The sequence below is a fragment of the Hymenobacter sp. PAMC 26628 genome (assembly GCF_001562275.1).
Taxonomy (GTDB): Bacteria; Bacteroidota; Bacteroidia; order Cytophagales; family Hymenobacteraceae; genus Hymenobacter.
The window spans coordinates 1,879,739-1,935,838 of sequence record NZ_CP014304.1 but is presented as its reverse complement, the minus strand read 5'-3'; the positions used below and the strand labels follow the sequence as shown (position 1 = coordinate 1,935,838).

The window sequence follows — 56,100 nt, the reverse complement described above, 5'->3', positions numbered from 1 at the left end:
GCATGATTGCCTCCAAAAATTACACGCCCGTGGGGGCCCTGCCGCCCATCATCCGCAAAGATTTCCGTCTCGTGCTCGACCACGCCCAGCAGCTGGCCGCGCCCATGCCCCTGGCCCAGCTCGTGCACAACCGCATGAGCACCACCGTAGCCCGCGGCGAAGACGACGTGGACTGGACCGCTTTCGCCCGCCGCGTATCGGAAGATGCCGGCCTGGAGGCGTAGGTTTTTCTAGTTGTCTGTTATTAGTTGTCAGTTGCTAGTCGCTAAAGTGCATATGCGCTGGCTAGCGCAACGCTCCAGCTGTTTTTAAACGCAAAAAGGGCCCCCAGCAATGCGCTGGGGGCCCTTTTTTCAGTCACGGCAGTTGTACTAACAACCGACAACTAGTAACTGACAACTAACTATTTCTCCAGCGGCAGCACCACACCGTCGATGACGTGGGTAACGCCATTTTTCGAAATCACGTCGGCAATTTGCACGGTGGCGGGGGCGTCTTTGCCGTTGCCCACCATCACTTTGCCGTCTTTCACCATTACTTTCAGCTTCTCACCGTTCACGGTGGTCAGCTCCTGGCCGTCTTTCAGGTCAGCGGCCAACAGGCGGCCGGCGATGACGTGGTAGGTCAGCACGCCTTTGAGCTTGGCGGCGTTGGCGGGCGCCGTGAGGGCAGCCACGGCAGCCTTGGGCAGCTTGGCGAAGGCAGCGTTGGTGGGGGCAAACACGGTGAAGGGGCCCGTGCCTTTCAAGGTTTCCACCAGGCCGGCCTGCTTCACGAGTGATACCAGGGTGCTTACACTCTTGGCGCCCGCGGCATTGTCCACGATGTCTTTGTCGGCCGTCATGGCCACGCCGTCCACCATTACGCCGCCGGGTTTGGCCATGCGGGCCGAATCGCCGGCCATGGCGGCCACTGAATCAGCGGGATTTTTGGTCGTAGCGTTGGCCGTGGTGGTGGCGGTTTCGGCGGGCTTGTCGTTGCCGCAGCTGGCCAGGGCCAAGGTCAGGGCGAAAGCGCCGGCGAGGGAGAAGAGTTGTTTTTTCATGAAAAAACTGAACAGGAAAAGAATAAAGGGGTTGGGTACCATACGAATCAATCGAGGGCCCCGGATTGTTTAGGTGCCGTTGCCCGGGGCGGGCGCTTATTTTTGCAGCGCCCGCCCCGGGCATTTTCCCACCCATTCCCTGTTTTTCGATGAAAACCGCCGAAATCCACACCCCCAAAGGGGTCATGAAAGTCGAGTTCTACGAGCAAGACGCCCCCAACACGGTCAAAAACTTCACCGACCTGGCCCAAAAGGGCTTCTACGACGGCACCACCTTCCACCGCGTCATCCCGAACTTCGTAATTCAGGGCGGCGACCCCAACACCAAGCCCGGCGCCAAGGGCGCACCCGGCACCGGGGGCCCCGGCTATAAAATCGACTGCGAAACCAGCGGCGACCACCAGTACCACGAGCGCGGCGTGCTGAGCATGGCCCACGCCGGCAAGAACACCGGCGGCTCGCAGTTCTTCGTGGTGCACTCGCGCGACAACACCGCCCACCTCGACCGCGTGCACACCGTATTCGGCAAAGTGGTGGAGGGCTTGGACGTCATCGACCAAATCAAGCCGAACGACACGATTGAGAAAATCGTGGTAAAAGACGAAAGCGCAGCGTAAGCAGCGGGTTGATTTTAAACAAAAAAGCCCCGCGTACCACAAGGTGCGCGGGGCTTTTTTTCGTACTTAGGGCCCTGGGCCCCTAGCGCCCCCTACACCAGTGTATCCGGGTCGGCCCCAGCCGGGCGCTTTCGTAGCGACTCGTACAGCACCAGCGCCACCAGCAGCCCGAATAGGATGAGTGAGGAGCCCTGGGTGCCGAAGCCCAGCCCGTGCTTCTCGGTGGGCTTGGTGAGCAAGTCGCCAAAGGTGGCCCCAAACGGCCGCGTGAGCACAAACGCCACCCAGAACAGCAATACCCGCGAGATGCCGGTGAAATAGTATGCCAGCACCAGCACCGCCAGCGCGCTGCCAATGAGCAGGGCCCCGCCCCCGAAGCCCAGGCCGGAATCGTCGGCCAGGAAATCGCCCAGGGCCGTGCCCAGCGTGTTCGATACCAGGATGGCGGCCCAGTAGAACACCTCTCCCGTGCGCGTCTTGATTTCGGTGACGGACAAGGATTTTTCGCGCAGCCACCACAGCCCCAGCACCAGCCCCAGCAGCGCCACCAGGATGAGCGAGCCCGTGGCATAGCCCAGGCCCAGGGTGCGGTCCATGTAGTCGGACACGGTGGTGCCGGCCGTGCTAGTAGCCAGAATAGTGGCCCAGTACAACGCCGGAATGTAGCGCGACACGGCCAACTGCCCGGCCAGCACCACCACAAAAAAGCCAAGCAGAATGAGCGAGCTGGTGCCGTAGCCCACTTTCATGGTTTGGGCCAGCTGGTCGCCAGCGGTTTCGCCCAGCGTGGTGGCGCAAATCTTCATTATCCAAAACAGCAGGGTGACTTGGGCGATTTTTTTCATGAGCAGCAGTAACAGGAGAAGGCAAAAATTGCCATACATCCTGAATATTTTCTGTTGTTGGGATTGTTTGGGCCGGAGACGCACGAAAAGCCCCGCGCACCTTTCGGCACGCGGGGCTTTTTGCTGGCCTAGAAACCCTGGGGCCCTAGAGGCTGTTCTGTACTGAGGGTTAAATTTGGGGTATGGCGACAACGCGGTGTTACCCCAGTGATATTTCGGACGATGAATGGGCATTTGTGTGCCCCTACCTGTGCTTGATGCGTGAAGATGCGCCCCAACGGGAACACCCGTTGCGCGCCCTCTTTAATGGCTTGCGCTATCTGGCCCACACAGGTTGCCCCTGGCGTTACCTGCCCCACGACCTGCCGCCCTGGGCGGCCGTGTACCAGCAATGGGAGCGCTGGCGGGACGCCCGCGTATTCGAACGTATCGTACACGACTTGAATGAGTTGCAGCGAATGTTACTGGGCCGGGCAGCTACACCCACGGCCGTCATTTTTGACGGGCGCACGCTGCAAAGCACGCCTGAGAGTGGACACCGGGCGGGCTATGACGGAGCCAAACGGCGCAAGGGAAGTAAAGCGCACATCGCCGTGGATACGCTGGGCCACCTGCTGAGCGTGGTCGTCACCCCGGCTAATGAGCAGGAGCGGGCGCAGGTGGGCGAGCTATGTCGGCAGGTGCAGGAAGTGACGGGTCAAACGGTCGAGGTCAGCTTCGGCGACCAGGGGTATACGGGGGAGGACCCGGAGTACGAAGCGGCGGTGCATGACATTGACTTGCAAGTAATTATGAAACCAGAAGGGCAGACTGGTTTTGTATTATTGCCCCGCCGGTGGGTGGTCGAACGCAGCTTTGCCTGGTGCAGCCGCTTTCGGCGGCTGGCCCGCGACCACGAGCGCTTGAGTCAGACCTTACAGCAGCTTCATTTTGTCGTTTTTGCCTGTATTATGCTCGCCCGACACGCTTCAAGTACATAACAGGCTCTAGCGGCGGCGGCGGGGCTTTTCTTCTTCCTCGTCCTCGTCGTCGCCCTCGTCAAACTTGGGCATGGTGAACATCGACGAGAGCAGGTCCTTGAACTGGGCCCCGGCGGTGAGGCGGTTGCGCGAAATGAGACTGTGCTCGCTGAGGCCGTGCAGCAGGAACTCCATCAGAAAGTAGGTCGTGTTGGCGTCCTCGTTGGGGTGCAGCTCCTTCACGATGTCGCGCAGGCCGGGCACTTTGTCCAGCGCGGCGTGGTAGTCGGCGTCGGAGGCGTCGTGCAGCAGGTCCAGCGTATTGCCGCTGCCGAACCACTCCTGCACCGTTTTGTAGGGCGAAACGCGGTTTTTGAGCTTCTTCGACTTATCGGGGTCGGGGAAGTAGTTCAGGAACAGGGTGCGAATGGCCTTGCCCATGAGCTTCTCGGCCACGATGCCCGCGCCCTCCTGCTCGCCCTCGTACACCAGCTCCACCTTGCCCGTGATGGCGGGCACAGCTGAGATGAAGTCGCCCACGCGCACATAGGTAGTCTTCTCGCCGTTGATGAGGGCCCGGCGCTCGGCGCCAGCCACCACCTGCTCGAAGGCCGAAATGGTGAGGCGAGCCGATACGCCCGATTTGGCATCCACGAACTCGGAGCCGCGGGCCTCAACGGCCACTTGCTCTACTAAGTCGTGGGTGATTTCGTTGGTCGTCACCATGCCTTTTTGGTCCTCCTTGATGCGAGCTTCCTGCTTGGTGATGCGCTTACCGATTTCGATGGATTTGGGGTAGTGCGTGATGATCTGGGCGTCAATCCGGTCCTTGAGCGGCGTCACGATGCTGCCGCGGTTGGTGTAGTCCTCGGGGTTGGCCGTAAACACGAACTGGATGTCCAGCGGCAGGCGCACCTTGAAGCCGCGAATCTGGATGTCGCCTTCCTGCAAAATGTTGAACAGCGATACCTGGATGCGGGCCTGCAAGTCGGGCAGCTCGTTAATCACGAAAATGCCGCGGTGGGCCCGGGGAATCAGGCCGAAGTGAATCACCCGCTCGTCGGAGTACGGCAGCTTCAGCGTGGCGGCCTTGATGGGGTCGGCGTCGCCGATGAGGTCGGCCACGGTCACGTCGGGCGTGGCCAGCTTCTCGGTGTAGCGCTCGTCGCGGTGCACCCAGGCCACGGGCGTGTTGTCGCCGTGCTCCTCAATCAGCTTTTTGGCGAACACCGACAGCGGCTGCAGCGGGTCGTCGTTTAGCTCCGAGCCTTCCACCACGGGCATGTACTCGTCGAGCAAGTTGATGAGCAAACGCGCAATGCGGGTTTTGGCCTGGCCGCGCAGGCCCAGCAGGTTAATGTGGTGCCCGGCCAGGATGGCGCGCTGCAACTCGGGAATCACGGTTTCGTCGTAGCCAAAAATGCCAGGAAAGACGTCCTCCTTAAGGCGGAGCTTCCGAATCAGGTTCTCCCGCAGCTCGGTTTTCACCGAGCGGGATTTGTAGCCAGACTTTTTCAGCTGGCCCAGGGTGGTGATGTGTTGCGAGTGGTTGGTTGGAAGCTGGTCGTGTTGCATAGGAACGAGAAAGGGGAAACAGGCTTCCCGCATGTGTCAACCGGGAAAGCCGGGCGGAGGTTCAGCCGCGCCCTCAAGTTGGCCCGGGGGCCCCGCAACCCGTCCGGCGGGCGGGCCATTTCCGCAAATCAGGTAGAGGTATGGGTTTTGTAATTCAGTATTTTTATCTAAATTTTTATTTAATTATTTACATATTAAGATTTTACGAATTCACTTCCTATGAAAACAGTTCTGCGCATGATTGGTCTGCTACTGGGTTTGGCTGTGGTGGCAAATGTTGGTTTCGTGGCGTTTGTTGCTGCGCGCGGCATCCCGAGCTACGCGCCCCCCAAGCCGGCCCTGGCCCAGGTACTGGCCACGCCCGAACGCCTGGCCCAGGGCGAAAAGCTGGTGCTGGCCGCCTGCGCCGATTGCCACCTCAACCGCGAAACGGGGGCCCTGTCGGGCCACCAGCTGCGCGACGTCACGCCCGACTTCGGGGCCGTGTACGCCTCCAACATCACCCAGGATAACGTGCACGGCATCGGCACTTGGACCGATGCCGAACTGGTGGGCCTGCTGCGCACCGGCATTGGGCGCGACGGCCGCTACCGGGTCATCACGCCCAAGTTCGTGCACATGTCGGACGAGGACGTGGCCAGCGTGGTAGCGTTTCTGCACGCCGACAATGCCATGGCACAGCCCGGTCCTACGGCTTCGCACCCGCAGGAACCTTCGCTGCTGCTCAAGGCCCTCAGCAACACCGTGATGAAGCCCGTACTCCTGCCCACCGGGCCCGTGGGGGCCCCTACCCTCACCGATGCCGTGGCCTTTGGCCGCTACCTGTTGGTGGGCCGCTACCAGTGCTTCGAGTGCCATTCCAAAGACTTCAAAACCAACAATGCCCTGGCGCCCGAAAAGTCGGACGGGTACCTGGGCGGGGGCAATAAGCTGCTGAACGCACAGGGCCACGAAGTAGTCAGCCGCAACATCACCGGCGACCCCGGCACCGGCATTGGCGACTGGAGCGAGGCCCAACTCGGCCAGGCGCTGCGGTTTGGCCGGGGCCCCAACGGCCCGCTGGGGGCTCCCATGCCCAAATATTCGCAGCTGACCGACGCCGAAGTGCACGCCCTGTACGCCTACCTGCAAACCGTGCCCAAAATAAAAAACGCCACCCCAGAGGATGGCGTTTTAGCATCGAAGTAAACTAACTGCAACTCTCCGCTACAAGGTCTTGCGGCGGTTCTTTTTGTAGTCTTCGAACACCAGGTGACCCAGGCCTTTCAGGCCCGAGTAGTAGGCCTTGCCCTGGTTCACCTCCGTGAATTCCTCCACAAACTGCTGGAGGTAAGGGTCGGAAGTAATCATGAACGTGGTGATAGGGATTTTCACGCGGCGGGCGGCGGCGGCAATGTTCAGCGTTTTGTTCACCACCTTGCGGTCAAGGCCGAAGCTGTTTTTGTAGTAGCTGTTGCCCTCTTTCAAGCAGGTAGGCTTGCCGTCGGTGATCATGAAAATCTGCTTGTTCGGCGTTTTGCGCTTGCGCAGCAGGTCCATGGCCAGCTCCAGGCCGGCCACGGTGTTGGTGTGGTAGGGCCCCACTTGCAGGTAGGGCAGGTCCTTCACCTCAATCTGCCAGGCATCGTTGCCGAACACAATCACGTCGAGCGTGTCCTTGGGGTACTTCTGCTTCACGAGCTCGGCCAGGGCCATGGCCACCTTCTTGGCGGGCGTGATGCGGTCTTCGCCGTACAGAATCATCGAGTGCGAGATGTCAATCATCAGCACCGTGCTGGTCTGGCTCTTGTGCTCGTTTTCGCGCACTTCCAAGTCGCCCTCGGTCAGCATAAAACCATCGTCTACACCGTGGTTGAGCTGGGCGTTGCGGATCGACTCGGTCATCTGAATCTGCTCCAGCGAATCGCCGAAGCGGAACTCGCGCAGGTCGGTGCTCTGCTCGTCGCCCTGCCCGGTTTGGGGCGTGCGGTGGTTACCGGTGCTGCTTTTCTTGAGCTTGCCGAAGATTTCCTCCAGCGCCGACTTCCGCAGCTGCTGCTCCGACTTGGCAGTGATGTGGAATTCGCCTTTTTTCTGCTCGTCTTCGTCGATGTAGCCCTTCTTCTTCAGGTCGTCGATGAAGTTGCCCATGCCGTAGCCATCGTCGGTCAGGCCGTATTGCTTATCAAGTTCGTTGAGCCAGGACAGGGACTCGCCCACGTCGCCGGAAGTGATGGTAACCAGCTGCATAAACAGCTTAAAGAGCGACTCAAAGCCTTTTTCGGGCTGCTCGTCGGGCACAAAATCGCGGAAGCGGAAGCCAGTGGCCATAATTTCGAGAGGAAAGGAATAGGCCGCGAAAACAACGCCCGCGGCGGCAATGTTCATTTGCTGTACCTGTATGACCCCACCCTACCCCTGCCACCCCATGAAAGCCGTTTGGAACAACACCGTCGTGGCCGAGAGCGACGCCACCGTTGTGGTTGAAAACAACCACTACTTCCCCGCCGATAGCCTCAAAAAGGAATATTTTGAGGACAGCATCGCCCACACCTCCTGCCCCTGGAAAGGCCGCGCCAGCTACTACTCGCTGCGCGTAAACGGCGAGCTTAACAAAGACGCCGCTTGGTACTACCCCGAAACCAGCGAGGCCGCCCAAAACATCAAAGGCTACGTGGCCTTTTGGAAAGGCGTGAAAATCAGTTAATCGCAAAGCGTTGAACGCAAAAAGGACCGCCGTGCTGAGATGCACGGCGGGCCTTATTATGTGCGGCTAGCGCCCTACGGACGATGAATACCTTGCCAGTGGTGGCTCGGTTTCGATTTACTCGAAGGCTTTTTTGAAGTTAGCAAACGCGAAGGTTTGGGCCACGGGCACTTGCTGTTGGCCGGCGGCCAGCGCGCGCAGGTACTCGAAATGAAGTACGCTGGGCTACCATGTGGGCAAAGTGCACGCCGGGGCGCAAATGCAGGCCTGCCCGTTGTTAAGCAGCGGGAGGAGGCAGCCGTTGGGCTTAGGGGCCCCCGGGCTTTGGGTACGCAGCTACTTGGCGCACTGCATCGCCCCCGGTCCTAGCTGCGTCTATAATCAGGCCGCTGCCTTTTCACCAATTTTGCAGACCTGGCTGGCTAGCCAGGCGTAGCTATACATGGCTACGGCCTTAAGTGTACTCTGCCGCTTTTTAAAATCCCACACATCGCGCATGAAAGGCTTGCAGTTTTTGCTGTTCAACTGGTCAAATGCCACCGAAATGGTCTGCGTAAGCGAGTACGCCGTGTGCCAGGTACCGAAGGGAATAAACAAGGTTTCGCCCGGCCCAACGGTGAAATGAATAGGCGTCGCGTCGCGATAAAGGGGAAATTTTTCGAAGTCGGGCTCGAAAATATTCAGCTCCGACTTCCATGAGTCGTCGGGCTTTGGATACAGCAAATGTTCCTGTCCGCGCGGGAATACGGTGAAGCGCTTCTCACCGTAGAGTTGGGTAATCCAGGCGTTGAGGTGATAGTAATCGAGGTGCAGATAGGGAAATTTGCCGCCCGGACCGCCAATGAACAACTCGGTAGCACCGCCCCACCTGCCAATCTCGAATAGCTTGTTCTTAAGCCAGTTGGGCTTGGCGTAATGCAAATCAAGCGGCTGCAGAAGCGTCAAAATCTCAGGCAGCGACCTCGGGATGTCAAAAATGCAAGGGTACGGAGCGGGGTTGGCTTCGGTGCTGTTTTCGAGCAGGCTTATGATCTCGCGCATGGTGTATTCGCGGCCCTTCACTTCGGCAGTGCGGTCGCCATAATGCTCGACAAACCAAGCCGGGGTAAAGAGGCCGTTGGCCTCCCACACCTTGGAAGCCTGCGTAAAAATCACTGGAATGCCGGGATTGTAAAAATCACGCATAAATTCCTGATGCGAGATGTCGCCGACGCGCTGAATATCCATGTCTATAAAAATAAGGGAATTAAGAGAATGCCAAATCTCGTACAAGATATTCAATCCTGCAAAACAAAATATAGCATTACGCTGCAAATTAACTTAAAAAGCCGGCCGGAACATAGTTCCGGCCGGCTTTTGCGCAGCGAGTGCATCAGGAAAGCTTTGGCCCTTAGCTGATCCACTTAAACTTGTATTCCAGCTTGGGCACGGGCATGCGGTCGCTCACGCGGCGCAGGCGGGCAGGTAGGGCCATCACGTAGTCGCGGGCCTTCTCAGCGGCGCCATTCAAGCCGGTAATGTTGGCGATTTTCCAGTCGGCAATCAGCGTATCGAGGATGTCGGTGTAGTCAGCGCTGGTGTACACACCCAGGCGCTGAGCGGCGTCGGTGAAGTGGCCGTAGGTTTTGCCCATGTCGATGCCCAGCTCGCGCATGTAGTGGGCGGGCATCACAATTTTCTTGCGCATCATGTCCTCGAAGGCCAGCATCATTTCCGAGGGGTCCACCTCAAAAATCTTCTCCACGAAGGTCTTATAGGCGCGGGCATGGCGGTTTTCATCGCCAGCAATCATGCCGCAGATTTTGGACAGGCCGTCATCGCCGGCGGTGCGGGCGAGCTGGCCCACGCGACGGTGCGAGATGTTGGTGGCCATTTCCTGATAGCTCGTGTACACGAAGGCGCGGTACGGGTCGTGGGCGGTGCCCAGGTCGAAGCCGTCGTTGATGAGGTACTGGGTGCTCATCTCAAATTCGCGCATGTTCACGCGGCCCGAGAGGTAGAGGTAGCGGTTGAGCAAGTCGCCGTGGCGGTTTTCCTCAGCCGTCCAGCCCCGGATCCACTGGGCCCAGCCGTTGTTGTCGTCGCGGTTCAGGTCGTCGAGCTCGTGGAACCAAGCCTCGTAGTTGGGCAAGGCCTCCTCGGTGATGGTGTCGCCGATGAGCACGGCCAGCAAGTCGTAGCTGAGGCTACTGGCCTTTTCGCGCAGGTCTTTTACTTCGTCAAAAAACGTTTCGCGGCGCGAATCGGGTAAATAGTCGGCTGGTTGCCAACTATCCTCCACTTTTTTGAGAAAACTGTAGATGTTTTCCTTCAGGAAGCCTTCGAGGTGTTGCAAGACCTCGCCGCGCGAAATCATCGTGGTGCTGAGCATGGGTGGGAAGGCGAAAACGTGTAATAGTAATGAAGTAACCGTTTTCGGGACCGCAAAGGTCCACTACCGGGCTACGGGGCGGGGTACAAAATTATGTTCTACGGCGCAGCCGATGGCGCGGATGCGGGCGGGACCAAAGGTTTGCCCAGGGCCCCGGGATAGTAAAAGCGCAAGCTGGAATCGGCGGCCAGCGCAGGGCCCCGGCGCAGGGCCCACCACTGGCCGGGCGGGCCGCGCCGGGCCGCCGCGTTCAGCCAGGCCGCTTCGGGCGCGGCCAGCACCCAGGCCACCTGGCCAGCGGGGGCCCAGGCCAGCCGCCGCAAGGCTTCGGCCTGCCCGGGGGCCCCGGTGAGGGCGCGGCACAGGGCCCGCTGCGAGGCATCGTGCGCCGCCCAACCGCTGAGGCTGAGCACCGGCCCGGGCCCCAACGAATACGCGCGGAACGGCGAAAGGCTTTTGAGCAAATCGGTGGCGCCGGCCAGCACGCGCACACGGCCCGCGGTAAGGCCAGCCAGCTCGGCCAGCGCACGCTCGTGGCGGGCGCACTCCTGCCCCAGCACCAGGCGGCGGTGCCCAGTTTTGGCCGCGTACAGGGCCCCCACGGCCAGCGCCGCCAGCGCGCCCCACCGCCGCACCGCTGGGGGAAGCACCAGGGGCCCCGCTCCCACCCGGCCCGCGCCGGGCGCCTCCAGCCAAAATGCCAAGTTGGCCAGCAGCCAAAAGTCAAGCAGCGGCAGCGCGAGGCGGGGCGGCAGCTTGAACCCGCCCGCCAGCACCACCAGGGCCCCGGCAAAGCCCACCTGGACCAGCCAAAAGCCCCACGCCGGGCGCTGGGGGCCCCGGCGGCGAGCCACGCCCCCGGCCAGGGCCCCCAGCGCCAGCAGCACCGGGAAGTAGTCGCGCACCAATAGCCCGGCCCGCAGCCCCAGCTTGGCGGGCACCGTGCGGCCGAAGAATTCCCGCGCGTCGAAGCGGTAGGCGCGGCGGGCCAGGGCCTCGTTCACGGCCGTCGAGTCGCCCAGCAGCCACAGGTTCACGGCGGCGGTGCCCAGGCCATCGGCCGGGGTGCGGGGCTGCGGGCGCAGTTGCTCAAAGTCGAGCACGCGGGCAAAAAAGGCGTCGCGGGTCTGGGTTTGGCCTTCGGCGGGCGTTTGCCCCAGGGCGGCCGCGCCGGTGGCTCCGGCCAGCAGCAGCGCCGCGCCCGCCAGCACCGGCGCGGCGCGGCGCCAGCCGCCGGCCAGCAGCACGGCGGCCGGCACAGCGGCGGCGGCCCCCACCACGGCCAGGCCGGGGCGCACCAGCCAGGCAGCCCCTAGGCTGAGCAGGCCCAGCAGCAGCGGCCCCCAGCGCCCCGGCCGCTGGGCAGCGTACAGCACGGCTGCGCCCGCCAGCAGCAGCGGCACCCGCGCGTGGCTGAACCATAGCCAGTGCTCGAGCCACGCCCCGCCGAAAAACGCCACCAGCGTCAGCGCCAGGGGCCCCGGCCGCAAGTGCGGCCGCAGCAGCTCATCCAGCACCGCAAACCACAGCCCTGTAGCAGTACCAAGTAGCGCGCTCAGCAGCAGCCCCAGCCACGGCACCCCGGGCAGGGCCCCGTAGGCCGCCGCCAGCACGTGCCCATAGCCGTGCAGGTACAGCGGCAGCGAGGGCACCGGGCCCGGCGCCAGCACGCCCGCAAACAGCCAAGCCAGCACGGTTTCGTCGTTGGCCTCGCAGTAGCTGCCCAGGCCCGCCACCGTGCCCAGCACCAGGGCCCCGGGCAGCAACCCAGCACGGGCAAAAACGGCAAAGCGGGTGGCGTGTATCACGGCGAAGGGGGAAGCCGCCAAAACTACGCCCGCCGCCCCACTACCCCCGCCGGGCGGCGCCCAGCACCCGGCCCCAGGCGGCCAGGGCCCAGTCGAAGGGCGCGGGACGGGCCACTTGGCGCAGCAGCGCAAACAGGGCCCCCACCTCGGCAGCGCGGCGGCGGCGGGCGGCGTGGCGCAGTTCCCAGCGCAGGCGCACGGCCAGGGCGGCGCGCTCGGCTGGGGTGCGCACCAGGGCCAGGGCCTTTTCGCAGACGCGGATGGTGGAGGTTAGGTACGGGTCATCGGCGCGGTAGGCGCGGGCCGACATGGCGCGTGGGTGCCTGCGCTTGCGGGTCGTCACGGCGTCGAGGTAGTCGAACTGCCAGTCGCGGGCGGCGCGCACCCAGAAGTCGAAGTCCTCGTACGCCAGCGCCTCATCATAACCCCCCAGCGCGGCCAGGCAGGCGCGCCGCATGAGCATGGTGGGCGTGCTGATGAAGAAGCGGGCCAGCACATCGGCCAATACCCAGCCGCTGACCGGCCGCAGGTGCGCCGGGGCCCCGGGGTAATAGTGCCGGCCCAGCGAATTACTCTGTTCGTCAATGAGTTCGGCATTGGAATAGACCATACCGTAATTCATGTCCAGGGCCCCAAACTGCGCCACTTGCCGGGCCAGGCGGTCGGGAAGCAGCACGTCGTCGGTGGCAAAGTCGACCACAAACTCGCCCGTGCTTTGCCGAAACGCCTGGTTAAAGGCGCGGCAGTTGCCCACGTTTTCGGGCAGCAGCAACAGGTGCCAGGCCGGGTGCGCGGCAGCGTACTCGCGCAAGATGGCCGGGCTCGCGTCGGTGCTGGCGTCGTCCACGAGCCACACCTCCAGGTGCGGGTAAGTTTGGGCCAGCACCGAATCCAGGGCTTCGCGCAGGAAGGGCGCGTGGTTGTGGCACAGGGCCACCACCGTTACCACAGGACCCGGTGGGACCGCCGCGGGGAGCGGATAGTGGGGAACCGTAAGTAAGGAGTGAGGAGTGGGCAACGGGCCTAAGTAAGCGAGAAATTTAGCCCAAAAATACGCGCGGCGCTACCCTTGGCCCAGCTCGTCGCGCCCGCTGCGCAGCCAGAAAAACCCGCACCCCAGCAGCAGGGCCCCGTAGCGCAGGGCGTGGGCCCACACCGCACCCGCCAGGCCCAGGGCCGGCACCAGCCCCGCCAACAGCCCGGCGTAGAGCACCGCGGAGGCCGCCTGCACGGCCACGTAGCGCCCGGTGCGGGCCCGGGCCGTGAGTTGAAAAATGAACACCCAGCTCAGAAACTTGGCCCAGTCGCCCAGCATTTGGGGTGCCAGCAGGGCCCGCGCTGCCAGCAGACGCGGCGCAAAAAACAGCGGCAGTAGCCAGTCGCGGGCCAGAAACACGGCCCCCAGCGCCACGGCTAGCGCCGGGGCCAGCACCCCCAGCACCCCGCGCAAGTAGGCCCGGCCCGCAGCGGGCCGCCCCGCCAGCGCCGCCAGCTGCGGGTAAAACACGCTGCTGAGCACGGCGGCCACTACCATGGTGTAGTTGTCGGAGAGCTTGGCGGCGGCCTGCCACACGTCGGTACGGGCCGGGCCAAAGCGGGCCAGCAGCGCGGCCCGCACGGCCACGTCCACGGCCCGCCCGAACACGACGTTGCCCACGGCCATCAGCCCAAACTGCGCCAGGCCCCGCAGCGCCGCCCGGCTGGGGGTCACCCACCGGCCCAGGCCCCGTAGCACGCCGGCCCGGCCGGCCATTATTAAAGCGGGCACTACGGCCAAGCCCTGGCCCACGGCGTAGGCCAGCAGCACGGTGGGCAGCGGCCAGCTGCGCCCGGGCCCCAGGCCGGCGGCCACGCCCGCAGTGCCCAGCGCGGCCGTGGCCACGGCCAGCCCCACGTAGGCCCGCAGCCGGCCGGCGGCCAGCAGGGCCGTGCCCAGCAAGGCCTGCGCCGTGTTCAGGGCCACGCCGGCCACCAATGTGGCCCGCTGCCCCGGGCTGGCCGCCAACTCCGGCCACAGGAACAGCACCGCCGCGCCCAGCGCCAGCGCGGCTACGTTGAGGGCCCCCGCCGCCCCCAGCCACGCCCGGTAGCGGCGGCTGCCGGGCCGCAGCGGGGCCAAGTACTTCACCAGGCCCACGTGGGTGCCGTCGATGGGCAGCGTGGTGAGTAGGGCCATCACGCCCTGCACCTGCGCCAGCAGCGTAAGCCCCCCCGCCGGGGCGTGGGTGGCCACCAGCTTGCCCACGGCAATGGCGCCCGCCGCCCGCGCCGCCAGGCCCACGCCGGTACCCAGCGCGCCCTGCACAAAGCTGCGCCACACGGGTACGGCGCGGGCCGATGGAGCGGGCGGGATCATTAAATTGATGCGTTAGTTGTTGTTTATCGGATATTCACACTCTGCACCACTCAAAAAATCTATTGAGCGTCATGCTCATCTGGCGTCCGTCTGTCGAAGCATCTCTACCGCTTCGTTGAACAGCTTTGGAGAAGCGGTAGCGATGCTACACTACGTTCAGCACGACGTTCTCAAGCATTGTAGACGACTTCCTGAACAGCTTGAGCAGTTGCCAGGGAACAGTTATCGAAAGCCGGAGACACTCGGTTTTAAACCCCGCGATGGGCGGTGCGCGGTGCGCGGTCATAAGTCTTTTTCCCAGCTTAGGCGCAGGCCAGCGGTGGCCCCCAGGTGGCGCTTGAAGCGCAGCAGTGAAACATTGGGCCCCTCGGGCAGCGTGGAGGTGCCCAGGTCGAGCACGGCCATGCCGCTGGCCCGCCCGAAGGCGTGCAGTCCCTCGTTGAGGAGCACCACCGGGCTCAGGGCGTTCTGGCTTAAAGGGCTGGCGGGGTAGAAGTTGTAGAGCACCCGGCCACTCACGCGCACGGCAATGGTGAGGGCCGCCCACTCGCCGCTCGGCGCCCGCACCGAAAATAAAAAATAATCGTTGGGGAACGCCTCGAACAGGGCCTCCAGCCGCGCCAGGGGCAGCGGCGGGGCCTGCCCCCGCTCCTGCCGACACGCGCTAAGGAAGGCGTGGGCGCGCGGCAAAAACCAGCGGTGCTCCTGCTCCACCACCAAGCCGTGGCGGTTGCACTTGTGCAGGCGGCGGCGCTCGGAAGGGTGCAGGCCGGCGGCGTAGTTGCGGGCCAGGTCGAGGTGGTAGTTCTGCTCGGCCAGGGCCACGCGGTAGCCGCGCTGGCACAGGGCATCGGCCAGGGCAGCGGCCCCGGCGGGGTCGTAGCAAAACGGGTAGCCGCGCACCGCCAACTGCCGCTGCCCCAAGCCACGCAGCGCCGCTTCGGCTGCCTCGAACAGCACGTGCACGGCCGCCACGCCTAGGCCCTGGGCCAGTTGCGCCCCGCCGAACGGGGCCTGTCCGGGGCTGCGGGCGCGGCCAGTGGCGGGGTCGGCCACGGCGTGCAGCTGGGCCACGGTCTGGCCGCCGTCTTCCAGGTAAAAACTGCGCACAGGGCCCGCCGGGGGCTGCAAAGCCTGGTGCGCAGGCTGCAAAAACAGCAGCGGCTCGAACGCCAACGGGTGGCGCGGGGCGGCGGCCCCGGACGCGGGGCCCGGGGCCCATAGCGGTGGGGCCCCGGCTTCAGGAATGGAATGAGGCTCGAAAACGGACACGGTGCGCAGAAAAAGCCTGGCAAAGTACGGACCTGCCAGGGCCCCACCCCAACCCCGGGGCCCCACTGGCGTATTTTGCTCCGAATTTCCTTCCCGCCCGCTCCGCATGGCCTTCCCCGACGTATCCGCCACCGACGCCGACCGCGCCGCCCTCCGCGAAACCCGCGCCCAGCACGTGGGCCAGCGGCCGGGCACCCTCACCGTGCGCCCCGGGGCCCCCAAGCCGCGCCTGTTTCTGATGGCTTACGACGAGGCCAGCTGCGACGAGGCTGAATACACCGACCGTTACGACGAGCTGCTCGAAACCTTGCGCACGGGCCCCGAGCGCAAGTACTGGATCGACGTGCGCGGCTACGGCGACCTGCCGCTACTGGAGCGACTTATGGAGAACTTCAACCTGCACCCGCTGCAAATGGAGGACGTGCTCAACGACTACCAGCGGGCCAAGGTGGAGGTGTTCGACGACAACCGCCTGTTCCTGGTTTCGCGCATGACGGAGTTCACCACCGACCTGGAAATCGACGACGACCAGCTCTCCATCTTCACGGGGCCCAACTACGTGCTCACGTTTCAGGACGACTACGAAGACTGCCTGGAGGTGCTGCGCAACCGCCTGCGGGGCCCCAGCAGCCAGCTGCGCCGCCACCCCATCGCCTACCTGGCCTATGCCCTCACCGACGTAGTGCTCGACCATTACTACCCCACGATGGCGGCCATTGGCGACTACATCGAGGAGCTGGAGGACAGCATTTTCGTGGCCCGGCGCGAGCGGCGGCTGCTCAACCGCATCCTGCAAGTGAAGAAAAGCGTGGTGCGCTTCCGCCGCCTGGTGTACCCTGAGCGCGACAAGATTGCGGAAATCCTGCGCATGCCCGACGAGGTGGTGCCCGAGGATATCAAAACCTATTACCGCGACTGCTACGACCATGCCATCCAGGCCCTGGACCTGGCCGAGAGCTACCGCGACAACATCAGCAGCCTGGCCGACTTGTACCTCTCCGACCAGAGCAACCGCATGAACGAGGTGATGAAGGTGCTGACCATCATCAGCTCCATCTTCATCCCGCTGAGCTTCGTGGTGGGCCTCTACGGCATGAACTTCCAGCGCGACGACGGCCACGGCCACCTCCTGCCCCTGAACATGCCCGAGCTGTACCAGCCCTGGGGCTACCCCGTGCTGCTGGCCATCCTGGCCGGCATCGTGGCCGGTCAGCTGTATTATTTCTGGCGCAAAGGCTGGCTGTCGAGCAACGATTAGGGCCCCGGGGAAAACGCAAAACGGCCATGCAGAACGGGGGTGGTCCGGCGACTTTTTCAGGCGTCGGGCCACTCTTACTGCTGCCCGGGGCCCCTATTTAATGAGCAGAGTGGCCCGACGACTGAAAAAGTCGCCGGACCACCTCGTACAAAAGCACCGCCTGCTTTTAATTCAAACAACTCCTTAGCCCTTGAAAGCCAGCTGGCCCTCCGCCTCGCGCTGGGTGACACTGCGCAGGGCCCCGGCCAGGATTTCGTAGGAATGGACGCGGGCTTCGTGGCTGAAAATATTGGAAACGGCCATGATTTCATTGACCTGCGTTTGGTCGATAAAGTCCTGCAAATCGGCTTGCAGCGTGGCCGGGCCGCCGATGAAGGAGTAGGCCAGCATCTGCTGTACGGCGTGCTGCTGCGCGGGGCCCCAGAGCGGGGCCATCGACTCGATGGGCGGGGCCAGCGGGGCGGGGCGGCCCGAGATGACGCCCAGCATGAACTGCTGCAACGAGGTGGACAGCCACTGCGCCTCGGCGTCCGTGTCGGCGGCCACCACGTTTACGCAGGCAATGGCGTAGGGCTGGTCCAGGGCCGCCGAGGGCCGAAAGTTTTGGCGGTAAATGTCCAGGGCGGCCATGAGCTGGGCCGGCGCGAAGTGGCTGGCGAAGGCGTAGGGCAGGCCCAGAGCCGCCGCCAGGTAGGCGCTGTCGGTGCTGGAGCCCAGGATGTAAATCGGCACGTCGAGCCCCTCGCCGGGAATGGCCCGCACCGCGGCGGTGCTGTTGGCGGCCGAAAAATAGGTTTGCAGCTGCTGCACGTCGCGCGGAAAATCCTGCACCCCGCCGAAACGGCCGCCCCGGATGGCCTGCGCCGTGGCCTGGTCGGAGCCTGGGGCCCGGCCCAGGCCCAGGTCGATGCGGCCGGGGTAGAGCGTGGCCAGCGTGCCCAGCTGCTCGGCCACCACCAGCGGGGCGTGGTTGGGCAGCATGATGCCGCCCGAGCCCACGCGCAGCGTGCTGGTGCCGCCCGCAACGTAGCCCATTAGCACCACCGGGGCTGAGCTGGCCACGCTGGCCATGTTGTGGTGCTCGGAGAACCAGTAACGGGTATAACCTTGTTTCTCCACCTGCTGGGCCAGATCCAGGCTGTGGCGAAAGGTATCGGCGGGCGTGGAGCCGGCCACGATGGGGGCCAAATCGAGCACCGAAAAAGCGACGGGGGAAGCAGCGTTGGTTGACATGGGATGGCAGAATGGATAGTAACAGCGGTTGTTACACATAACCCATTTCCGCGCAAAATGATTGCTCGCACCCCGCCCGGGCCGCTCCAAACCGCCCCAGGGCCCCGCGCAATCAGCCTAGCAGGGCACGCACCTGGCGCACCCGCTCGTCCACCGAGCCGTCGACGCAGGTGTAGGGGATGCCCAGCAAGTCGAGCTGCATCAGCGTGGTGCCCTGCTGCACGTTGCGCAGCGCCTCGGGGCCCCGCCAACCGTCGGCCTCAAATGGAATGGACGGCTGGCACACCACGGTGTGGGCGTAGCGCGTGCGGCAGTCGCGGGCCAGCTGGAGCAGGGCCGGGTCGCAGCGCTGGTAATAGTAATAAGAGTAGAGGGCAGTGGTAATGGCGTTGGTGTCGACGAACAAAAACTGGCGCGCTTGGGCGGCCAACTCGTCCTCTAGCTCGCGGTGGCGCTGGGCGATGTGCAGGTGGTCAGCGAAGGTGAGGGCCCCCATTTTTTCCTCGGTGAGCTGGCGGCCGTACTCGGGCACCCACGCGGTGCTGTAAGCTGCGGCCAAGGCCTGGCACAGAGTAGTTTTGCCGGTACTTTCGGCCCCCAGCAGCACTACGCGCACCGGGGCGTGCGGCGTGGAATCAGACGAATTAGTAACGGGCAGCGTATCCATAATCGCGGGTAATAAAAAGCTCAATATTACGCCGCGGCAGGCGCGCTGCCCGCGCACCGGCCCGCAGAACCCCTTCCTCGGCAACGCAGCAGGGCTACGGGTGGGGCCGGCGGCGGGCGCTAGGGGCGCAGCTCGGTGCGGCGCAGCTCGCGGCCCACCAAGCGCACCAGCTGGTAGGTGCCCGTGGGGGCGTGGTAGGCCAGGCCCACGCCGGCGCCGGTGCTGGCCAGTGGCTGGCCGCTTAGCAGCCGGCCCTGGGCATCAAACACGTAGGCTAGGCCGGGGCCCGGCTCGCCCACGGCCACCACGCGGCCCCCAGCCCCAAAGTCGAAGAATTGCGTGGGCTTGGGATCCGACGTGACGAAGCGGCGCGAGACCACGGGCGCGGCCCGCGGGGGCAGGTAGAAATCGTAGCGGCCGCCTTCTTCGTCGCGCGCCACGCCGTAGCTAGCCCCACCGCCGGTGGCGGGCACCAGCCGGAAGGTGGCCGTGCGGCTCCAGGTGGCCACCCGGCGGCGGCCCAGCACGTCGCCCACCAGCGTGAAAGTGACCAGCTCACCGTGCTGATTGACGACGGTGAGGCGGGTGCGGCCCAGCGTGGTAGCGGCCTGCACCGCCACCCCGCCCGCCAGCCGGGCCCCCACGCTCAGCGGGAAGCCCGGCAGCAAGCCGCCGCGCTGGTCGTAGGCGTACACGTAGCCGTTTTGCAGCGGGCACACCACCACGTCGCGCCCGCCCACGCTCAGGAGGGCAGCAGCCCCGGCCAGCGGGAAATCGAGCACTTTAGGGGCCCAGCCGGGGTATTCGCGCCCCTTGGCATCGAGCAGGAACAGGGCCTGCGCGCCGGCCGCCACCAACAGGCGCGGCGCAGCCCCGGCTGGGGCATTGGTTTGCAAAGCAGTGGCGCGCACGGTATCGGGCAGGTTCAGGGGAAAGGGCGGAGCCTCGCGGCCGTCGGCCGGGGCCAAGCGGTGCAGGCGGTGGCCGGCGGCCAGCGCCAGGCCCCCGGCCGTGCCCGGCCCGGCCGCCAGGGGCCCCGCCCCCACCAGGGGCGCCCCCAGCGAGTCGGCCCACACCACGCCGTTGTCGGGGCTCACGAAGTAGGCCACGCCGGCCGAGTCTTGCACCAAGGCCGCGGGCACGCGCGTACCGGCGGCGGCCACCAGCAGCGGCGTGCCCACCAGCGGCGCCCGGAACGCCAGCCCGCGCCCCTCGCCCGCCCCGGCCAGCGCGGCCCCCACGCCCGCACTGGGCCGGTGCAGCAGCAGCCGGCTGAAGTACTGCGCGCCCGGCGCCGCCTCGTCGGGGGCCGGCATAAGCTGCCAGGCCAGCTGCGGAAAACGCTTGAACAGGGCCTCGTTGCGCAGCAGCCCGGCGCGGCGCTCCTCGGTGAGGGCCCCGAGCAGGCCATTCCAGGCGTTGCGCGTGTCGAGGTAGATGCCCAGCCGGGCGCGGGGCAGCGTACGGGCCAAAAACGCGGCATACGCCGGCGTGCGCGCCCAGGTAGCGCCGGCCCCCACGTCGGCCAGGGCCCCGCCGAGGGTGGCGGCGTCGGCCAGCACGAGGTAACCGTTCACCAGGGCCCCGGCGGGCGCGGGCACGGCCTCGCCAGGAGCGGCGGGGGCCAGAAGGGGCCGCAGCAGCTGGCCGATGGCCACGCCCAGCGGGTGAATTTCGTAGCCCCCTACCCGCGTGAAGGCCGGCGGCTGGCCCGTGCGGCGGCGTACCTCGCCCAGCCAGCGGGCGGTGCGCGCCGGGGCCGGGCAGCGCAGGTAAGCCAGCCGCCCGGGGGCGACGCCGGGCGACGCCGCGGCCAGGTAGGCCACCGCCATTTCGGGCCCGAAGGTGGCCGCCAGGCTGTCCAGCGCCACGCGCAGGCTTACCGAATCGGCCCCGGCTGGGCCCACCGGGGCCAGCGGACGCACGGCCAGCTGCACCACCAGCGCCGTGCGGGTGGGCAGCACGCCGGCCAGCCCGAAGGGCTGGGCCGCCTGCCCGCGCACCTGCGCTTGCAGGGCCCCGCGAGCGGTTTCGGGGTTGGCAAAGCCGGCCAGCTCGGCCACGGCGCCCGTTAGCCGCAGGCCCAGCAAACCGTCGGCAGCCAGGGTGGCGAGGGGATCGAAGCGGGCGTGGGCGGCGGGTCGGAACAGCACGTCGAGCAGCTGCGGCAGGCGCCGGAAGTTCAGCCACAGCGCCGCATCGATTTCGGGCAGGCGCAGCACGTCGGTATCGGCGAAGCGGGCCAGCACGGTGGGGGCCCCGGGGTGGCGCAGGCGCTGCACCACGGCTTCCACCAAAACCCGATTAGTACTCAGGATAAGGTGGTTGCGGTAGTTGAATACCGTCAGGCTGGTTTCGGTGCGCACCTCCGTCAGCACGCTCAGTTCCTGGCCGTCGAGCAGGCGCTGGCTGAAGCGGTAGCGGCGGTCGCGGCCCAGGGTTTCGAGCAGGCCCCGCACCTGCCGGTACTCGCGCATCGAGGCCAGCGGCACCTGGTACAGCACATCGAACGCGCCGGGGCCCGTCACGTGCACCGAGGTCACAACCTGCTTGCGGCCCAGCAAGGCCACCAGGCTGCCGCTGCGGCCGCTGCCGCCGGCCAGGCTGTCGGCCACGGCCAAGTGGTCGGTGGCCTGCTGCACGTAGCGCACAGCTGTGAGGTTGTCCCAGAGCTGAATCTCCTGCAAGTGGCGCACCAGGGCGGGGTGGTCGCGGGTGGTGAGCACGAGCACCGCGTCGTCGGGCACCAGGGCGTAGGCGTCCACCGGCTCAGCGGCCACGGTGCGGCGGTAATACACGTAGGTGGCCAGCGCCAGCAGCAGCGCAAGGGCCACCAGCAGCGCCCAAAGCTTGCGGGACATATCGGGGAAGCGGGAAGTGGGGCGAAAGTACGGCGCCCGTTTCCGACCCTGCCCGGCCCGCGGCGGTGGCCGCGCGGCGGGGGGCCCGGGCGGCTATTGCACCGCGGCGGGCAGGCTGGTGTTCCAAATGTCCTGGTGCAGCTTCCACTGGCCCAGCTCTTCCTTCCACACCACGAGGTATTTGCCCTGGTCCAGCCGTTGTTCGTTGGCCCCGAACAGGGTGTAGGTGCCCAGCTCGATGGCCGTATTGGCCAGTTCCTCCACGTCGCGCGTGGCCAGCTTCACCCGCTTAACGCCCATTCCCATCACGCCCTGCCAGAAGGCCTCGATGCCCGCCGCGCCGTGGATGGGCTCCATTCCCGTGGGGAGCAGGGCCCCCGTGGGGGTGTAAAGGCCGGTAATGGCGGCCGCGTCGCCCTGGGCAAAACAGGTTTCGAAAGTGGCGTTGGCCCGCTGAATCTCGTCGCGGACGCTGGTGGCGGTGGTGGACATGGGAGAAAGAGAAGTAAGTTTTATATTGATTATGCAATATGAAAATATTACACGAATAATACTACCCTCGAACGCCGCCGGCCCGTGCCCCTACCCGCCCGCGGGGCCCCACCGGGCTTGCCGCCAGGCGGCCTGCTGGGCGGGGGTGAGAAACGTCCAGGCCACGAGGCGGCTTTTTTTCTGGCCCTGGGCCATGTCAATGGTTTGCACTTCCAGCGCCCCGGCCTGGTGCAGGGCGCGGTGCAGGCCGGGCAAGGTTTCCTTTTTCGACACCAGCGTGGTGTACCAGCAGCAGGCGGTGGGGCGCTGCTGGCTTTCCAGCACCAGGCGGCGCACGAAGGCCGCCTCGCCGCCCGGGGCCCACAGCTCAGCATTTTGGCCTCCGAAGTTCAGGACTGGCCGGGGGCCCCGGGCGGTGCCCAGGTTGGCGGTTTTGCGCTGGGTGCCGGCCGCCGCTTCGGCCGCCGAGGCGTGGAACGGCGGGTTGCACAGCGTGGCGTCGAAAAACTCGCCGGGCCGGATGATGCCGTCGAACACGCGGCGGGCGTTGGGTTGCCGCCGGAGTTCGATGGCCCCCGCCAGGGCCCCGTTGGCGGCCACGATTTGCTGGGCGGCGCGCAGGGCCCCGGCGTCCACGTCCGAGCCCACGAAGTGCCAGCCGTACTCGTGGTGGCCGATGAGGGGGTAGATGCAGTTGGCCCCCACGCCCACGTCGAGCACCCGCACGCCGGGGCCCCGGGGCACCACGCCGCCGTTGCTGGCGGCCAGCAAATCGGCTACGTAGTGCACGCAATCGGCCCGGCCGGGGATGGGCGGGCACAGGTAGCCAGCCGGGATATCCCAGTAATCCACGCCGTAGAAGTGCCGCAGCAGCGCCTGGTTCAGCGCCTTCACCGCGGCGGGGTTGGCAAAATCCACCGACTGGTCGCCAAACGGATTGGCCCGCACGAAGGCGGCCAGCAGTGGGCTGCTTTTAATCAGTTGCGGGAAATCGTAGCGGCCCCGGTGCCGGTTACGCGGGTGCAGCGGGTCTTTGCTGGTGGAGCGTTTGGGCGGCGGTGGGGGCATGGGGTGGGGCTGGGCTGCCCACACGGGCAAACAGCAAAATTAACGTTGCCCCAGTTGCCGCGCCGGGTCCCGGTTGGCGGACTGGGCCCGGCGAGTGGCAGGCAATGACCAACTGGGGCGCATATGCCGTCCCGGGCATACCCCAAGCAAGCCCCACAAAAACGGCCCCGAGAACAGAAAAAAAAGCAGCTCACAAGCTTCCCAGGCATTTATTACTATTACGATTATAATTATTAATTATTTTATTGAACATAGAGTATTACGTTCACCGTTAGCCGCTTTACCAAATTATTATAATTGGGATTCGCCTGATCCATCGGGCTTAAAAGATGGCCAACCAACGCACTACTGAGTGAATTCTATTAAATTATTAAGCTGTGGCTTACTAACTGTAACGGGGCTGAGCACGCCCTTTCTTCGGCCCCTGGCGGCCCGCCGGTCCACTGCCGCCGCAGCCGTCTCGGCACCGCGAGCAGCCGTTCGGCCAGCGCGCCGGACCCGCCCGACGGGGTTTCAGGCCCTGGCCGCCCGCGGGCCCGTGTACACGGTAACGGCCACGGCCTACTCGGCCGTACCGGGCCAAACCGATGATGAGCCGTTCGTGACGGCCGACAACTCCACCATTCCGGCGGGCTACAGCAGCCGCATCCGCTGGCTGGCCCTCTCGCACGACTTGCTAGAGCGCTGGGGTGGCCCGTTTGCCTACGGCGACACGGTGCGGGTCGCAGGCCTCTCAACGGCGCTCGACGGCGTATATACGATACACGACACCATGAACCGCCGCCACCGCCACTGCCTGGACGTACTGGCGTCCCCCCATGAACGGTTCGACGTATTTCAGCCAAGCGTGAAAATCCGGCAGGTTTCGCTGTAGCCCAAGCCGCGCCAGCCGCCTAGTAGCCGCGTGCCGAGCGGACGAAATCTTGTCCGGTGTCGCCTTGACAAACTGACATTACTGCGTAAGATTAGTAATTGATAACACGTCGGTAAAGTCGGCTCGTTGCTGGCCAACGCAAGCCGGCCAGTACCGCCTCAAGCCTACCCCCGGTAGCGGCCGTCCGTAACGCCCCGTGTCTGCGGCGACAGCCGTGTCGGGGGCCCTAAACGGGCGCCCCGGCCAGCTGCCGCAGCACCTGCGCCGCGGCCCACTGGCCCGATTCTACTGCCCCGTCCAGCCGGCCCCACTCGCTGAGGGATGTTTCGGCACCGGCCCAGTGCAGGGCCCCGGCCCAGTGCGGCTGGCGCAGCAGCGTGGGGCCCCGGAGCGGCACCTCGTGCGGGGCTTGCGCGTCGCCGGGCGCGCTGGTCAGGGGCTCCTGGGTCCAGTCCAGCTCGTGGTAGGCCAGCAGGTTTAAGGCCCCGGGGCCGAATACGCGGGCCAGCTGGGCCAGCACCGCGGCTTGCCGCGCGGCCGCTGGGGCCGCCCGCAGCGGGTCTTCGGCGGCAAAAAAACCGAATAATGCGCCCAGCGGGCCCGTGGCCGGCGAGGCGTCGTGGATTTCGACCAGGGGCCCCACCTGGCTCACCGCGAAGCCCGACTAGCCCGGCGCCCGCCAAAACGGCGCGGCGTACACCACCACGCTTTTCATGGCGTGGCTCATCCAGGTGGGCACGTCGCGTAGCGCCTGGTGCAGCGGCGCGGGCAGCGCGGGCGCAAACTGGATGCTGTGGGCCACCAGGCGCGGCGGCAGCGCCAACACCACGGCCGGGGCCCGGTGCTGCTCCGTGCGGCCGGCCTGCTCCACCGTCACCTCCACCCCATCCGGGCCGGGCAGCTGGCGCAGCTGCGCCACGCGGGCCCCCAGGTGCAGGCAGCCGGCCGGCAGCTGCTGCGCCAGGGTGCGGCAAAGCGCAGCCGCCCCGCCCGCCACGCGCAGGTACCCCGCCGAACCCGACGGGTTAGGTACTCGGTGCACGCCCTGGGCGGTTTTGTAGGCCGTGGCCCCGGCGCTGGGCTGCACGAAGGGGCGGGTGCCCAGCTCGGCCAGCAGCCACATCACGTACGGGTGGTGCGCCCAGCCCCAGGTGGCGCCCAGGTCCAGGTGCTCGTCGTCGGGGCCCCCGGGCAGCGCCGGCACGGCCAGGGTGCGGCCGCCCACCCGGTCGCGGGCTTCGAACACCCGCACGGGCTGCCCCGCCGCCGCGAGGGCCCGAGCCGCCGTGAGGCCGGCCAGGCCCGCGCCAACAATGATGATTGGCGGCGTGGCGCTAGGGGTAGAGTCCAAGGGAAAAGTTGTGGGGAATATTAATTGCCCGGCGGTAACCAATACCGGCTATTTTTGATTGATTGCGGGACGTTGTGGGGCCCCGGGTGCCGGTTGTGCGGGTGCAGGCCGTCCTTGGTGACGGGGCGTTCGCGAGGCGGCGGGGGCATAGCTAACTACTATAAATACCCCACACTCCCAAGAAATTCGGCTAACCTTTCTTGGTCATGAAGAAGCTGTAATCTCTCTAATTGCTGGCGCGGTATATCTATTTCGCTGTTAAGATGCCAGATATAATTTACTACGTATTCTAGAACAGACCTCACATAATAGCGGTTTCGCGAACTAAACATCGGTGGATTTACGGACCACGATTCTTCGGTTGGATTGAGACGAAATATGTGGAGGGTAAAGGCTCCATTTGGGTCACCATCTGGATACCAGCCAATATCGGCAAGCCAACCAGCAGGGTCAAGTTCATAAGAGATGCCTGGGATTTTCGTGCTACGCATGGATTGCAACCACAACAAATCTTCTTTGTAGTGTTCTTGGTTTTCGATCCATCCATCTGCTACAATCATCTCCTCATCCCCAAACGAATTATAGCAAATCGCCCAATGACCTGGCAGTTGCAAACGCATTAATTTTTTATCCATTGAGCAGTGGACGCATAAAAATAAGACAGTCGAATTCTCCTCCCCTCACTCCCCCGTAATCTCCGCTACGTAGGCGGTGCCGCCCAGGCGGCGCATGTTGCGCAGCACCCTTAGTTGCTTGGCGCGGGCCACGGGGCCGGGGTCGGAGGCGCGGAAGCGGAGCGGGTTGGGCAGCACGCCGGCCAGCAGGGCAGCTTCGGGGGCCGTGAGACGGTCGGCCGATTTGTGGAAGTACCGCTCGCTGGCGGCTTCCACGCCGAAGGTGCAGTCGCCCATTTCGGCTACGCTCAGGTACATTTCCATGATGCGGCGCTTGCTCCACAGCGTTTCGATGAGCACCGTGAAGTAGGCCTCGGCGGCCTTGCGCACGTAGCTGCGGCCCTGCCAGAGAAACACGTTCTTGGCTACCTGCTGCGAGATGGTGCTGCCGCCCACGATGTGCTTGCCGTCGCCGTTCCAGTTGCGCTTGGCGGCGTGCACCAGGGCGTCCACGTCGAAGCCGTGATGAATCAGAAACCGCTGGTCCTCCGCCGCTACCAGGGCCAGGGGCACCGTGGGGGCCACCTCATCTAGGGTGCGGAAGCGGTAGCGGATGTGGCGCGCGCCCTCCCCCTGGATGCCGTAGTAGCCCAGGCCCACCGGCGCGTGGGCCCGGCGGTCGAGCATGAGCCAGGTAGCAGGCGGGGCCACCCAGCGGTACACCAGCACCCACGCCACCGATGCCAGAAACAGCGCCGCCCCCACTTGCAAGGCCAGCCGGGTAGCTTGGCGCAGGTAATAAATTGACTTTTGGCGAGCGGAGGAAACGGACGGCATACGGGCAAAAGTACGCCCGGGGCCGGCCGGGGCCGCCGCACCGCAGAACCCCACGAGACCCCCGCGGGGCGGGCCCCTCCCCACCGGATTCCGCGCATTAAGCGGCGGGGGCCGGGGGGGGTTGAACGGTAGGACGAAAGCGCCTTCCATCACGAGCTTTGCTCCATGACGTTCCTCCGCTCGTGCACTTTCCTTCTGCTGCCCCTGGGGGCCCTGGCCCAGGGCCCCACCGCGCCGGCCGCGCCCGTGCAAACCGGCGTATCGGCGGCGCTGACGGCGCAGCGGGCGCAAGCCCTTCGCCGCGTGGCCTACACCCTGCACTTCACGCTGCCCGGGGCCCCCACGCAGCCCGTGGTGGGCATCGAAACCGTGCGCTTTGAGTTGCGCACGGCGCTCACCGATTCGCTGGCGCTCGACTTTAAGGGCCCCGCCGGGGCCGTGCAGCGCCTAGCGGTGAACGGCCAAGCGGTGCCCGCAGTGCAGCGCCGCGAGCACGTGCTCATCGCGCCGCGCTACCTGCGCCGGGGCCCCAACGCGGTGGCAATCAGCTTCACGGCCGGTAGCCGCTCGCTGAACCGCAACCCCGAATTTGCCTACACGCTGCTCGTGCCCGACCGCGCCCGCACCGTATTTCCGTGCTTCGACCAGCCCGACGTGAAGGCCACGTTTGCCCTCACCCTCACGGTGCCCGCCGCCTGGCAAGCCGTGGCCAACGGGCCCCTGGCCGACTCGACGCGCGACGCCGCCGACGGCACCAAAACGTACCGCTTTGCGCCGTCCGACACCATCAGCACCTACCTGTTTGCCTTCGCGGCGGGCAAGTTCCGGCACCTGGCGCAGCAGCCCGACGGGCGGCCGATGCACTTCTACTACCGCGAAACCGACACCGCCAAGCTCGGCCGTAGCCTGGGACCCATCTTCGCTATTCAGGCGGGGGCCCTAAAGTTTTTGCAGGATTACACGCAGCGGCCGTACCCGTTCCAGAAGTTCGACTTTGTGGGCATCCCCGACTTCCAGTACGGTGGCATGGAGCACCCGGGCGTGATTGACTACAAGGCGGCGTCGCTGTTTCTGGACGGCGGGGCCACCCGCGAGCAGCTCAACGGCCGCGCCAACCTGCTGGCCCACGAAACGGCCCACATGTGGTTCGGCGACCTGGTGACCATGCGCTGGTTCGACGACGTGTGGACCAAGGAGGTGTTCGCCAACTTCATGGCCGACAAGATCAGCACCGTCACGCAGCCCGACGGGGATTTCGACCTCAAGTTCGTCACCGACCACTACCCCGCCGCCTACGCCGTGGACCGCACCGCCGGGGCCAACCCCATCCGCCAACCCCTTGACAACCTGCAAGCCGCGGGCTCGCTCTACGGCAACATCATCTACCACAAAGCGCCCATCATGATGCGCCAGCTGGAGCACCTGATGGGCCCCGAGGCCTTCCGCGACGGCCTGCGCGAATACCTGAAGCGCTACGCCTACGGCAACGCCACCTGGCCCGACCTCATCGCCATCCTCGACGCCCGCACCCCCGCCGACCTCCAGGCCTGGAACAAGGTGTGGGTGAACGAGCCCGGCCGGCCCGTGTTCGACTACCAGCTGCGCACGGCCGGGGGCAAAATCAAGTCCCTCACCCTCCGCCAAAAGGGCGAAGACGGCAGCCGCCGCACCTGGCCCCAGGCCTTCGCCGTGGCCCTCGTGTACGCCGACCACGTGGACGAGCTGCCCGCCGACATGGCCGGGGCCCGCCTGCGCCTGCGCGCCGCCGCGGGCCGCCCCGCCCCGCAGTACGTGCTGCTGAACTCGTCGGGCCTGGGCTACGGGCGCTTCCCCATCGACGCCCGCGGCCTGCCGCGCCTGGGGGCCCTGGCCAGCCCGCTGATGCGCGCCGCGGCTTACATCAACCTGAACGAGAACCTACTAGCGGGCCAGGCCGGGGCCCCGGCGCAGGTGCTGGCCCTGCTGCGCCCCCTGCTGGCCCACGAGCCCGAGGAGCTGAACCTGGGCCTGCTGCTCGACCAGGTTTCCAGCCTGTTCTGGCGCTTCACCCCGCCCGCCCAGCGCCCAGCATTGACCGCCACCCTGGAGCCCGAGCTGTGGGCCGCCGTGCAGCAAGTAGGGCCCCCGAGCCTCAAGAAGTTGCTCTTCAAGGCCTACGCCGGCCTGGCCCTGCGCCGCGAAGCCCAGGACCGCCTCCACGAAATCTGGCAAACCAAGCAGCCGCCCGCCGGCGTCGTTCTCACCGAAGACGACTACACCGAGCTGGCCGCCACCCTGGCCGTGCGCGCCTACCCCGACTACACGCAGATTTTGCAAACCCAGCTGGCCCGCATCCAAAACCCCGACCGCCGCCAGCGCCTGCAATACCTGCTGCCCGCTTTATCGAATGATGTGGCGGTGCGCGACGCCTTTTTCGCCGGCTTGTCCGACGCCAAAAACCGGGAGAAAGAAGCCTGGGTAGCCTCCGCCCTCGCCTACCTGCACCACCCGCTGCGGGTAGCGGCTTCCGAAAAATACCTCCCGCAAAGCCTGGCTTTAGTGGAAGAGTTGCAGCGCACGGGCGATATTTTCTTCCCCCAAACCTGGCTGGCGGCCACGTTGCGCTGGTACCGCACCCCCACGGCCGCCGCCACGGTGCGCAGCTTTTTGCAGGAAAGACCTAACTATCCGGCGCCGCTGCGGGCGAAGATTGAGCAATCGGCCGACAACCTCTACCGGGCCGCCAAGCTGTAGCCTGGGCCTATGCCACCAAGTTGTGCCGGGCTCATTGGTTCCTGCGATGACTAAGGGCGGGGTGGTCCGGCGACTTTTTCAGTCGTCGGGCCACTCTGGCGATTAAACAAGGGCCCCGGGCAGCAATCAGAGTGGCCCGACGACTGAAAAAGTCGCCGGACCACCCCCGTCGGTTTCAAACCAACGCCACCAAGGCTTGGAGCAGGGGCCCCGGGCGGGCCGCCAGGTAGGCCACGCACTGCGTGAGCACCACTTCGGCCGCGCCGGCGGGTACGCGCAGGGGCCGGGCCACCACGCCGGGCACCCGCGCCAAATCGAAGAACGAAGGCACGAAGGCGATGCCGATGCCCAGGCTGACGAGGTTGCTGAGCAGTTCCAGCGACGATACTTCCTGCACGATGGCCCCGCGCCGGCTGAAGCCCGCCTGCTGGCAGAGGTGCTCAATCTCGTCGTACACCGGGTGCAGCGGGCGGCTGATTTCCACCCATTTCTCGTGCGCCAGGGCCCCCAGCGGCACCTCGGCCAGGGCGGCCAGCGGGTGGGCGGCGGGCAGGGCCACGGCCAGCCCGCCCTGGCCGAAGGGCCGGGCGGCCAGCTCGGCGTGCAGCAGTGGCAGCAAAGTCAGGCCCAGGTCGATGGTTTCGGCCAGTAGCGCCTCCTGCACGGCCCGAAAGGTGGGCAGCTCGTGGAGGTGAAACTGCACGTCGGGGAAGTGCTGGGCGAAGCGCTGCACGATGCCCACGAGGCGGTCGGGGCGCAGCAGCTGGTAGTAGCCCAGCTCCACGGTTTTGTGCGGGGCCCCCACGCGGCGCACCGTTTCGATGGCCTCGCGGCTGAGGCGCAGCAGGCGCTGGGCATCGGTCAGGAACACGGTGCCGGCCGCGGTAAGCACCACTTTGCGCTGGCGGGTACGCTGTTGGTGGTCGAACAGCTCGACGCCCAACTCGCGCTCCAGCAGCTGAATCTGCTGGCTCAGGGCCGGCTGCGACACGCACAGCCGCTCGGCCGCCCGGCCGTAGTGCAGCACGGTGGCCACCTCAGCAAAATAGCGCAGCTGGCGAAGTTCCATGCCCGCAAATCTCGATAAGAAATCCTTATCGGCGTCATAAGGAACCGATATTGGACTTGGGCCCCTAACGAGCGTTAGTATTGTGAGTTGACCGGTTGACTGGAGAGCCGCACTGACCACAGGACTTCCAGGCCGCACGGGGCACCAGGCCGTCATGCAGAGCGCAGCGAAGCATCTCTCCTGCGGCAGTAGTCATGATTAGTGGAGCAGTGGAGATGCTTCGCTGCGCTCTGCATGACGTTTTAATTATTACCAACCAGCCCGACTAAAGCCTGCCAAACCGTTCGTTTTACCCATCCTACCCAAAAGCCATGGAACCCCAAGTAGCCCAAGCCCTTCAGCAACGCGCCGCCGGCGATTTCCTGCCCCTGCTCGGCACCGACCACCTCGAATTTTACGTGGGCAACGCCAAGCAGGCCGCCTACTACTATAAGGCCGCATTTGGCTTCCAGATGGTGGCCTACGCGGGGCCCGAAACGGGCGTGCGCGACCGCGCCAGCTACGTGGTGCAGCAGGGTAAAATCCGGCTGGTGCTGACCACGGCCATGCACTCGGACCATGAGATTTCGGAGCACGTGCGCCAGCACGGCGACGGCGTGAAAATCCTGGCCCTAATGGTGGACGACGCCTACGCCAGCTACGAGAAAACCATGAGCCGCGGCGCCCGCAGCTACCAGGAGCCCCGCACCCTCACCGATGAATTTGGCGAGGTCCGCACGGCCGGCATCTACACCTACGGCGAAACGGTGCACCTTTTCGTGGAGCGCCGCAACTACCGGGGCCCCTTCATGCCGGGCTACGTGGCCCAGGAATCAAGCTTCAACCCCGCCCCCGCCGGCCTGCTCTACGTGGACCACTGCGTGGGCAACGTGGGCTGGAACCGCATGAACCCCACCGTGAAGTGGTACGAGGACGTGATGGGTTTCGCCAACATTTTAAGCTTTGACGACAAGCAGATTACGACCGAATACTCGGCCCTGATGAGCAAGGTGATGAGCACTGGCAACGGCTACGTGAAATTCCCCATCAACGAGCCAGCCGAGGGCAAAAAGAAGTCGCAGATTGAGGAGTACCTGAATTTCTACGAGGGCGAAGGCGTGCAGCACATTGCCGTGGCCACCGACGACATCATCGGCACGGTGCGCGAGCTGAAAGCCCGCGGCGTAGAATTCCTGAACACCCCCGACAGCTACTACGACAACCTGCGCGCCCACGTCGGCCAAATCGACGAAGACGTGGAGGCGCTGCGCAACCTGCGCATCATGGCCGACCGCGACGAGGAAGGCTACCTGCTCCAAATTTTCACCAAGCCGGTGGAGGACCGCCCCACGGTGTTCTTCGAAATCATCCAGCGCAAAGGCGCTAAAAGCTTCGGCGCCGGCAACTTCAAAGCCCTGTTCGAGAGCTTAGAGCGCGAGCAGGACCGCCGGGGGAATTTGTAGGCATCAGTGCTTTTAGCGCGCAACTAACGCGCAGCCCAGGCCGTCATGCAGAGCGCAGCGAAGCATCTTTCCCGCGTCGTTGAACGATTGGGTTACTACCGCAGAAAGGATGCTTCGCTGCGCTCTGCATGACGTCCCAGGGCCCCTAACAGCCCCGGGGCCCTAATACCAGGGGCCCTACTAACTGCTCACTGATAAATGCTCTTCCCATGCCCATTTACCACAAGCTTGGCCAGCTGCCGCACACGCGCCACACAGCATTTGAGAAGCCTGAAGGTGGTCTCTATTACGAGCAGCTATTCGGCACCATTGGCTTCGAGGGCACATCGTCGCTGATGTACCACTTGCGCCGGCCCACGATGGTAAAGGAAGTACTGAGCGAGACGGACCTAACCCCGAAAATTGCCGTTGAGAAGAACATTAAAGCGCGCTTGCTCAAGGGGTTCCAGGTGGCGCCGCAGGACGATTACCTGGCGGCCCGCACGCCGGTACTAGTAAACAGCGACGTACACGTTTCGCTGGCCGCGCCGCGCCAGTCGCTGACGAGCTACTTTTATAAAAACGCCGACGCCGACGAGCTGCTGTTCATCCACCGGGGCCCCGGCACGCTGCGCACGCAGCTGGGCAACATCCGCTTCGAGCCGGGCGACTACTTGCTAATTCCGCGCGGCATCATCTACCAAATTGCGTTCGACACGGCGGACAACCGGCTGCTCATCACCGAGTCGTTCCACCCCATTTACACGCCCAAGCGCTACCGCAACCACTTCGGCCAGCTGCTGGAGCACGCGCCCTACTCCGAGCGCGACTACAAGCTGCCCAACGAGTTGGAAACCCACGACGAGGCAGGCGACTTTATCATTAAAATCAAGAAGCAGGGCGTGTTGCACGAGCTGCTGTACCCCGCGCATCCGTTCGACGTAGTGGGCTGGGATGGGTACAACTACCCGTACGGGATGAACATCCGGGATTTCCAGCCCATTACCGGCAAGGTGCACCAGCCGCCGCCCGTGCACCAGCAATTCGAAACCAAGGCGTTTGTGGTGTGCTCGTTCGTGCCCCGGCTGTTCGACTACCACCCGCGGGCCATTCCCGCGCCCTACAACCACTCCAACATCGACTCCGACGAGCTGATTTATTACGTGGACGGCAACTTCATGTCGCGCAACAACATCGAGCAGGGCCACCTTACGCTGCACCCCGGCGGCATTCCGCACGGGCCCGCGCCGGGGGCCTACGAGCGCAGCATCGGCAAAACTGGCACCGACGAATGGGCCGTGATGATTGACACCTTCCGGCCCCTGATGCTAACCGAAGCCGCGATGGTTCTGGACGATGGCGCATATTACAAATCATGGCTGGAACCGCTTATTTAATTCCAAAAGAACGTCATGCAGAGCGCAGCGAAGCATCTCTCCCGCGGCAGCAATCCAACCGATTGGAAGTAGTATGCGGGCGAGATGCTTCGCTGCGCTCTGCATGACGGGCATAAAAACTCCAATGAAAGAATTACTCGCTCAATTCGAGCAGAAGCGCCCCGAAATCGTTTTTGAATGGCAAGACCCCGAAACCGAAGCCGAAGGCTGGGTGGTGATTAACTCGCTCCGGGGCGGGGCGGCCGGCGGCGGCACCCGCATGCGTAAGGGCCTGGACCAGCGCGAAGTGGAAAGCCTCGCCAAGACGATGGAAGTGAAGTTCACCGTGTCGGGGCCCGCCATCGGCGGGGCCAAGTCGGGCATCAACTTCGACCCGCAGGACCCCCGCAAGCGCGGCGTGCTGGAGCGCTGGTACAAGGCGGTTATCCCCTTGCTTAAAGCCTATTACGGCACCGGCGGCGACCTAAACGTGGACGAAATCCACGAGGTCATTCCCCTCACCGAAGAGTACGGCCTCTGGCATCCGCAGGAAGGCGTGGTGAACGGCCACTACCGCGCCACCGAGCCTCAGAAAATCCAGAAGCTCGGACAGCTGCGCCAGGGCGTCGTCAAGGTGCTCGAAGACGCGGCCTACTCCCCCAGCCTGGCCAGCAAGTACACCGTGGCCGACCTCATCACCGGCTACGGCGTGGCCGAGGCCGTGCGCCATTACTACGCCCTGTGGCCCGGCACGGCGGTGGCCGGCAAGCGCGTCCTCATCCAGGGCTGGGGCAACGTGGGCGCGGCGGCAGCCTACTACCTGGCCAGCCAGGGGGCCCTAATCGTGGGCATCATCGACCGGGCCGGGGGCCTGTTGCAGCCCGCGGGTTTGCCGCTGGAGGAAGTCAGGGCCCTGTTCCTGGGCCGCGACGGCAACGCGCTGCACGCGCCCGATTTGCTGTCGTTTGAGGAAGTGAACCAGCAAATCTGGACGGCCGGGGCCGAGATTTTCGTGCCCGCCGCCGCCTCGCGGCTCGTGACGCAGGCACAGGTAGAAGCGCTGGTGGCCAGCGGCCTGGAGGTCATTTCGTGCGGAGCCAACGTGCCGTTTGCCGACCCAGCCATCTTCTTCGGGCCCACCGGCGAGTGGGCCGACGCGCACTGCGCCGTTATCCCCGATTTCATCGCCAACTGCGGCATGGCCCGCGTGTTTGCCTACCTGATGGAAACCGGCGCCGAAATCACCGACCAAGCCATTTTCCAGGACGTTTCGCGCGTTATCGGAGCAGCTTTGGCGCGCACCCACCGGCAGAGCAACGCACCTACCGGCCTGGCCCAGTGCTCGTTCGAGATGGCGCTGCGGCAGCTGGTGTAGGGCCCCGGGGCCAGGGCCAAACAAAGCGCGACGGCGCGGCGTTGTCGCCGGGCTGGCGTATCATTGGGAACTGCCCCCGCAGCCCTGGCTTATTTTCGTTTTATGCGCTCCATTCCGCTCTTCCCGCTGAACCTCGTCGTCTTCCCGGGCGAAAAACTGAACCTGCACATCTTTGAGCCCCGCTACCGCCAGCTGGTGCGCGACTGCTTGGAACAAGATGTTTCGTTCGGCATCCCGCCGTTTCTCGACAACCAACTGAGCGAGTTGGGCACCGAGATGCGCCTGGTGAACGTGGAGAAATCGTACGCCAACGGCGAGCTCGACATCCGCAGCCGCGCGGTGGGCGTGTTCCGGCTGCGCAAGTTTGAGCGGCAGGCCCCGGGCAAGCTTTACGCTGCCGGCCAAATCGAGGAAATCGTGCAGGACGAAGAATCCGACCCGTTACTGCGCCAAATCATTACCGCACAGGTTCGCCAGCTCTACGAAGCGCTGGGACTCAAAAAGTTACTTCTGGAATTATCCCCTGACTACCGCATCTTCGACATTGCCCACCACGTAGGCTTCAGCACCGAGCAAGAGTACCAAATCCTGGCCACCACCAGCGAGCTGGAGCGCCAGCACCTGGTGCGCGAGCACCTCGACCGCACCCTGCCCGTGGTGCTGGAAACCGAGCGCTTGAAGGAGCGCGTGCGGCTGAACGGCCACTTCAAGGAGCTTATCCCACCAAACTTTTAATCGCAGCTTCCGTGGATTTAAGCATTTCTGGACCACAGAGTGTGCAGATTTAACGGATAGGAACGGATTCCAGCTGCCTTCAAATACTCAATAAGTGGTGGGTTCAGGGCCCCGGCCTCAATCAGCGTAGTGTTAAGACCCAACCAAAAAGGCCACTCAATGAGTGGCCTTTTTGGTTGCAGGGAGCCTTTGAAATTCGTTCTTATCCGTTAAATCTGCACAATCTAAATCTGCATAATCTGCGGTCCAGAAATGATTAAATTCACGGAAGCTGCTAAGATCAAAACTACTGCTTCAGTCCGGCCGGCACGCCCTGCGGGAATTCCTGGCTGATTTCCTGTTGCAAGCGGCCGATGCGGTTGCTGGGATTGGGGTGGGTGCTGAGGAATTCGGGCTGGCCCCCGCTGCCGCCTTTGCTTTCGAGCATCTGCATTACCTTGATCATGGCGCTGGGGTCGTAGCCAGCCTTGGGGGTAAGTTGCACGGCTAGGTCGTCGGCTTGCAGCTCGTCTTCGCGGCTGAAGTTTAGGCCCACCACTTTCACGATGGCGGCGGCCACGGCGGCGCTGGCCACCGTGCGGCCGGGGTTGTTGGGGTCGTAGCTGGCGATGGTGGCGGCCCCGGCCAGGCCTTGGGTGAGGTTGGACTTGGCCACTTGCTGGGCCGAGTGCCGGGCAATTACGTGCCCCACTTCGTGGGCCAGTACGCCAGCCAATTGGCCTTCGGAGGTCAGGTTTTTCAGCAGGCCCTGGGTGATGAACACCTGCCCGCCGGGCAGCGCAAAGGCGTTGATGGTCTGGTCGTCGGCCAGCAGGTGAAACTGAAACTTGTAGGGCGACTGGCCGGCCTTGGTTTGACTGATGAGGCGCTGGCCCACTTGCTGCACGGCCTGCGTGGCCTGGGCGTTGGTGCTTTCGCCGCCGTACTGGGCCTCCATGCTGGGGGCGGCTTGCAGGCCCAGGGCAATTTCCTGGTCGGGCGTCATGCCGCCCACGTGCTGGGTTTCGCCGGTTACCTCGTTTTTCGACGTGTTGAAGAAATAGCCTAGCAGCGTAACGGCTGCCACAACCAGGCCAATGATGAAGCGTAAGTTGAGGCGCATGGCCAAGCAAATAAAGAAGTGAGGAATTCGGCACTAAATCCTGCCGCAGGGCCTTTTAACGCGCTTCGGGCCCCGGGGTTATGTCGGGCCCCGGCGATGCTGCCATGCGTTCGCGGCGGCGGGGCCACCTTTGCGGCGGTTTCTTGTATTCCTCTGCCATGCGCCCTTTGCCGCCAGTTTCAGTTTTCTCTCGCCTCGCCCGCCGGGTGCGCCCCGTGGCCGCCGGGTTGGCGCTGGCCGGTTGCGGCCACGCCCTGCCCCCGCTGCCGGGCTTCGCCCCCGCGGCCTGGCGCGCCGATGCTTACGGCTGCCAGGGCCACCGGCTGGCGCAACTGCCCACTTTGCTCAAGGCGCGCGAAAAGCTCTACCTCACCCGGGCCGATGACATCAACGCCCTGCTCGGCCAGCCCGACGAGGAAGAACTACGCGAGGGTACTGAGAAAGTGTACATCTACTACCTCGTACCGGGGCCCCAGTGCGGGGCCGGCCACCACCGCTCGGCGGCGCCATGCCTGCGCCTGCACTTCGGCCCGCTGGGCACCGTCACCGAAATCCTGGTTGACCCAGCCGCAAAAGTTAGCCGATAGGTTTTGGCGGCAGTATTTGCTGGGTTAACGGGCGGTAAGCTGTATGTTGCGCAAATGGATTTTTGCAGCAGCGTCGTCTCATAAATCGCTGGCGTTGGGGGCCTAATTAACAAGCAAGGGGCCCGCCGAATAATCGGTGGGCCCCTTGCTTGATTTTACTGTCAGCGGTTTAGCCGCGGCCGTTGCCGGTGTCGGTGGGCGTCATGGGGGCCCCTTTTTCTTGGTGCAGTTGGGCGAGTTGCGAGGGCGAGAGGATGCGGCTGCACTCCTGGTCGTACTGGGCATCGAGCTCGGACAAACGCGTAGCGCGGCCGGGCTCGTCGGGCTTGAAGTAAGTGTTGATTTCCCCGAGCTGGGCCACGCGGGTACGGTTCACAGTGAACAGCTTTGCGTACTGGCCTTCGTTAAGGTGCAGGCTATTAGCCATCTGCCGGGTGAGGGCCGCGGCTTCGGTGTTGAACACGGAGATGTTCGGCACGGCGCGCTCAATGGATGTGCGGTCAACGAACTGGGCGCGCGCCGGCATATAGGCTAGGGCGAACAACATGAACAGCGCGGAGATTTTGGCTTTCATAAAGTAATTTTTAAAGAAATAAAGAGGGGGCTAGCAGAGCTTTGTAGGAGAAGGAAAATAAATATTCGGATTTTTAAAAAGTCCAATACTGCATTTGGGGCCCCAGGGTGAAGCAACCGACTGCAATACACTTAACTGGCCCTTTTACATTCCATTTATTAGGCGTTTTCTACAAATTTGATCAATAATACAAAAAAAAACCAGTTCCGTACAGAACTGGCTCTAAATCACCGAAAAATGCAACGCCAATGTGCCGTTAATCCTCGCTTTTCATGGGGTCGGGCGCGTCTTGCTTAAAGTATTGCATAGCTATAAGCGAAGTGATGACGCCGGTCATGGTACCCATGAGGATAATGGTCAGAAACGCCAGTACTACCGACAAATCGAAGCCGAAAATGTCGCGGACGCGCGTCAGGTCCATGGCGTGGGGCATTACCACGGTGAGCACGATGAAACCGAAGCCCAGCACCACCGAAGCCACCAGCGCCGTAACGATGCCCGTGCTGAACCCATCAAAGTAGCTTAATTGACCATTTGTATCTTTGGAGCGACGAGCAATGGCCAGCATGGTGCCGCCCACCAGCATCAGCAGGTCGAGGGCGCCCGCTTCGATGCGGTCAAAAAATCCGAGCAGGGCCGCCACGGTGGTGTAAACCAGGAGCACGACCCCGGTGAATATGCCCATGCTAAAAGTACTTTTGGGGTTGGTGGAAGGGGCCGTGGCCATACAGAAGTGCGGGTAAGGTGAAGAGAACTACCCTGCTATACTGCCTTTGCGGGCCGGAAGTTGGGCCCTGGGCTGGGCGGGCACCATTTAGCAGGCGGAGCGGTTGGTGCACGGGGCCGTGCGCCGCGGTTTCGGGCCCGGCCCGCCGTGCGTAAATTTGGGGCCCCCGGGCCCCGGCCGCCCCCTTCCATTCGTCATTCTCAACCTGCTGTTTTCATGATTTCAACCTCCAACGTGAGCCTGCGCTACGGCAAGCGCGTGCTATTCGAAGACGTTACCGTTAAATTCTTGCCCGGCAACTGCTACGGCCTCATCGGGGCCAACGGCGCGGGCAAGTCCACGTTCCTCAAAATCCTTTCCGGCGAGCTGGAGCCCAACACCGGCGCCGTGGAAATGCCCGCCGGCCAGCGCCTGGCCGTGCTGAAGCAGAACCAGTTTGCCTACGACGACCAGCAGGTGCTGCACACCGTCATTCAGGGCCACCAGCGCCTGTACGCGGTGATGAGCGAGAAGGACGCGCTGTATGCCAAGGCCGACTTTTCGGACGCCGACGGCGAGCGGGCCGCCGTGCTCGAAGGCGAATTTGCCGACCTCGAAGGCTGGAACGCCGACTACGAAGCCGCCGAGCTGCTCAGCGGCCTGGGCATCACCGAAGACAAGCACTACTCGCTGATGTCGGACCTCGGCGCGAGCGAAAAAGTGCGCGTGCTGCTGGCCCAGGCCCTGTTTGGTAACCCCGACGTGCTGCTGCTTGACGAACCAACCAACAACTTGGATACTGAGAGCGTGCTGTGGTTGGAAAATTTCCTCGACAGCTTCCAGAACACGGTGATTGTGGTGAGCCACGACCGCCACTTCCTCGACGCCGTGTGCAACTACATGGCCGACCTGGACTTCTCGAAAATCACGATGTACCCCGGCAACTACACGTTTTGGTACGAGAGCAGCCAACTGGCCCTGCGCCAGCGCCAGGACGTGAACAAGAAAACCGAGGACAAGCGCAAGGAACTCGAAGAGTTTGTGCGCCGCTTCTCGGCCAACGCCTCAAAGAGTAAGCAGGCCACTTCGCGCCAGAAATTACTGCAAAAGCTGACGCTGGAGGAGATTAAGCCCTCGTCGCGGCGCTACCCGTACATCGCCTTCAAGTCGGAGCGCGAGCCCGGCAACCAGCTGCTGACGGCCGAAAACCTGAGTGCCAAGGTGGACGGCAAGCATGTGTTTAAGAACGTGAGCTTCTCGCTCGACAAAGGCGACAAGGTGGCCATCGTGGGCCGCGACGACCGCGCCGCCTCCCTCCTGTTCGACATTTTGTTTGGCGAGGCCACCTCGGCCACCGGCGAATACAAATGGGGCACCACCATCACGCCCAGCTACTTCCCCAAGGAAAACAACAGCTTCTTCCAGTCGGGCGAAATGAACCTGGTGGACTGGCTGCGGCAGTATTCCATCGAGAAGGACGAGAGCTTCGTACGCGGCTGGCTGGGCCGGATGCTGTTCTCGGGCGAGGAGTCGCAGAAGAAAAGCAACGTGCTAAGCGGCGGCGAGAAGGTGCGCTGCATGCTGAGCAAGATGATGCTGGAAAGCGGCAACGTGCTGGTGCTCGACGACCCGACGAACCACTTGGACCTGGAATCCATCCAAGCCCTGAATAACGCCCTGCGCGACTACCCAGGGGCCATGCTGTTCGCCTCGCACGACTTGCAGTTCATTGATACGGTGGCCAACCGCATCATCGAGCTGACGCCCGACGGCATCCTCGACCGGCGCATGAACTACGAGGAATACCTGGCCGACGAGACGCTGAAAAGCCAGCGCCAAAAAATGTACCACCTGGTGTAATTTTTGCCGCGGCGGGGGGGCACGAAACGCGCCCACCCGCCGTTTAGGGCCCTGGCAGCCAACGATTTTCTGCGCTTTACCCCTCACTTTTCCTTCATGAAATATTCGCTGCTTGCGCTGCTCGCGCTCGGGCTCACCATTGGACGCGCCCACGCCCAGGAACGCCCCGTGCTGGGGGCCCCGCCGGTGGTGCTGCCCGCGCCAACGGCGCCCGCCCCGGCCCGCCCGGTCGAGCCGTCGCCCACGGCCCCCGAAATTCCCATCTACACGGCCCCCGGCACCCAGCCCGCCGTGCAGCCTCAAACGCAGCCGCCCGTCACCATCGAGCCCAGCAACACCAGCCCCTCGGGCCTGGAGCTGCCCGGCCGCGAGCAGGCCCGCAAGGCCGCCCAGGCGCACGCCGAGCAGTACACCAAATTTTTCATCTACTCGGGTTTCGGGCTTAGCTACGGCTCCAATTACTACACCCCCGGCGGGGTATTCAGCATCAGCGCCTCACCGGCACTCGGCTACCGCATCAACGACCGGGTATCCGTAGGGCCCGGCATCAGCTATTCTTATACCAACCAGACATTTGGCGGGGGTAACCCCAGCTTGAGCTTGAACAACATCGGCGTCAAAGTCTTTGCGCAAATTAGGGTTATCAACCAATTTTTTATCCACGGCGAGTACGAGGTCACGAAAGCGCAGCTTCCGTTAGTGGACGCCAACAACAACTATATCATTTCCAACAATCAGTTTGTGACTGGCTCGCGCACAGTGGAATCGCCGCTGGCGGGCGTGGGCTACCGCTCGCAAATAAGTAACCGGGCCGCTGCCGACCTCGTGGTGCTCTACAATTTCAACGACACTTTTAACAACAGCATTTATTCCAACCCGGTCATCCGATTCAACTTCCTGTTCAACATTGGGAAATAGGGCCCCGGCCGCGCATAAAAAAGCCCTTCGGCCAAGGCCGAAGGGCTTTTTTGTGTTTTCCAGTTAACTGCTTTTGCCCCCGCTATACCGCGTTGCGGCCGCTGATGACGCGGAACAGGACGGCGATGATGGCAATCACCAGCAGGATGTGGATCAGGCCATTGCTTTGAATGCCAGTGCCCATTACCCCGAAAAAGCCGAGGGCCCAGATAATGATGCAGATGACGGCGATGATGTACAGGAGGCTACCCATGGCGGTGTGGAAGTTGGGAATAGGTGAAAGAAAGTGTTGTGGGCTTTGTACGGTGGATGTTTTAAAAAAGATATGAAGTTTTCAAAACATTTCAGCGGATTCACAATCGGGCCCAACCAAAGGAGTAAAACGTAGCTTTGCAGCTTCCCTCCCAATTTTTCTTTTTTCCCTTATGAACATCGCCGTCATCGGCTCCGGCACCATGGGCAACGGCATTGCCCACGTATTTGCGCAGCACGGCTTTGCCGTCGCACTCGTCGACGTAAGTCAGCCGGCCCTGGACCGGGCCCTGGGCACCATTGCCAAAAATCTTGACCGCCAGGTGGCCAAAGGTGCCCTGGCCGAGGCCGACAAAACCGCCACCCTGGGCCGCATTCGTTCTTTCACGACCATTGCCGAGGGCGTGGCCGATGCGGAGCTCGTGGTGGAAGCTGCCACGGAAAATGTGGACCTTAAGCTCCAGATTTTCCGCGAGCTGGACCAGCACGCGCCCGCCGGGGCCCTGCTGGCCAGCAACACGTCGTCCATCTCCATCACCAAAATTGCGGCCGCTACCCAGCGCCCCGCCCAGGTCATCGGGATGCACTTCATGAACCCCGTGCCGGTGATGCAGCTGGTGGAAGTAATTCGCGGCTACGCCACCTCCGACGAAACCACGGCCCGGGTGATGGACTTGTCGCGCCAGCTCGGCAAAACGCCCACCGCGGTGAACGATTACCCCGGCTTCGTGGCCAACCGCATCCTCATGCCGATGATCAATGAAGCGATTATCAGCCTATTTGAGGGCGTGGCCGGCGTGGCGGAGATTGACACGGTGATGAAGCTGGGCATGGCCCACCCCATGGGGCCCCTGCAACTGGCCGACTTCATTGGGCTCGACGTGTGCCTGGCCATTCTGCGGGTGCTGCACGACGGCCTCGGCAACCCCAAGTACGCGCCTTGCCCGCTGCTGGTGAACATGGTGATGGCGGGCCGCCTGGGCGCCAAATCAGGCGAAGGCTTTTATAAATACACGGCCGGCTCGAAAGAATTGGTAGTGGCCCCCACCTTTGCCAAGTAGCCCTGGTTTACTTGGGGTAACGTGCGCAACGGGTTTGTTGCCGGGCGGCGCCGGTAGCTTAAAGGGCCTTAGCTAGTAGCGTACCAGCCTTTGGTTTGAACGGCATTGTCCCTTTAATGGCGTCTTAAGGAAGCTTAAGGTTTGCTTAACGAAGCTAGGCGCATCCCCGGCCCGTGACCGGATTTACGCTGCCTGCCGTAAAAGACAAACTATCCCGCCAGCCCTTGGCGGGGCTTCATCTTAACCAGCACACAACGTGGAAAAACGCACATTAGGATCTGCCGGCCTTGAAGTATCGGCCCTGGGCCTGGGCTGCATGGGCCTGAACCGGGGCTATGGCCCAGCCACCGACGTAGCCGAGGCCACCAAGCTCATCCGAGCGGCGGTGGACCTGGGAATCACCTTTTTTGACACGGCCGAAGCTTACGGCGAAGCCAACGAGCAGGTGGTGGGCGCGGCCCTGGCCCCGGTGCGCAACCAAGTCATTATCGCCACCAAGTTCGGCTTTAAGGAAGGCGACCCGGCGCAGGGCCTCGACAGCCGACCGGCGCGCATTCGGCTCGTGGCCGAGCAGTCGCTCCAGCGCCTGGGCACCGACCGCATCGACCTATTTTACCAGCACCGGGTAGACCCCAACGTGCCGATGGAGGACGTGGCCGGCGCGGTGCAGGACCTGATTCGGGAGGGCAAGGTGAAATATTTTGGCCTTTCGGAGGCCGGGCCCGATGCCATTCGCCGAGCGCACGCCGTGCAACCGGTGTCGGCCTTGCAGAGCGAGTACTCGCTGTGGTGGCGCGAGCCCGAGCAAAGCGTGTTGCCTACGCTCGAAGCGCTCGGCATCGGCTTTGTACCGTTTAGCCCACTGGGCCGGGGCTTCCTCACCGGCGCCATCAGCGCCGATTCGACCTTCGCCAGCGGCGATATTCGCAGCTCGCTGCCACGCTTCGAGGCAGCGGCCCGCCAAGCCAACCTGGCCCTCATCGACCTCATCAAGCAGCTGGCTGACCGCAAGCAGGCTACCCCGGCCCAGATTGCCCTGGCCTGGCTGCTGGCCCAAAAACCCTGGATTGCCCCCATCCCCGGCACCACCAAACTGGCCCGCTTGCAAGAGAACATCGGCGCGGCCAAGGTAGCCCTCACACCCGATGACTTGCGGCAACTGGAGCAGGCCATCAGCCGGATAGCCATTCAGGGCGAGCGTTATAGCGCGCAGATGCAGCAGGCTATTAACCGGTAGCTAGCTGGCCGTTCTGGCAAAGGGCCTGCACCAAAAGGCCTTTGGGCCCCACGCAAAAGAGCCGCGGCAATTGCCGCGGCTCTTTTGCGTGGGGCCCCAAAGCTGTTCCAGTTATGGCCCTGGGCTACTTCAGCTTAATACCCTGCGCCGCCATCTGCTTCTCCTGCTCAGCATGGTTGGCCAGGTACTGCGCGTGCTGCTCCTCGGTGCGCTCGTGGCCGAGACTGCGCAGGTGCTCGCGCAGCTTATTTTCGGGCCAGTCGGCGCCGTAGGATGGCGTGCCGGGCTGCTGGCGCCACGACTCGTGCAGGCTGCCGTCTTCCACGGCATCAAAGCCCAGCTCTTCGACCAGGTCCATTACTTTGCGCTTGGCAGCTTCGTCGTCGCCGGCTACGGGCAGTGCGATGCGGCCGGTCGTGCCCACGGGCGTGCCCTTTTTTTCGAGGTGCTCGGCGTAGATGTTGTTGAACACCTTTACCACCGGCCGGCCCAGGTGCTGCTGCACCCACTCGCTCTCGGTGAGGGTGCCGGTTTCCAGCTCGCGCAGGTGGCCGTCGCGCAGCAGCGGGTAGTAGTTGCTGGTGTCGATGACCGGCACGCTGGCGGGTACGCCCTCGAACAGGTCTTTGGGCAGGTCGGGGATGTTGATCAGCGGAATGGTAACCACGATAATTTCGCCGTGCTGGGCGGCTTCGCGGGCGGTGGCGGGAGTAGCGCCGGTTTTCTGGGCCACGTCGCCCAGCGTTTCGGGGCCGCGCGAGTTGGCAATGAGCACTGAGTGGCCGAGGCTGGTGAGCCGCACGGCAAGGGCGCTGCCGATGTGGCCGGCGCCGATAATTCCTATTTTCATGGTTGGTGAAGTTAACATTGTGGACAGCTGCCTTACGCAACTGCGTTTTCCAAGACCACCTAGCCAATAGAATTGTTTGACCTGGCGCTTTCAAACGACTTTGGCCAGCCGACACTGGCTGAGTGTCTTATTCAAAAAGTCTACCCACCAAAAAGCGCCTTGCCAACCAGGAGGCGGGGAATTTTCCTCAAGCAAATGTCTGGTTCATAACTATTTATTCAAGAGGGAAAAGCCTGCGCGGACACGTACTCAAGCATCGCGTGGCCCCCGTGCCGGGCTTCTGCGCAATCACCAGCCGGAAGGGTGTACCCGCTGGGGCCCTACACTGTAGCTAGGCGGCGTGCGACGAGGATGTTGCCCCCTACCGGCTAACTTCACTTGGTTTTGCTTGCTGGCTTGGGCCGTTGGCTTCGATTAGTGAAAAATATTCCTCAAAGCCGCCTCAGTGAAAAGGCAAGCTGAACGCGGCGGCCTACCACCGCGCGACGCACTGGGACGGGGTATCTGCTTTTAGGCCATTTCCGTTATGCCGGGGCCCCAGGTAGTGGCCCGCTAGTTTTGCGCAGTAGCAGGGCCGGGGCCGGCGGCCGTTGCCCGGGGCCCACCCGCAGACTTAGCGGCGGCGCCTGACGTTCATCGCTTAGCTTGCGTGAGGAGTTGCCGACGGGGAAACCTCACCCCCTCCTCCGACTCTATCCCTGAGCCCTTCTTTGCATGGCGACCCCCGACGACGCTGCCCTGGATGCCCGCCTGACGCACTTGCGCCAGACCGACGCGGCGGCTTTTCTGGAAGCCTTGTTCAAGGCGTTTTATGCCCCGCTGGGGGCGGTGGCCTACCGCGTGGTGCCCGACCGGGCAGTGGTGGAAGACATCTTGCAGGATGTGTTTTTGCGGGTGTGGCAAGGGCTAGCCACCCTGCCGGCCATCGAATCGCACCGCGCCTACCTCACCCGCATGGCCCTCAATGCCGCCCTGCGCCACCAGCAGCGCGCCCAGCGCCAGGTGGCCTGGGACGATGCTCCGCCCGCCAGCGCCCCCGTGGCCCCGGATGCCCTGGCCCAGTTGCACGCCACCGAGGCGGCGGCGGCAGTGGCGGCAGCCCTGGCCCACCTGCCGCCCCAGTGCCGCGTGGTGTTCGAGCTGAGCCGCTACGAGGAACTGAGCTACCAACAGATTGCCGACGCACTGGAAATATCGCCCAAAACCGTGGAAAACCAGATGGGCAAGGCCCTGCGCATTCTGCGGCGCGAGCTGGCGGGCGTGCTCAAAAACCTGTATGGGGTGCTGCTCTACCTGCTGGCACTGCGGGCACTGAGTGCCAGCGGCGGGCCAGCCCAGACCGCGCCAACCGCTATTTTTGGGGGCTGCGTGGGGGTAAGGGCGCCGTGGTGTATCCAGTCAATACCTGGCCCCGTCTTCCTCCCCCGGCTTCCTGCTTGATGATGCAACGCTACCCCGATCCGCCGGATGCCCCCTGGGCGCTCTTGGCCCGCCACCTGGCCAACGAAGCCTCGGCCACCGAGCGCGCCGACCTGCGTGCCTGGGTGCAGGCCGACCCGCGCCACCTGCAAATCCTGACCACCGTTACCCGCGCCTGGGAACGGGCGGGCGAGGCCGCGGCGCAGCCCGTACTTTTTTCGCCCGCCGATGTGGAGGCCGCCTGGCAGCGCTTCCGGCCCCTGATGGCCACGCCAGCCGGACAACTCACTGCGCCTGCACTCAGCCCTGCTCCCACGCCGGAACCCACCGCCGCGCCCGGTCCTGCCCCTACCCCCGCACCGGTGGTGCGCCCGCTGTGGACCGGAGCCACGCCGGCCGCAACCAGGTGGTGGCAGCTGGCCGCCGCGCTGGCACTGCTGGCAGGCGGTGGCTACCTATTGATTGATCGGCAGTTTCTGCACAAGCACGATACCGTGACGACCTATGCCAGCGCCGCCCGCCGCCAGCTGGTGCGCCTGCCCGATGGCAGCCGCGTGTGGCTGAATGCCCATTCGCGGCTGCACTACCGGGGGCTGGGCGCACCGGCCAGTGCCGGCACGCGGGCCGTGCAGCTCACGGGCGAGGCCTATTTTGAGGTGGTGCACAACCCCACCCGGCCCTTCCTGGTGAGCACCGCCACGGCCCGCGTGCGCGTGACGGGCACGGCCTTCAACGTGCGGGCCTACGCGGCCGAAGACTCGGTGGAGGTGAGCGTGACCCGCGGCCGGGTGTGGCTGCTGCGCCTCGCCACCCCCGACAGCGTGCTGCTGACGGCCGATACCCGCGCCGCCCTGCGCGCTGCCGATGCCCCCGGCCGCGTGGCCGCCACGCTGCACCGCACCCCTACGGCCGACCACAATTTCCGGGCCTGGCAGACCGATACGCTGCGCTTCCGCGACACGCCGGTGGCCCAGGTAGCCCAGACCCTGCGTGCCACCTTCGGCACGGCCGTGACGCTGCTGAGCGCCGGCCTGGGCAAGTGCCGCTTCACTGGCACCTTTGCCCGCCCGCAGCCCGCGCAGGTGCTGGCCGTGCTGGCCGCCGCCACCGCCAGCCGCCTGGGCCCCGACGGCAGCGGCGGCTACGTACTGGCCGGCCCCGGCTGCGCCGAGGACGCGGCCACGGCCGGCCTAGTGGATTCGGCCACGCAAGTCGCCCAGCCGTGAGTGGGGGCCCTGGGTACTGGCTGGGCATGCGCCGCTTATGGCTGGCGCTGGTGGCCAGTGGGCTGGCCAGCGGCGGGCCGATGTGGGCGCAGCAACCGGGCCGGCTGGACCCAGCAGTGCCCGCGGTGCTAGCGCGCCCGGTGGCGCCCACGCCCGGCAACCATCCGTTGGGCGAGCTACTGGCCGAGTTGTCGCGCCAGAGCCGGCTACCGTTTAGCTATAGTAGCTCGCTCATTCCGGTGGGGCACCGCTACCGGCTGGCGGCAGGGCCGCCGCGCCCACTGGTCGTGGTGCTGCGCGACGTGCTGGCCGCCAATCACTTATCCTATGGCTTACTTGATGGCCAGCTCGTGCTTTGGCCCGCCCATGCTGCTCTACCCGCCGGCGTAACTGCCGTGAACGGCCACCCCGCCAGCAGCGGGCCGCCCCTGCCCGGGCGCGCGGCCTTCGCCGCCAAGGGGCCAGGCTACGTAGCTGGCCCCGCAGTTACGCCCCCGTCTACCCAAAAAGCTGGGGCCCCGGCGCTTACTGCTGGCCCACCCGGCGAGCTGCGCCGCCCCGCACCAACCCCCGCCTCCACCCCTCCCACGTTGGCAGCGGAGCCGGGTGTCCGCGCAATAGCAATTAGGGGCCCCAATCGCGATAAAGTCATAAGCCAACCGGCCGGGGCCGTTGGCCTGGCTGCTTCAACAAGGCTACCCACTGGCCAAGCACGGCCGCGTTCAGTGGTGCACGCTCCTCACTCCGGAGCCGAAAAGCTGGGCGCTGGTGCAGCGGCGGCCTCCGCGGTGGCCCCCGGTACTTTTGCTGCCTCGCAGACCCGGCCACGTGTCATCGCCGCCTACTCTGCTCAACACCCCGGGGCCCCAGGGCCGCTGGTGGGACGGGCGGATGGGGCCCTGCCCGCGTCGGAGCGCACGGGGGCAGGCACTCGGGCCGCCGGTGGCACACGCCGTGCGCTGCCGGCCGCGCCCGAAGCCTTGGTGCCGCTGGAGACGCGGCCCGTGTTGGCGGTTCTGGATTCAGCTCCGCTCGGGGCCCCGGCCAGCGTCTATCCTGCCCATGGCGCCGTGGCGAAAAGCACTCCCGCCGTTCCTACTCCCACGCCGCTGCTGGCTGGGCTGCGTGGCTGGGCCTACCTCCACGGCGAGGTGTGGGCCAGCGAAAGCCTGCCCTTGGGCGCAACCGTGAAAGTGGGCGTACGCCAGGCCTACCTCATAATTGGGGCGGCCTTCGCGCCCGCTGGCCGCCACAGCGGGGCGGCGTGGGGCGTGGGGTTGGGCACTGCCAGCCAAGCCCGGGGCCGCTTCACGCCCAGCCTCGACGTGCTGCTGTGGTGGCTGAACGGCAACGATGGCGACGTTGGCAAAACGCAGCTCGCGCAGCTGCGCCCGCAACTGGCCTGGCAACTCAAACAAGGCGGGCGGTGGCAGCTGGTGGGCGGGCCTACCCTCAACCTGGCCACGGCCCGGCGCACCGTGGGCGCACGGCCGCGCTGGTCGGTAGGGCAAGACCAGTGGCTGTGGTTCGAATCGTTCGACGACCAACCGCTGCTGCGCCTGTGGCCTGGAGTGCAACTGGGCCTGCGGTTTTAGCCCCCGCCTAAGTTTAGGCAGCGGCCTTACCTGGCCTTGGCCACCGGGGCCCCGGCGGGCAGCACCGCCCCCGGCGGCTAGCCGGGCACGATGCTGCTTGGCCTGCCGCTGAGCCTGTTAAGTAGCGCTGGGGATGGCGACTATGGTAATGCACCCCAACTCGACTAATGGGCCGGCCGGGCAGGTGTTCACGTCGTCGGCATCGCCGTCGTTCTTTTTGAGGGTATAGCCCACCGTCACCTTGTCCCCGGCTTTGGCGTGGAAATTCGTCCAGATGGGGCCGGTGGGCACTACGTAGGTGTTGTCGGCTAGTTGCAGCACCAGGCCGCAGCCGGTGGTTTTGCTCAAGTCCACAACATTGGCAGCGATGTTGCAAGTGCCGCCCCGGGGGGTGCAGCTGCCGTCGTGGCCCTTGCCTTCTTTGTCGAAGCAGCTGGTGAGCAACGAGCTGGCTCCCAGGCTAAACAGGGTCAAGGTGGCGAAGGCCACACCGCGGGAAGAAAAACGCTTCATAAAAAAGTGGATTGAAAAAGGTGAGAAAAAAGGGAAATCGTGGAGGGGCCCGGCGCGCGGCTCAGGGCAGTACTTCGAGCCAGCCCTTGAAGCGGCGGCCGTCGGTGAAGGTGACGAGGTAGTAGTAGCTGCCGCCCGCCCCCGCCCCGCCCCAGCGGAAGGTGCGCGCGGGCGACGTATACACCTGCTGGCCCCAGCGCGAGAAAATGCGAACCCCGGCAAACTCGCTGCCGCAGAAATCGGGCGGCAGGGCTTGGTCGAGCACAAAAAAATCGTTCAGCCCGTCGCCGTTGGGCGTGATGACGTTGGGCGGCCGGAACGCCACCGAATCGGCGGGCCGCACTAGCTCGAAGCGCACGGTGCGCGTGCGGGGCACGGGTGCGCACGCGCCGCTTTCCGTCAGCAGGAAGTGCACCACCAGGCCCCCGGGCACCGCGGCGGCGCTGGCCGTGGCGCAGGTGGGGGCCCAGGCAAACGTGCCGGTGGCGCGGCCGGCCCCGTTCTGGGCCCCGAACACCATGCCCACGGCGGCCAGGTCGAAGCCTTCGCCGGAAGCACTAAGCGTCAGCAGGTTGGCATCGGCGTCGGTGCCGAGCAGGGTAGCGGTGTAGGGCATGCCCAAGGCCACGCGCACCACGGCCGGCGCGGTTTCGGGCACGGGCGCGGGCGGCAGCGTCGAGGTCAGGACCGGGGGCGCGTTGGGGGCCACCACGGCCGTAAAGGCCACCTGCACCGTGTCGCGTTTAGGCAGGCTACAGCCGTTGTCGGCCACCACCACATTGAGGCGGTACACCTGTCCCTTGGTGTCGGTGCACGCCGGGAAGCAGAGCGTGGCCGTGAGCGTATCGGGCTGGCCCGCGGCCCGCACCGTGCCGCCAGTGGCGGTGGTGAAGGCCGGGGCCCCGGCAGTGAAATTGACCGGCTGGGCGCTGAGCGTGAGCACCGAGCCAGCGTCGGGGTCGGTGTATTTTACACTGAAGCACAGCGCGTTGGGCCCCAGGCGCAGCGTATCGAGGCCGGGGCGGTAGGCGCGGCCGTTGGCCCACACCGTGGCCACGGGCGGGTTGTTCTGGGGGCAGTTGAGGACGTAGAGCTGGAAATCGCGCCGGGTTTCGCCGATTTTCACGCCCCGCCGGTACTCCGCGCAGCGCACCCCGAACACGAAGAGCCCGAGCCGGTTGGCCCGCACCGTGAGGCGCCCGGTGTGGGCATCGATGCCCAGCGCCGGGGCCCCGGGAATCTGGTTGAGCGTGCCGAGCCCCGTGCCCCAGGTGATGGTAGCATAGGGCGCCGCCACCGGGGGCGGGCTGGGCACGGCGGCCGAGGAGTGCCCGTTGAGCGGCGTCACCATGTCGTACACCAGCGAATCGCCGTCGGGGTCTTGCCCGCCGAAATTGTAGTAAAACAGCTCGTTGCGGCACGCGTAGTCGCCCAGGGCCGGAAAAATGCGCGGCGTGGAATCGATGAACGGCTGGCCGTTGCGCACCACGGCCGGAAACTCCAGGTAGAAGGTTTGGCCCGCCGCGCCGGGGTCCACGATGTTGCCGATGGCCAGGTTGCGGCAGCAGCGCTCCACGGCCGCGTAGTAGCCCTGGGCGCTGGTGTAGGTGGTTGGGCTCAGCACAATGTCCTTGGCGTACACCAGCTTGCGGGTGCTGAGCGAGCCCACGGCGCAGGCCGGGTTGGTGTAGCTCACGAACGAATTGCTAACCAAAGGCAGCACCACACTGGTTAACTGCTGGTTGGTGGCCTTGTCAAACAGGCCGGCCGTCAGGGCCTGGTCGAGCGCGGCCGGGCTGCCGTTGATGGCGTCGAAGTACAGCGTCAGGGTGAGGGTGTACGTGCTGCCGGTTTGGTGGAGCAGGTTCATTTCGCCGCCCACAATGTGCGTGGCCCACGCGGGGGCCCCGGCCAGCAGCAGCAAAAGCAGGCTACTCAGCACGGGCAAAGCCCGCCGCCGAAAGTATTGGTACAACGTCCTCATGGAAGCGGGCTTAGCGGGCTATAAATTTATTATAATCAATAATTTAATGATTAAAAAATATTAATGCAGGCTATGGCTGAGCACTAGCCGGGGCCCCGGGCCGGGGCGGGGCCCAACCCGGTAGGTCACGGGCAATTTTGCGGGCCGAGGGCGGGCGGTGGGTGGGCCCGGGGGCCGGCAGCTCGTGCGTCGCCAGCAGCTCTTCGTAAACCGCCTGCTGCAGGGCCAGTCCACTTCCCCAAGCCGGGGCGGCAAGCTGGCCCCGCGCCTCGGGCCCGTACGACCACCCCAACAGCTCAGCGCCCGGGCCACTGGGCCGGGCCACCAACCCTGGCAGGTAGCGGGCCTGCGCCACCAGGCTAGGCCACACGGGCCGCCAGCCGCCCCCCGTTGGCCGCACGTATTCCAAAAAGCTAACACGATGCATACTTCATGTACTTGACAGTGAACCAATACCAGCCGGACACCTCCGGCCCCCGAGCGCGGCCGGTTGCCAGGCAGCGCGCTCATCCATAAGAGGCACAAGCCCCCGCCTACCCCCACGCGGCCCCCGCTTTTATTTTGACACAACGACTGCGAGCAAGTAAAAAAGCGGGGGAATGCCGTTATTTATTTCATAAACCACTCACATAAAGCAGTTTATTGTAGCTTGGTGGTGTGTACCGGCTCCTGCTGCTGTTGCGCGCCCCGCTGCTTACCGCCGTGGGGCCCCAGCTTAGGGCATGACGAAGGAGAAATCCACGCTCACGATGTCGGCCGTGAGGCCGGTGGTCTGCCAGTAGTGGCCGTAGCGCAGGTCGATGGATTTGAACTTGGCGACCCGGTCCCCGAAGGGCGTTTTGAAGCGGCCCAGCCCGTAGAGCGGTGCGTAGCGGAAGCCCAGGCCCACCTTCTGAGCCGTGAAGGCCGCCAGGTCGTAGTCGGACGAATAGAACTCATCCACGATGGAATGAGCCAGGTAGGGCGCAAAGTAGTCGGCCGCCGTTTGGGTGTGGTAGCGGTAGAACGGGTAGAGCGTGAAAAAGGGCGTCACTTTCACCGGCGCTTCCAGCTCGAAGGTGTGCGCCCGGATGCCGAAATTATCGTTGTAGAAACGGTAAAAGCCCCTGATTTGCACCAGGTCGGTGGCGTAGTAGTTCAGGCGCAGGCCCACGGGGTACTTGTTGCGCAGGCGCGGCAGCAGCTCGGTTTTGGCGGTGCCCAGCTGGCCGGGCGTGCCCAGCTCCGGGGCGCTGTTGTAGAAGTACACCCGGTGAAACGGCGTGCTCAGCAGCCCGCGCTGGGCCACCAGCTCGGTGCTCACGGCCAGCTGCAAGCGCTTGCTGATGACCTGCGAATACACGATGTTCAGGTTGAAACTCTGCCGGTTATCGAAGCCCGAGCCGTGGGCTTGGTTACCCTTGCCGGTGCCGCCGGTACGCAGCTCGACGGGCAAAATTAGCGTCACCTTATCGAGGTACACCTGCCCGCCGATGCTCAACTCGCGGTTGCCGTCGCGCGAGCCGTGCGTCCAGGAGCCGGCGAGGTTAAACGACTGGTAATCATATTCCTTAGAAGCCCCACCGCCAATGCCTAGGATAGTACGCTTGTCCTTCAAAGTGCGCGAGTAGCCCAGGTCGATGTGGTAGCGCACGTCCTGGGCCGACGGCGACGAGAGCACTTGGTCGATGCGGTCGGTCGAGGCCGAAGCGTAGTAATCGAAGCCCACGTTGGCCGTAATGCGCGCCACCGAGTCGAGCGGCACGTTCAGGATGATGGTGGGGGCCACGTCGGTGAGGTGCTGCGTGCCGATGCCGCCCTCCACGGCCCCGTGGTTGCCGTTTTGCTGGTAGTAGCTGCTGAGGATGTCCACGTCGGTTTCGCCCACCGACACGGGCGCGGGGTGCGCCACCAAAGTCGTCGCGGGGATGCCCGAGCCGTCGAGGCGGTTGGGGTTCGGCGTGCCCTGGGCCAAGGCCGCGGCGGGCAGCGCCAGAGCGAGGCCGGCGGCTAGTAAAAATCTCATAAACAAGTAGCTAATGCGCCAGTAAAAAACCCGCTAATTGCAGCCGCAGCCGCCGCCTACCTTGCCGCCGTTGGCCCCGCCGGCCCCCTCGCGGTAGCTCTCGAAGTTGACCTCCGAGGTTTCGACCTTTTTGGTGGCCAGCTTCATGTCCTCGTCGTTGAGGTAGGCCTTTTGGTAGGCGGCTACCGACACGCAGCCCGGCAGCGCGGCGGCCCCAACTAGCAGTAAGCCCAGCGCAGCCGGGCGAAAAAAGGTGGCGAATGTCATCGGGTAACGGGGGTTTTAGCGGCGGCGGCGGGGGCGGCGCTGTGGTACGAGTTGAGCTGCAGGCCCTTGGAAACTAGCGTCTGGCCGTCGTCGGTAATCACCGTGGCGTCCACGCCCTTGAGGCGGTTGACCAGGGCCAGGCCCGCCCGGGGCCCCAGCACGAACACGGCGTCGTCGAGGGCGTCGGCCAGCTCCACGTCGGGGCAGACGATGGTGACCGAGCGCAGCCCCGTGGCCGGGTAGCCCGTGTGGGGGTTGATGATGTGGCCGTAGTACGTGCCGCCCACCGTGAAGTACTGCTCGTAGTTGCCCGCCGTCACCACGGCCAGGTCGCGCACCGTCAGCCACGACGAGACGCTACGGGGCTTGGCCGGGTCGCCGATGGCGATGCGCCAGCCCGCGCCGTCGGCCTGCCGGCCCCAGCAGTACACGTCGCCCGAGCCGTTGATGAGGCCCCCGGCGATGCCCATCCGCTTCATGGTCTCCGAAGCCCGGCGCACGCCGTAGCCTTGCAGGATGCCGGCCAGGTTGATCCGCATTCCCTTATCAGGCAGAAAAACGGCGTGCGTAGCCGGATCCAGCTGCACCTTTTGCCAGCCCACGCGCGCCACCGAGCGGCGCACCGCGGCCGAGTCGGGCAGGCGGGCGTGTTCCTGCCTGTCAAATTGATAAATCTTGTCGCCGCTGGCAAACGTGACATCGAACGCCCCGCCGCTGAGCGCCGAAATCTTCAGCGTGCGCGCAATGAGGTCGTACACCTCCTGGTCGACCACCACCGGCCGGATGCCGGCCAGGCGGTTGATTTTGACCACCTGCGAGGTCGAGTCCCAGTACGAACACAGGCGGTCGATGCGCTGGGTTTCGCGCAGGCCGGCGCGCAGGGCCCGCCAGGCCAGCGAGTCGTCGGCCGACACAGCCGTGAACGTGAAGTGCGAGCCCATGAGGTGGGCGCTGCGGGTGTAGGCGCGGGGCACGTGGGCAGCGGCCACGGTGGGAGCCTGCGCCACCGCCACCAGGCTGCCGCTCACGCCCAGCCCCGCGAGCAACGCGGCCCGCGCTTTCCGCTGGAAAGCAGTCAGCCAATTCGTTAGTAAACGCATGCGTTTAGTTTTTGATGAGAAGCTGGCTCAGATAAGCGTCGTAGGCGGGGGCCCCGCCGGGGCGGTAGCCGGTGCGCGCCAGCACTTTGCCCTCGGGCGAGAGCAGCACCACGGCCGGGAATACCCCTTCTTTATTAATTCGGGCCGCGGCGGCCTCATTCAGCTTGGTTTGGGCCGGGTCGAGGCGGTTTTTCTTGTTGCGCGGGAAGTCGAAGCGCGCCAGCACGAACTTGCCCTGGGCATACTGCGCAAACTCGGGCTGGTCGAACACCTCCTGCTTGAGCATCATGCAGGGCTTGCACCAGTCGGAGCCCGAAAACACGGCCAGTACCGGCCGCTGGCTGGCCTGGGCCTGCGCCAGGGCGGCGGCGAGGTCCGAAGTCCAGGCCGGGGCGGGGGCCTGCGCGTGGGCGCGGCCGGCGGCCAGTAGCGCCACAAATGGGAGGGCAAGCAGTCGCATAATTGCAGAAGCGAAAGGTAATAGCAGAATGAGACTAAGCAAGAGATAAATTCAAGCTGGCTAGCCGGTTACGTGCAGGCTGGTGCCCGTCTGGACCACGGTGTACTGCTTGAGCCCCGACGACACTGGGCCGCTGACAATGCCCCCGCTCAGGTTGAACACCGCGTTGTGGTTGGGGCAGATGAAGTGCGCCGCCGCTTGGTTGAAGTACACGCTGGTACCCTGGTGCGGGCACGGCGCCTGAAAAGCCACGTAGGTACCCGCCGCGGTTTTGGCCACAATCACGGCCCGGCTGGCCCCGTAGACATAGCCTACGCTGGGGTTGTCGAGGGGGGTGCTGGTCACGGCCGTCAGGTCCACCGTGAAATCGACGCCGGTGGCGGCAGCAGTCGGCGCGGGGTCGCTGCCGGCGCTGCTGCACCCGCCCAGGCAGGACGAAGCCAGCAAGCTGGCGGCCCCCAGGCCAAAGAGCTGCAAAAAATCCTGGCGGTTCATTCCTACTGGATTGGGCATTATAACAGAGCGAAAGGATGGTGGTGCAGGGCGCGCCCTTACTGGAAAGATGCGCAGCCCTGCTCCTACCCCCACGCTTCGCATATTTTTATTTTTCAGCAAAGTGATTACTATCTGGCTTTCAGAATAATAAATCTTGAAATGGTAAAAATGAAGCTGTTTAGGAAGTCTGGAGATTCTTATCATGTCACCTTACTGGGCTACCAGTGGCAGGGCAACTCGAACTGGGACACCTAGAGCACCGCTGGACGCGACCAGCTTGTGCAAACGTTACAATGCCCTACGCTTGGGCCCCATACCACGACCCGGCCTGCCAACTGCTACTTAACGGGCGGACGCTGCAAGTCCGTGCTACAGCCGAACGCCGGGGCCC

At 64.6% G+C, this 56,100-nt stretch carries 51 protein-coding genes and 1 pseudogene (1 of these 52 running past the window's edge); 20 read left to right on the top strand and 32 right to left on the bottom strand.

Annotated elements, in window-relative coordinates; genetic code table 11:
- Window positions 1-224, top strand: the 3' portion of a protein-coding gene (locus AXW84_RS08530) for an NAD(P)-dependent oxidoreductase (protein WP_068231389.1). The gene continues 664 nt to the left of window position 1, outside the view; the window shows 224 of its 888 coding nt (coding positions 665-888); its start codon lies beyond the left edge, outside the window; its stop codon occupies window positions 222-224.
- Window positions 225-403: 179 nt separating this feature from the next.
- On the opposite strand, the gene AXW84_RS08525 is transcribed toward AXW84_RS08530, so the two are convergent.
- Window positions 404-1,045, bottom strand: a complete 642-nt coding sequence (locus AXW84_RS08525) for a fasciclin domain-containing protein (RefSeq protein ID WP_068239105.1) — start codon at window positions 1,043-1,045, stop codon at window positions 404-406.
- 149 nt (window positions 1,046-1,194) lie between these two features.
- Here AXW84_RS08525 and AXW84_RS08520 point away from each other — a divergent pair, with 149 nt between their 5' ends.
- A complete protein-coding gene (locus AXW84_RS08520; protein WP_068231387.1) occupies window positions 1,195-1,662 on the top strand; it encodes a peptidylprolyl isomerase in 468 nt (155 codons plus the stop codon).
- Between the two features lie 92 nt (window positions 1,663-1,754).
- Here AXW84_RS08520 and AXW84_RS08515 read toward each other — a convergent pair whose 3' ends face one another.
- Window positions 1,755-2,507, bottom strand: coding sequence for a COG4705 family protein (locus AXW84_RS08515; protein WP_068239100.1), 753 nt, complete (start codon window positions 2,505-2,507; stop codon window positions 1,755-1,757).
- Between the two features lie 182 nt (window positions 2,508-2,689).
- Here AXW84_RS08515 and AXW84_RS08510 point away from each other — a divergent pair, with 182 nt between their 5' ends.
- Window positions 2,690-3,487, top strand: a complete 798-nt coding sequence (locus tag AXW84_RS08510) for an IS5 family transposase (RefSeq protein WP_068230369.1) — start codon at window positions 2,690-2,692, stop codon at window positions 3,485-3,487.
- 6 nt (window positions 3,488-3,493) lie between these two features.
- Here AXW84_RS08510 and AXW84_RS08505 read toward each other — a convergent pair whose 3' ends face one another.
- The gene (locus AXW84_RS08505) at window positions 3,494-5,041 is read right to left on the bottom strand and encodes a sigma 54-interacting transcriptional regulator (RefSeq protein ID WP_068231379.1); all 1,548 of its coding nucleotides are present in this window, start codon (window positions 5,039-5,041) and stop codon (window positions 3,494-3,496) included.
- 219 nt (window positions 5,042-5,260) lie between these two features.
- Between AXW84_RS08505 and AXW84_RS08500 the strand changes: the two genes are divergently transcribed.
- Window positions 5,261-6,229 carry a c-type cytochrome gene (locus AXW84_RS08500; protein ID WP_068231375.1) on the top strand — a complete coding sequence of 323 codons (969 nt, stop codon included), beginning with the start codon at window positions 5,261-5,263 and terminating at the stop codon, window positions 6,227-6,229.
- 18 nt (window positions 6,230-6,247) lie between these two features.
- On the opposite strand, the gene AXW84_RS08495 is transcribed toward AXW84_RS08500, so the two are convergent.
- Window positions 6,248-7,351: a vWA domain-containing protein gene (locus AXW84_RS08495; RefSeq protein ID WP_068231372.1), complete on the bottom strand. Its 1,104-nt coding sequence runs from the start codon at window positions 7,349-7,351 to the stop codon at window positions 6,248-6,250.
- Between the two features lie 97 nt (window positions 7,352-7,448).
- On the opposite strand from AXW84_RS08495, the gene AXW84_RS08490 reads away from it, so the two are divergent.
- On the top strand, window positions 7,449-7,727 hold the full coding sequence (locus tag AXW84_RS08490; RefSeq protein WP_068239097.1) for a DUF427 domain-containing protein: 279 nt from the start codon (window positions 7,449-7,451) through the stop codon (window positions 7,725-7,727).
- Window positions 7,728-8,108: 381 nt separating this feature from the next.
- Here AXW84_RS08490 and AXW84_RS08485 read toward each other — a convergent pair whose 3' ends face one another.
- The 6 genes from AXW84_RS08485 to AXW84_RS08460 form a co-directional block, all read right to left on the bottom strand.
- Window positions 8,109-8,954, bottom strand: coding sequence for a cupin-like domain-containing protein (locus AXW84_RS08485; RefSeq protein WP_068231369.1), 846 nt, complete (start codon window positions 8,952-8,954; stop codon window positions 8,109-8,111).
- Between the two features lie 163 nt (window positions 8,955-9,117).
- On the bottom strand, window positions 9,118-10,098 hold the full coding sequence (locus tag AXW84_RS08480; RefSeq protein WP_068231366.1) for an acyl-ACP desaturase: 981 nt from the start codon (window positions 10,096-10,098) through the stop codon (window positions 9,118-9,120).
- A gap of 98 nt (window positions 10,099-10,196) precedes the next feature.
- On the bottom strand, window positions 10,197-11,906 hold the full coding sequence (locus tag AXW84_RS08475; RefSeq protein ID WP_068231363.1) for a hypothetical protein: 1,710 nt from the start codon (window positions 11,904-11,906) through the stop codon (window positions 10,197-10,199).
- 40 nt (window positions 11,907-11,946) lie between these two features.
- Window positions 11,947-12,924, bottom strand: a complete 978-nt coding sequence (locus AXW84_RS08470; RefSeq protein ID WP_082773780.1) for a glycosyltransferase family 2 protein — start codon at window positions 12,922-12,924, stop codon at window positions 11,947-11,949.
- A gap of 45 nt (window positions 12,925-12,969) precedes the next feature.
- Window positions 12,970-14,262, bottom strand: a complete 1,293-nt coding sequence (locus AXW84_RS08465) for a hypothetical protein (protein ID WP_068231357.1) — start codon at window positions 14,260-14,262, stop codon at window positions 12,970-12,972.
- A gap of 282 nt (window positions 14,263-14,544) precedes the next feature.
- On the bottom strand, window positions 14,545-15,534 hold the full coding sequence (locus AXW84_RS08460; protein ID WP_068231355.1) for a GNAT family N-acetyltransferase: 990 nt from the start codon (window positions 15,532-15,534) through the stop codon (window positions 14,545-14,547).
- A gap of 106 nt (window positions 15,535-15,640) precedes the next feature.
- Here AXW84_RS08460 and corA point away from each other — a divergent pair, with 106 nt between their 5' ends.
- A complete protein-coding gene (gene corA / locus AXW84_RS08455) occupies window positions 15,641-16,792 on the top strand; it encodes a magnesium/cobalt transporter CorA (RefSeq protein ID WP_082773779.1) in 1,152 nt (383 codons plus the stop codon).
- Window positions 16,793-16,975: 183 nt separating this feature from the next.
- On the opposite strand, the gene AXW84_RS08450 is transcribed toward corA, so the two are convergent.
- The 5 genes from AXW84_RS08450 to rlmF all read right to left on the bottom strand — a co-directional run bounded on the left by AXW84_RS08450 (window position 16,976) and on the right by rlmF (window position 23,113).
- Window positions 16,976-18,025: an LLM class flavin-dependent oxidoreductase gene (locus AXW84_RS08450; protein WP_068231351.1), complete on the bottom strand. Its 1,050-nt coding sequence runs from the start codon at window positions 18,023-18,025 to the stop codon at window positions 16,976-16,978.
- 112 nt (window positions 18,026-18,137) lie between these two features.
- Window positions 18,138-18,692, bottom strand: coding sequence for an AAA family ATPase (locus AXW84_RS08445; RefSeq protein ID WP_068231348.1), 555 nt, complete (start codon window positions 18,690-18,692; stop codon window positions 18,138-18,140).
- A gap of 119 nt (window positions 18,693-18,811) precedes the next feature.
- A complete protein-coding gene (locus tag AXW84_RS08440; RefSeq protein ID WP_068231345.1) occupies window positions 18,812-21,553 on the bottom strand; it encodes a hypothetical protein in 2,742 nt (913 codons plus the stop codon).
- Window positions 21,554-21,646: 93 nt separating this feature from the next.
- Window positions 21,647-22,045 carry a YybH family protein gene (locus AXW84_RS08435; protein WP_068231342.1) on the bottom strand — a complete coding sequence of 133 codons (399 nt, stop codon included), beginning with the start codon at window positions 22,043-22,045 and terminating at the stop codon, window positions 21,647-21,649.
- Window positions 22,046-22,135: 90 nt separating this feature from the next.
- Window positions 22,136-23,113, bottom strand: a complete 978-nt coding sequence (rlmF, locus tag AXW84_RS08430; RefSeq protein WP_068239086.1) for a 23S rRNA (adenine(1618)-N(6))-methyltransferase RlmF — start codon at window positions 23,111-23,113, stop codon at window positions 22,136-22,138.
- A 538-nt stretch (window positions 23,114-23,651) separates the two neighbouring features.
- Between rlmF and AXW84_RS08425 the strand changes: the two genes are divergently transcribed.
- The gene (locus AXW84_RS08425) at window positions 23,652-23,987 is read left to right on the top strand and encodes a hypothetical protein (RefSeq protein ID WP_068231339.1); all 336 of its coding nucleotides are present in this window, start codon (window positions 23,652-23,654) and stop codon (window positions 23,985-23,987) included.
- Window positions 23,988-24,213: 226 nt separating this feature from the next.
- On the opposite strand, the pseudogene AXW84_RS25800 reads toward AXW84_RS08425, so the two are convergent.
- The 3 genes and pseudogenes from AXW84_RS25800 to mtgA all read right to left on the bottom strand — a co-directional run bounded on the left by AXW84_RS25800 (window position 24,214) and on the right by mtgA (window position 26,789).
- Window positions 24,214-25,338, bottom strand: a pseudogene (locus AXW84_RS25800) (flavin monoamine oxidase family protein).
- A gap of 158 nt (window positions 25,339-25,496) precedes the next feature.
- Window positions 25,497-25,973 (bottom strand): hypothetical protein, encoded by a 477-nt coding sequence (locus tag AXW84_RS24680; protein WP_157886894.1) that lies wholly within the window; start codon window positions 25,971-25,973, stop codon window positions 25,497-25,499.
- Window positions 25,974-26,018: 45 nt separating this feature from the next.
- The gene (gene mtgA, locus AXW84_RS08410) at window positions 26,019-26,789 is read right to left on the bottom strand and encodes a monofunctional biosynthetic peptidoglycan transglycosylase (RefSeq protein ID WP_068231330.1); all 771 of its coding nucleotides are present in this window, start codon (window positions 26,787-26,789) and stop codon (window positions 26,019-26,021) included.
- Between the two features lie 165 nt (window positions 26,790-26,954).
- Here mtgA and AXW84_RS08405 point away from each other — a divergent pair, with 165 nt between their 5' ends.
- Window positions 26,955-29,522, top strand: a complete 2,568-nt coding sequence (locus AXW84_RS08405; RefSeq protein WP_068231327.1) for a M1 family metallopeptidase — start codon at window positions 26,955-26,957, stop codon at window positions 29,520-29,522.
- A gap of 175 nt (window positions 29,523-29,697) precedes the next feature.
- On the opposite strand, the gene AXW84_RS08400 is transcribed toward AXW84_RS08405, so the two are convergent.
- The gene (locus AXW84_RS08400) at window positions 29,698-30,591 is read right to left on the bottom strand and encodes a LysR substrate-binding domain-containing protein (RefSeq protein ID WP_068231324.1); all 894 of its coding nucleotides are present in this window, start codon (window positions 30,589-30,591) and stop codon (window positions 29,698-29,700) included.
- A gap of 311 nt (window positions 30,592-30,902) precedes the next feature.
- Between AXW84_RS08400 and hppD the strand changes: the two genes are divergently transcribed.
- From hppD to AXW84_RS08380, 4 genes are all read left to right on the top strand, one after another.
- The gene (gene hppD / locus AXW84_RS08395; protein ID WP_068231321.1) at window positions 30,903-32,033 is read left to right on the top strand and encodes a 4-hydroxyphenylpyruvate dioxygenase; all 1,131 of its coding nucleotides are present in this window, start codon (window positions 30,903-30,905) and stop codon (window positions 32,031-32,033) included.
- Between the two features lie 209 nt (window positions 32,034-32,242).
- On the top strand, window positions 32,243-33,409 hold the full coding sequence (locus AXW84_RS08390) for a homogentisate 1,2-dioxygenase (RefSeq protein WP_068231318.1): 1,167 nt from the start codon (window positions 32,243-32,245) through the stop codon (window positions 33,407-33,409).
- A gap of 124 nt (window positions 33,410-33,533) precedes the next feature.
- Complete coding sequence (locus AXW84_RS08385) at window positions 33,534-34,763, top strand: Glu/Leu/Phe/Val dehydrogenase dimerization domain-containing protein (RefSeq protein WP_068231315.1); 1,230 nt, start codon at window positions 33,534-33,536, stop codon at window positions 34,761-34,763.
- Between the two features lie 102 nt (window positions 34,764-34,865).
- A complete protein-coding gene (locus AXW84_RS08380; protein ID WP_068231311.1) occupies window positions 34,866-35,498 on the top strand; it encodes an LON peptidase substrate-binding domain-containing protein in 633 nt (210 codons plus the stop codon).
- 286 nt (window positions 35,499-35,784) lie between these two features.
- Here AXW84_RS08380 and AXW84_RS08375 read toward each other — a convergent pair whose 3' ends face one another.
- Window positions 35,785-36,600 (bottom strand): M48 family metallopeptidase, encoded by an 816-nt coding sequence (locus tag AXW84_RS08375; RefSeq protein WP_068231308.1) that lies wholly within the window; start codon window positions 36,598-36,600, stop codon window positions 35,785-35,787.
- Window positions 36,601-36,758: 158 nt separating this feature from the next.
- Here AXW84_RS08375 and AXW84_RS08370 point away from each other — a divergent pair, with 158 nt between their 5' ends.
- Entirely contained in the window at window positions 36,759-37,187 is a 429-nt protein-coding gene (locus AXW84_RS08370) for a hypothetical protein (RefSeq protein WP_157886893.1), read from the top strand.
- A gap of 169 nt (window positions 37,188-37,356) precedes the next feature.
- Here AXW84_RS08370 and AXW84_RS08365 read toward each other — a convergent pair whose 3' ends face one another.
- Window positions 37,357-37,761, bottom strand: coding sequence for a hypothetical protein (locus AXW84_RS08365; RefSeq protein WP_068231303.1), 405 nt, complete (start codon window positions 37,759-37,761; stop codon window positions 37,357-37,359).
- Between the two features lie 256 nt (window positions 37,762-38,017).
- A complete protein-coding gene (locus AXW84_RS08360) occupies window positions 38,018-38,488 on the bottom strand; it encodes a DUF4199 domain-containing protein (protein ID WP_068231300.1) in 471 nt (156 codons plus the stop codon).
- A 216-nt stretch (window positions 38,489-38,704) separates the two neighbouring features.
- Here AXW84_RS08360 and AXW84_RS08355 point away from each other — a divergent pair, with 216 nt between their 5' ends.
- Both AXW84_RS08355 and AXW84_RS08350 read left to right on the top strand, forming a co-directional pair.
- Window positions 38,705-40,327 (top strand): ABC-F family ATP-binding cassette domain-containing protein, encoded by a 1,623-nt coding sequence (locus AXW84_RS08355; protein WP_068231298.1) that lies wholly within the window; start codon window positions 38,705-38,707, stop codon window positions 40,325-40,327.
- 96 nt (window positions 40,328-40,423) lie between these two features.
- A complete protein-coding gene (locus AXW84_RS08350; RefSeq protein WP_157886892.1) occupies window positions 40,424-41,245 on the top strand; it encodes a hypothetical protein in 822 nt (273 codons plus the stop codon).
- Between the two features lie 82 nt (window positions 41,246-41,327).
- On the opposite strand, the gene AXW84_RS24675 is transcribed toward AXW84_RS08350, so the two are convergent.
- Complete coding sequence (locus tag AXW84_RS24675) at window positions 41,328-41,498, bottom strand: lmo0937 family membrane protein (protein WP_157886891.1); 171 nt, start codon at window positions 41,496-41,498, stop codon at window positions 41,328-41,330.
- 172 nt (window positions 41,499-41,670) lie between these two features.
- On the opposite strand from AXW84_RS24675, the gene AXW84_RS08345 reads away from it, so the two are divergent.
- Window positions 41,671-42,558, top strand: a complete 888-nt coding sequence (locus AXW84_RS08345) for a 3-hydroxyacyl-CoA dehydrogenase family protein (protein ID WP_068231293.1) — start codon at window positions 41,671-41,673, stop codon at window positions 42,556-42,558.
- Window positions 42,559-42,814: 256 nt separating this feature from the next.
- Window positions 42,815-43,795, top strand: a complete 981-nt coding sequence (locus tag AXW84_RS08340) for an aldo/keto reductase (RefSeq protein WP_068231290.1) — start codon at window positions 42,815-42,817, stop codon at window positions 43,793-43,795.
- Window positions 43,796-43,919: 124 nt separating this feature from the next.
- Here the strand turns inward: AXW84_RS08340 and AXW84_RS08335 are convergent, their stop codons facing one another.
- Window positions 43,920-44,645 (bottom strand): NADPH-dependent F420 reductase, encoded by a 726-nt coding sequence (locus AXW84_RS08335; RefSeq protein WP_068231286.1) that lies wholly within the window; start codon window positions 44,643-44,645, stop codon window positions 43,920-43,922.
- Between the two features lie 714 nt (window positions 44,646-45,359).
- Here AXW84_RS08335 and AXW84_RS08330 point away from each other — a divergent pair.
- The 3 genes from AXW84_RS08330 to AXW84_RS24670 are packed head-to-tail and all read left to right on the top strand — an operon-like array spanning window position 45,360 to window position 48,885.
- Complete coding sequence (locus AXW84_RS08330) at window positions 45,360-46,085, top strand: RNA polymerase sigma-70 factor (RefSeq protein WP_068231283.1); 726 nt, start codon at window positions 45,360-45,362, stop codon at window positions 46,083-46,085.
- Window positions 46,085-47,290: a FecR family protein gene (locus AXW84_RS08325; RefSeq protein ID WP_082773776.1), complete on the top strand. Its 1,206-nt coding sequence runs from the start codon at window positions 46,085-46,087 to the stop codon at window positions 47,288-47,290. The genes AXW84_RS08330 and AXW84_RS08325 overlap by 1 nt, the downstream gene beginning before the upstream one ends.
- A 26-nt stretch (window positions 47,291-47,316) precedes the next feature.
- Complete coding sequence (locus AXW84_RS24670) at window positions 47,317-48,885, top strand: hypothetical protein (RefSeq protein WP_157886890.1); 1,569 nt, start codon at window positions 47,317-47,319, stop codon at window positions 48,883-48,885.
- A 117-nt stretch (window positions 48,886-49,002) separates the two neighbouring features.
- Here the strand turns inward: AXW84_RS24670 and AXW84_RS08315 are convergent, their stop codons facing one another.
- The 8 genes from AXW84_RS08315 to AXW84_RS08280 all read right to left on the bottom strand — a co-directional run bounded on the left by AXW84_RS08315 (window position 49,003) and on the right by AXW84_RS08280 (window position 55,727).
- Window positions 49,003-49,398, bottom strand: a complete 396-nt coding sequence (locus AXW84_RS08315; RefSeq protein WP_068231274.1) for a hypothetical protein — start codon at window positions 49,396-49,398, stop codon at window positions 49,003-49,005.
- A gap of 61 nt (window positions 49,399-49,459) precedes the next feature.
- On the bottom strand, window positions 49,460-51,382 hold the full coding sequence (locus AXW84_RS08310; protein WP_157886889.1) for a gliding motility-associated C-terminal domain-containing protein: 1,923 nt from the start codon (window positions 51,380-51,382) through the stop codon (window positions 49,460-49,462).
- A gap of 70 nt (window positions 51,383-51,452) precedes the next feature.
- On the bottom strand, window positions 51,453-51,809 hold the full coding sequence (locus tag AXW84_RS08305) for a hypothetical protein (RefSeq protein ID WP_162268252.1): 357 nt from the start codon (window positions 51,807-51,809) through the stop codon (window positions 51,453-51,455).
- Between the two features lie 288 nt (window positions 51,810-52,097).
- Complete coding sequence (locus AXW84_RS08300; protein WP_068231264.1) at window positions 52,098-53,387, bottom strand: DUF3570 domain-containing protein; 1,290 nt, start codon at window positions 53,385-53,387, stop codon at window positions 52,098-52,100.
- A 33-nt stretch (window positions 53,388-53,420) separates the two neighbouring features.
- Window positions 53,421-53,654: a DUF4266 domain-containing protein gene (locus AXW84_RS08295; RefSeq protein ID WP_068231261.1), complete on the bottom strand. Its 234-nt coding sequence runs from the start codon at window positions 53,652-53,654 to the stop codon at window positions 53,421-53,423.
- Window positions 53,651-54,754, bottom strand: a complete 1,104-nt coding sequence (locus AXW84_RS08290) for an FAD:protein FMN transferase (protein WP_071891124.1) — start codon at window positions 54,752-54,754, stop codon at window positions 53,651-53,653. The genes AXW84_RS08295 and AXW84_RS08290 overlap by 4 nt, the downstream gene beginning before the upstream one ends.
- Window positions 54,755-54,758: 4 nt before the next feature.
- Window positions 54,759-55,214, bottom strand: coding sequence for a thioredoxin family protein (locus AXW84_RS08285; protein ID WP_068231254.1), 456 nt, complete (start codon window positions 55,212-55,214; stop codon window positions 54,759-54,761).
- A gap of 60 nt (window positions 55,215-55,274) precedes the next feature.
- Window positions 55,275-55,727: a Rieske (2Fe-2S) protein gene (locus AXW84_RS08280; protein ID WP_157886887.1), complete on the bottom strand. Its 453-nt coding sequence runs from the start codon at window positions 55,725-55,727 to the stop codon at window positions 55,275-55,277.
- Between the last annotated feature and the right edge of the window lie 373 nt (window positions 55,728-56,100).

Coding starts and splice junctions, on each gene's coding strand:
- AXW84_RS08525 (WP_068239105.1), bottom strand. CDS start 1,045: ATGAAAAAACAACTCTTCTCCCTCGCCGGCGCTTTCGCCCTGACCTTG.
- AXW84_RS08520 (WP_068231387.1), top strand. CDS start 1,195: ATGAAAACCGCCGAAATCCACACCCCCAAAGGGGTCATGAAAGTCGAG.
- AXW84_RS08515 (WP_068239100.1), bottom strand. CDS start 2,507: ATGAAAAAAATCGCCCAAGTCACCCTGCTGTTTTGGATAATGAAGATT.
- AXW84_RS08510 (WP_068230369.1), top strand. CDS start 2,690: ATGGCGACAACGCGGTGTTACCCCAGTGATATTTCGGACGATGAATGG.
- AXW84_RS08505 (WP_068231379.1), bottom strand. CDS start 5,041: ATGCAACACGACCAGCTTCCAACCAACCACTCGCAACACATCACCACC.
- AXW84_RS08500 (WP_068231375.1), top strand. CDS start 5,261: ATGAAAACAGTTCTGCGCATGATTGGTCTGCTACTGGGTTTGGCTGTG.
- AXW84_RS08495 (WP_068231372.1), bottom strand. CDS start 7,351: ATGGCCACTGGCTTCCGCTTCCGCGATTTTGTGCCCGACGAGCAGCCC.
- AXW84_RS08490 (WP_068239097.1), top strand. CDS start 7,449: ATGAAAGCCGTTTGGAACAACACCGTCGTGGCCGAGAGCGACGCCACC.
- AXW84_RS08485 (WP_068231369.1), bottom strand. CDS start 8,954: ATGGATATTCAGCGCGTCGGCGACATCTCGCATCAGGAATTTATGCGT.
- AXW84_RS08480 (WP_068231366.1), bottom strand. CDS start 10,098: ATGCTCAGCACCACGATGATTTCGCGCGGCGAGGTCTTGCAACACCTC.
- AXW84_RS08465 (WP_068231357.1), bottom strand. CDS start 14,262: ATGATCCCGCCCGCTCCATCGGCCCGCGCCGTACCCGTGTGGCGCAGC.
- corA (WP_082773779.1), top strand. CDS start 15,641: ATGGCCTTCCCCGACGTATCCGCCACCGACGCCGACCGCGCCGCCCTC.
- AXW84_RS08450 (WP_068231351.1), bottom strand. CDS start 18,025: ATGTCAACCAACGCTGCTTCCCCCGTCGCTTTTTCGGTGCTCGATTTG.
- AXW84_RS08445 (WP_068231348.1), bottom strand. CDS start 18,692: ATGGATACGCTGCCCGTTACTAATTCGTCTGATTCCACGCCGCACGCC.
- AXW84_RS08440 (WP_068231345.1), bottom strand. CDS start 21,553: ATGTCCCGCAAGCTTTGGGCGCTGCTGGTGGCCCTTGCGCTGCTGCTG.
- AXW84_RS08435 (WP_068231342.1), bottom strand. CDS start 22,045: ATGTCCACCACCGCCACCAGCGTCCGCGACGAGATTCAGCGGGCCAAC.
- rlmF (WP_068239086.1), bottom strand. CDS start 23,113: ATGCCCCCACCGCCGCCCAAACGCTCCACCAGCAAAGACCCGCTGCAC.
- AXW84_RS24680 (WP_157886894.1), bottom strand. CDS start 25,973: ATGGATAAAAAATTAATGCGTTTGCAACTGCCAGGTCATTGGGCGATT.
- mtgA (WP_068231330.1), bottom strand. CDS start 26,789: ATGCCGTCCGTTTCCTCCGCTCGCCAAAAGTCAATTTATTACCTGCGC.
- AXW84_RS08405 (WP_068231327.1), top strand. CDS start 26,955: ATGACGTTCCTCCGCTCGTGCACTTTCCTTCTGCTGCCCCTGGGGGCC.
- AXW84_RS08400 (WP_068231324.1), bottom strand. CDS start 30,591: ATGGAACTTCGCCAGCTGCGCTATTTTGCTGAGGTGGCCACCGTGCTG.
- hppD (WP_068231321.1), top strand. CDS start 30,903: ATGGAACCCCAAGTAGCCCAAGCCCTTCAGCAACGCGCCGCCGGCGAT.
- AXW84_RS08390 (WP_068231318.1), top strand. CDS start 32,243: ATGCCCATTTACCACAAGCTTGGCCAGCTGCCGCACACGCGCCACACA.
- AXW84_RS08385 (WP_068231315.1), top strand. CDS start 33,534: ATGAAAGAATTACTCGCTCAATTCGAGCAGAAGCGCCCCGAAATCGTT.
- AXW84_RS08380 (WP_068231311.1), top strand. CDS start 34,866: ATGCGCTCCATTCCGCTCTTCCCGCTGAACCTCGTCGTCTTCCCGGGC.
- AXW84_RS08375 (WP_068231308.1), bottom strand. CDS start 36,600: ATGCGCCTCAACTTACGCTTCATCATTGGCCTGGTTGTGGCAGCCGTT.
- AXW84_RS08370 (WP_157886893.1), top strand. CDS start 36,759: ATGCGCCCTTTGCCGCCAGTTTCAGTTTTCTCTCGCCTCGCCCGCCGG.
- AXW84_RS08365 (WP_068231303.1), bottom strand. CDS start 37,761: ATGAAAGCCAAAATCTCCGCGCTGTTCATGTTGTTCGCCCTAGCCTAT.
- AXW84_RS08360 (WP_068231300.1), bottom strand. CDS start 38,488: ATGGCCACGGCCCCTTCCACCAACCCCAAAAGTACTTTTAGCATGGGC.
- AXW84_RS08355 (WP_068231298.1), top strand. CDS start 38,705: ATGATTTCAACCTCCAACGTGAGCCTGCGCTACGGCAAGCGCGTGCTA.
- AXW84_RS08350 (WP_157886892.1), top strand. CDS start 40,424: ATGAAATATTCGCTGCTTGCGCTGCTCGCGCTCGGGCTCACCATTGGA.
- AXW84_RS24675 (WP_157886891.1), bottom strand. CDS start 41,498: ATGGGTAGCCTCCTGTACATCATCGCCGTCATCTGCATCATTATCTGG.
- AXW84_RS08345 (WP_068231293.1), top strand. CDS start 41,671: ATGAACATCGCCGTCATCGGCTCCGGCACCATGGGCAACGGCATTGCC.
- AXW84_RS08335 (WP_068231286.1), bottom strand. CDS start 44,645: ATGAAAATAGGAATTATCGGCGCCGGCCACATCGGCAGCGCCCTTGCC.
- AXW84_RS08330 (WP_068231283.1), top strand. CDS start 45,360: ATGGCGACCCCCGACGACGCTGCCCTGGATGCCCGCCTGACGCACTTG.
- AXW84_RS08325 (WP_082773776.1), top strand. CDS start 46,085: ATGATGCAACGCTACCCCGATCCGCCGGATGCCCCCTGGGCGCTCTTG.
- AXW84_RS24670 (WP_157886890.1), top strand. CDS start 47,317: ATGCGCCGCTTATGGCTGGCGCTGGTGGCCAGTGGGCTGGCCAGCGGC.
- AXW84_RS08315 (WP_068231274.1), bottom strand. CDS start 49,398: ATGAAGCGTTTTTCTTCCCGCGGTGTGGCCTTCGCCACCTTGACCCTG.
- AXW84_RS08310 (WP_157886889.1), bottom strand. CDS start 51,382: ATGAGGACGTTGTACCAATACTTTCGGCGGCGGGCTTTGCCCGTGCTG.
- AXW84_RS08305 (WP_162268252.1), bottom strand. CDS start 51,809: ATGCATCGTGTTAGCTTTTTGGAATACGTGCGGCCAACGGGGGGCGGC.
- AXW84_RS08300 (WP_068231264.1), bottom strand. CDS start 53,387: ATGAGATTTTTACTAGCCGCCGGCCTCGCTCTGGCGCTGCCCGCCGCG.
- AXW84_RS08295 (WP_068231261.1), bottom strand. CDS start 53,654: ATGACATTCGCCACCTTTTTTCGCCCGGCTGCGCTGGGCTTACTGCTA.
- AXW84_RS08290 (WP_071891124.1), bottom strand. CDS start 54,754: ATGCGTTTACTAACGAATTGGCTGACTGCTTTCCAGCGGAAAGCGCGG.
- AXW84_RS08285 (WP_068231254.1), bottom strand. CDS start 55,214: ATGCGACTGCTTGCCCTCCCATTTGTGGCGCTACTGGCCGCCGGCCGC.
- AXW84_RS08280 (WP_157886887.1), bottom strand. CDS start 55,727: ATGCCCAATCCAGTAGGAATGAACCGCCAGGATTTTTTGCAGCTCTTT.